The 57,671-nt window shown below is 39.4% G+C and carries 42 protein-coding genes and 1 pseudogene (2 of these 43 only partly in view); 28 read left to right on the top strand and 15 right to left on the bottom strand.

The window, feature by feature from the left end:
• Nucleotides 1–159, bottom strand: partial view of an SDR family oxidoreductase gene (locus ABIS04_RS09245; RefSeq protein ID WP_137227165.1) — the start only. The gene continues 612 nt to the left of window position 1, outside the view; the window shows 159 of its 771 coding nt (coding positions 1–159); its start codon is at nt 157–159; its stop codon lies beyond the left edge, outside the window.
• A gap of 54 nt (nt 160–213) precedes the next feature.
• Nucleotides 214–948, bottom strand: a complete 735-nt coding sequence (locus ABIS04_RS09240; RefSeq protein WP_350433280.1) for a histidine phosphatase family protein — start codon at nt 946–948, stop codon at nt 214–216.
• Between the two features lie 321 nt (nt 949–1,269).
• Between ABIS04_RS09240 and ABIS04_RS09235 the strand changes: the two genes are divergently transcribed.
• The gene (locus ABIS04_RS09235) at nt 1,270–2,181 is read left to right on the top strand and encodes a LysR family transcriptional regulator (RefSeq protein WP_350433279.1); all 912 of its coding nucleotides are present in this window, start codon (nt 1,270–1,272) and stop codon (nt 2,179–2,181) included.
• Nucleotides 2,182–2,284: 103 nt separating this feature from the next.
• On the opposite strand, the gene ABIS04_RS09230 is transcribed toward ABIS04_RS09235, so the two are convergent.
• The 4 genes and pseudogenes from ABIS04_RS09230 to ABIS04_RS09215 form a co-directional block, all read right to left on the bottom strand.
• The gene (locus ABIS04_RS09230) at nt 2,285–3,175 is read right to left on the bottom strand and encodes a dienelactone hydrolase family protein (protein WP_350433278.1); all 891 of its coding nucleotides are present in this window, start codon (nt 3,173–3,175) and stop codon (nt 2,285–2,287) included.
• A 291-nt stretch (nt 3,176–3,466) separates the two neighbouring features.
• Nucleotides 3,467–4,024 carry a helix-turn-helix domain-containing protein gene (locus ABIS04_RS09225; RefSeq protein ID WP_350433277.1) on the bottom strand — a complete coding sequence of 186 codons (558 nt, stop codon included), beginning with the start codon at nt 4,022–4,024 and terminating at the stop codon, nt 3,467–3,469.
• A gap of 251 nt (nt 4,025–4,275) precedes the next feature.
• Nucleotides 4,276–4,892 (bottom strand): annotated as a pseudogene (locus ABIS04_RS09220) (homocysteine S-methyltransferase family protein).
• Between the two features lie 361 nt (nt 4,893–5,253).
• Nucleotides 5,254–6,027 carry a fumarylacetoacetate hydrolase family protein gene (locus ABIS04_RS09215; RefSeq protein WP_350433276.1) on the bottom strand — a complete coding sequence of 258 codons (774 nt, stop codon included), beginning with the start codon at nt 6,025–6,027 and terminating at the stop codon, nt 5,254–5,256.
• 1,000 nt (nt 6,028–7,027) lie between these two features.
• Between ABIS04_RS09215 and ABIS04_RS09210 the strand changes: the two genes are divergently transcribed.
• The 6 genes from ABIS04_RS09210 (at nt 7,028) to ABIS04_RS09185 (ending at nt 17,544) form a co-directional block, all read left to right on the top strand.
• A complete protein-coding gene (locus ABIS04_RS09210) occupies nt 7,028–8,623 on the top strand; it encodes an ABC-F family ATPase (protein WP_350433275.1) in 1,596 nt (531 codons plus the stop codon).
• 530 nt (nt 8,624–9,153) lie between these two features.
• The gene (locus ABIS04_RS09205; protein WP_350433274.1) at nt 9,154–12,144 is read left to right on the top strand and encodes a TonB-dependent receptor; all 2,991 of its coding nucleotides are present in this window, start codon (nt 9,154–9,156) and stop codon (nt 12,142–12,144) included.
• 360 nt (nt 12,145–12,504) lie between these two features.
• Nucleotides 12,505–13,383, top strand: a complete 879-nt coding sequence (locus tag ABIS04_RS09200) for an NAD(P)-dependent oxidoreductase (protein ID WP_350433273.1) — start codon at nt 12,505–12,507, stop codon at nt 13,381–13,383.
• Between the two features lie 518 nt (nt 13,384–13,901).
• On the top strand, nt 13,902–16,142 hold the full coding sequence (locus ABIS04_RS09195; RefSeq protein ID WP_350433272.1) for a peptidase U32 family protein: 2,241 nt from the start codon (nt 13,902–13,904) through the stop codon (nt 16,140–16,142).
• Nucleotides 16,143–16,281: 139 nt separating this feature from the next.
• A complete protein-coding gene (locus ABIS04_RS09190) occupies nt 16,282–16,635 on the top strand; it encodes a YkgJ family cysteine cluster protein (RefSeq protein ID WP_350433271.1) in 354 nt (117 codons plus the stop codon).
• A gap of 591 nt (nt 16,636–17,226) precedes the next feature.
• Nucleotides 17,227–17,544 (top strand): HPF/RaiA family ribosome-associated protein, encoded by a 318-nt coding sequence (locus tag ABIS04_RS09185; RefSeq protein ID WP_350433270.1) that lies wholly within the window; start codon nt 17,227–17,229, stop codon nt 17,542–17,544.
• 424 nt (nt 17,545–17,968) lie between these two features.
• On the opposite strand, the gene ABIS04_RS09180 is transcribed toward ABIS04_RS09185, so the two are convergent.
• Nucleotides 17,969–19,162, bottom strand: a complete 1,194-nt coding sequence (locus ABIS04_RS09180) for an HD-GYP domain-containing protein (RefSeq protein WP_350433269.1) — start codon at nt 19,160–19,162, stop codon at nt 17,969–17,971.
• 722 nt (nt 19,163–19,884) lie between these two features.
• On the opposite strand from ABIS04_RS09180, the gene ABIS04_RS09175 reads away from it, so the two are divergent.
• From ABIS04_RS09175 to ABIS04_RS09165, 3 genes are all read left to right on the top strand, one after another.
• Nucleotides 19,885–20,475 carry a hypothetical protein gene (locus ABIS04_RS09175; RefSeq protein WP_350433268.1) on the top strand — a complete coding sequence of 197 codons (591 nt, stop codon included), beginning with the start codon at nt 19,885–19,887 and terminating at the stop codon, nt 20,473–20,475.
• A gap of 134 nt (nt 20,476–20,609) precedes the next feature.
• Nucleotides 20,610–21,197 (top strand): class I SAM-dependent methyltransferase, encoded by a 588-nt coding sequence (locus ABIS04_RS09170; protein WP_350433267.1) that lies wholly within the window; start codon nt 20,610–20,612, stop codon nt 21,195–21,197.
• A gap of 9 nt (nt 21,198–21,206) precedes the next feature.
• Nucleotides 21,207–24,086: a DEAD/DEAH box helicase family protein gene (locus ABIS04_RS09165; protein WP_350433266.1), complete on the top strand. Its 2,880-nt coding sequence runs from the start codon at nt 21,207–21,209 to the stop codon at nt 24,084–24,086.
• Nucleotides 24,087–24,135: 49 nt separating this feature from the next.
• Here the strand turns inward: ABIS04_RS09165 and ABIS04_RS09160 are convergent, their stop codons facing one another.
• Both ABIS04_RS09160 and ABIS04_RS09155 read right to left on the bottom strand, forming a co-directional pair.
• Nucleotides 24,136–24,987: a CLCA_X family protein gene (locus ABIS04_RS09160; protein ID WP_350433265.1), complete on the bottom strand. Its 852-nt coding sequence runs from the start codon at nt 24,985–24,987 to the stop codon at nt 24,136–24,138.
• Nucleotides 24,988–25,232: 245 nt separating this feature from the next.
• Nucleotides 25,233–27,182: an Ig-like domain-containing protein gene (locus tag ABIS04_RS09155; protein WP_350433264.1), complete on the bottom strand. Its 1,950-nt coding sequence runs from the start codon at nt 27,180–27,182 to the stop codon at nt 25,233–25,235.
• Nucleotides 27,183–28,685: 1,503 nt separating this feature from the next.
• On the opposite strand from ABIS04_RS09155, the gene ABIS04_RS09150 reads away from it, so the two are divergent.
• Nucleotides 28,686–29,006 carry a heavy metal-binding domain-containing protein gene (locus ABIS04_RS09150; protein WP_350433263.1) on the top strand — a complete coding sequence of 107 codons (321 nt, stop codon included), beginning with the start codon at nt 28,686–28,688 and terminating at the stop codon, nt 29,004–29,006.
• Nucleotides 29,007–29,278: 272 nt separating this feature from the next.
• A complete protein-coding gene (locus tag ABIS04_RS09145; RefSeq protein WP_350433262.1) occupies nt 29,279–29,740 on the top strand; it encodes a DUF302 domain-containing protein in 462 nt (153 codons plus the stop codon).
• 140 nt (nt 29,741–29,880) lie between these two features.
• Here ABIS04_RS09145 and ABIS04_RS09140 read toward each other — a convergent pair whose 3' ends face one another.
• Both ABIS04_RS09140 and ABIS04_RS09135 read right to left on the bottom strand, forming a co-directional pair.
• Entirely contained in the window at nt 29,881–32,637 is a 2,757-nt protein-coding gene (locus ABIS04_RS09140; protein ID WP_350433261.1) for a PAS domain-containing protein, read from the bottom strand.
• A 3-nt stretch (nt 32,638–32,640) separates the two neighbouring features.
• A complete protein-coding gene (locus ABIS04_RS09135) occupies nt 32,641–33,048 on the bottom strand; it encodes a response regulator (protein WP_350433260.1) in 408 nt (135 codons plus the stop codon).
• 228 nt (nt 33,049–33,276) lie between these two features.
• Between ABIS04_RS09135 and ABIS04_RS09130 the strand changes: the two genes are divergently transcribed.
• Nucleotides 33,277–33,927 carry an Hpt domain-containing protein gene (locus ABIS04_RS09130; protein ID WP_350433259.1) on the top strand — a complete coding sequence of 217 codons (651 nt, stop codon included), beginning with the start codon at nt 33,277–33,279 and terminating at the stop codon, nt 33,925–33,927.
• Between the two features lie 356 nt (nt 33,928–34,283).
• On the opposite strand, the gene ABIS04_RS09125 is transcribed toward ABIS04_RS09130, so the two are convergent.
• From ABIS04_RS09125 to ABIS04_RS09115, 3 genes are read right to left on the bottom strand one after another with little or no spacing between them, the layout of a single operon-like run.
• Nucleotides 34,284–35,681 carry an efflux transporter outer membrane subunit gene (locus ABIS04_RS09125; protein ID WP_350433258.1) on the bottom strand — a complete coding sequence of 466 codons (1,398 nt, stop codon included), beginning with the start codon at nt 35,679–35,681 and terminating at the stop codon, nt 34,284–34,286.
• A gap of 2 nt (nt 35,682–35,683) precedes the next feature.
• A complete protein-coding gene (locus ABIS04_RS09120) occupies nt 35,684–37,627 on the bottom strand; it encodes a MacB family efflux pump subunit (protein WP_350433257.1) in 1,944 nt (647 codons plus the stop codon).
• A 3-nt stretch (nt 37,628–37,630) separates the two neighbouring features.
• Nucleotides 37,631–38,824: an efflux RND transporter periplasmic adaptor subunit gene (locus tag ABIS04_RS09115; RefSeq protein ID WP_350433256.1), complete on the bottom strand. Its 1,194-nt coding sequence runs from the start codon at nt 38,822–38,824 to the stop codon at nt 37,631–37,633.
• A gap of 434 nt (nt 38,825–39,258) precedes the next feature.
• On the opposite strand from ABIS04_RS09115, the gene ABIS04_RS09110 reads away from it, so the two are divergent.
• From ABIS04_RS09110 to ABIS04_RS09090, 5 genes are all read left to right on the top strand, one after another.
• Complete coding sequence (locus ABIS04_RS09110) at nt 39,259–40,473, top strand: multidrug effflux MFS transporter (protein ID WP_350433255.1); 1,215 nt, start codon at nt 39,259–39,261, stop codon at nt 40,471–40,473.
• 156 nt (nt 40,474–40,629) lie between these two features.
• Nucleotides 40,630–41,439, top strand: a complete 810-nt coding sequence (locus tag ABIS04_RS09105) for a RecX family transcriptional regulator (RefSeq protein WP_350433254.1) — start codon at nt 40,630–40,632, stop codon at nt 41,437–41,439.
• A gap of 448 nt (nt 41,440–41,887) precedes the next feature.
• Nucleotides 41,888–43,081 carry a PAS domain-containing sensor histidine kinase gene (locus ABIS04_RS09100; RefSeq protein WP_350433253.1) on the top strand — a complete coding sequence of 398 codons (1,194 nt, stop codon included), beginning with the start codon at nt 41,888–41,890 and terminating at the stop codon, nt 43,079–43,081.
• On the top strand, nt 43,053–43,418 hold the full coding sequence (locus tag ABIS04_RS09095; RefSeq protein WP_137227220.1) for a response regulator: 366 nt from the start codon (nt 43,053–43,055) through the stop codon (nt 43,416–43,418). The genes ABIS04_RS09100 and ABIS04_RS09095 overlap by 29 nt, the downstream gene beginning before the upstream one ends.
• Before the next feature lie 41 nt (nt 43,419–43,459).
• Nucleotides 43,460–44,521: a two-component system response regulator gene (locus tag ABIS04_RS09090; RefSeq protein WP_350433252.1), complete on the top strand. Its 1,062-nt coding sequence runs from the start codon at nt 43,460–43,462 to the stop codon at nt 44,519–44,521.
• Nucleotides 44,522–44,824: 303 nt separating this feature from the next.
• Here ABIS04_RS09090 and ABIS04_RS09085 read toward each other — a convergent pair whose 3' ends face one another.
• Entirely contained in the window at nt 44,825–45,661 is an 837-nt protein-coding gene (locus ABIS04_RS09085) for a mechanosensitive ion channel family protein (RefSeq protein WP_350433251.1), read from the bottom strand.
• Nucleotides 45,662–46,119: 458 nt separating this feature from the next.
• On the opposite strand from ABIS04_RS09085, the gene hyaA reads away from it, so the two are divergent.
• The 10 genes from hyaA to hypE form a co-directional block, all read left to right on the top strand.
• A complete protein-coding gene (hyaA, locus tag ABIS04_RS09080; protein WP_350433250.1) occupies nt 46,120–47,256 on the top strand; it encodes a nickel-dependent hydrogenase small subunit in 1,137 nt (378 codons plus the stop codon).
• Nucleotides 47,257–47,258: 2 nt separating this feature from the next.
• Entirely contained in the window at nt 47,259–48,962 is a 1,704-nt protein-coding gene (gene hyaB, locus ABIS04_RS09075; protein ID WP_350433249.1) for a nickel-dependent hydrogenase large subunit, read from the top strand.
• A 30-nt stretch (nt 48,963–48,992) separates the two neighbouring features.
• On the top strand, nt 48,993–49,661 hold the full coding sequence (cybH, locus tag ABIS04_RS09070) for a Ni/Fe-hydrogenase, b-type cytochrome subunit (RefSeq protein ID WP_350433248.1): 669 nt from the start codon (nt 48,993–48,995) through the stop codon (nt 49,659–49,661).
• A gap of 15 nt (nt 49,662–49,676) precedes the next feature.
• Complete coding sequence (locus ABIS04_RS09065) at nt 49,677–50,231, top strand: HyaD/HybD family hydrogenase maturation endopeptidase (protein WP_350433247.1); 555 nt, start codon at nt 49,677–49,679, stop codon at nt 50,229–50,231.
• Nucleotides 50,218–52,152 carry a NiFe hydrogenase gene (locus ABIS04_RS09060; RefSeq protein WP_350433246.1) on the top strand — a complete coding sequence of 645 codons (1,935 nt, stop codon included), beginning with the start codon at nt 50,218–50,220 and terminating at the stop codon, nt 52,150–52,152. Before ABIS04_RS09065 ends, ABIS04_RS09060 begins: the two co-directional genes overlap by 14 nt.
• A gap of 53 nt (nt 52,153–52,205) precedes the next feature.
• Complete coding sequence (gene hypF, locus ABIS04_RS09055) at nt 52,206–54,602, top strand: carbamoyltransferase HypF (RefSeq protein ID WP_350433245.1); 2,397 nt, start codon at nt 52,206–52,208, stop codon at nt 54,600–54,602.
• Between the two features lie 225 nt (nt 54,603–54,827).
• Nucleotides 54,828–55,547 carry a hydrogenase nickel incorporation protein HypB gene (hypB, locus tag ABIS04_RS09050; protein WP_350433244.1) on the top strand — a complete coding sequence of 240 codons (720 nt, stop codon included), beginning with the start codon at nt 54,828–54,830 and terminating at the stop codon, nt 55,545–55,547.
• A 2-nt stretch (nt 55,548–55,549) separates the two neighbouring features.
• On the top strand, nt 55,550–55,792 hold the full coding sequence (locus tag ABIS04_RS09045) for a HypC/HybG/HupF family hydrogenase formation chaperone (RefSeq protein ID WP_350433243.1): 243 nt from the start codon (nt 55,550–55,552) through the stop codon (nt 55,790–55,792).
• Complete coding sequence (hypD, locus tag ABIS04_RS09040) at nt 55,789–56,916, top strand: hydrogenase formation protein HypD (RefSeq protein ID WP_350433242.1); 1,128 nt, start codon at nt 55,789–55,791, stop codon at nt 56,914–56,916. Before ABIS04_RS09045 ends, hypD begins: the two co-directional genes overlap by 4 nt.
• Nucleotides 56,906–57,671, top strand: the 5' portion of a protein-coding gene (hypE, locus tag ABIS04_RS09035) for a hydrogenase expression/formation protein HypE (protein WP_350433241.1). It continues 242 nt past the right edge of the window; 766 of the gene's 1,008 nt are visible here — the first part of the coding sequence; the start codon lies at nt 56,906–56,908; the stop codon falls past the right edge of the window. Before hypD ends, hypE begins: the two co-directional genes overlap by 11 nt.

Below are 57,671 nucleotides of genomic sequence, written 5' to 3'. Positions count from 1 at the left end.
ATCAACCACTGTTTGACAAGCTTCAATTTTACGACTTGATACAATGACATGTGCGCCATACTGAGCTAATACTTTGGCAACACTTTTGCCAATACCACGGCTAGCACCAGTGACTAATGCAACCTTCCCTGTTAAATCAAATAAATTACCATTGTTCATTTTATTTCCTTTTATAGCTGATTTATGGTGCAAAAACGTTAACGTACAACGACGTTACCTAAAGGTTACCCAGTCATCGCCTGCCTGCTCTAAGTGACTGTAGTTATTAAAATAATCAACACTCAACATATTTTCTGAAAATAACAGTTTAGTGACACTGGTATTTCTGGCTTGTTGATTCAAAGCTAATGTTTGTTGATCGTTCAATTGTAAAATGTGTTGCACAATTGCCGAAATCGTCCCGCCGGAGGTAAACACTAAAATGTCTTTTGATTTATTGATGTTATTTCCCCAAGAGGTAATCACACGTTTTTTTGCTAATTCTTGTTCAATAATATTGCGAAGAGCTCGAATGCAACGAGTCTTAAATTGTGGCCAACTTTCATTGTATTCATGATCTTTATCAGCCGTTACCCAACGATCGAGTGCTTTTGAAAACTCTTTTTGTAGGGTTTTGTTTGGTTCTTTACGTTGACTAATTTCTTCGCTCATTTCAGCGAAGTTGTTCCACTGGTCGTTATACTTTTTTAAAATATCGACATGATCGAATTCATTAAAACCAGAATGGATAACCATTGGAGTTGGCTCACCCTGGTATCCTTTAACGAAGGCAGTTAACGTTTGCCCATGCCGTAATAAATCACCGCAATAAAACTTGCTAGGCAAAGCTCTGGCTCGCCAGTACTGGCCTAATATTGTTGCTTGCTGGTTACCTTTATCTGACAGTTGATCGTAATCAGTACTTCCAAAAGATGCCTGTCCGTGTCGAATCAAATAAATGGCTGCCATATAGGGCCTCTAACTGGATAAAAAATCATGATTCAATACGGAATCAAATTAACGTGCGATTTACATTAGAGTTAATTTCAGTTTTTGATAGGTAAACAGCAACATTGGATTGCTTAACCATATCAATTGTCGATATTACTCATCGCAACAGATGCGTTTATTTAACTGAATTTTGTACTGTACCTAATGTACTTGACTATGCTAATCGCAACATCTAAATTGAACAAATGAATAGTTCTTATACCCTACTATTTATAATTTAAATAGTAGGGTATAAGTTGGGGTGTTCTCAACGTACACAGTGAGATCTCTGGAGTCAGTATGAAAATTGATTTGAATTTATTTGTGGTATTCGATGCGATTTATTGCGAAGGAAACATAACAAAAGCGGCGTCTGTCCTTAATTTATCACAACCTGCTGTGAGTCATTCATTAGGTAAATTGCGCACTCATTTTGACGATGCTTTGTTTATCAGACAAGGTAATGAAATGAGGCCTACTCCAGTAGCAAAGAATGTGATTGATGATGTCCGTGAAGCATTACATCAACTACAAGTGTGTTTAGTTCAATCTCGACAGTTTGAACCATTAACCTCGCGTAAGAGCTTTTCATTATCTTTACATGGCTCTTTAGAACCCTACTATTTACCGATACTGCAACAAAGTTTGTCGTTAGAGTCTCCAGCAATAAATTTACGCAGCAACAAAAGAGTTAGACGAAGCGAACTTGAAAATAAACTTGCTAGCGGTGATATTGATTTGGCAATAGATACCTTAATCCCCGTCAGTAATAACATTATGCACACCCAATTAGAACTAGACCAACTGGTTGTCGTTGCAAGAAAAAAACATCCCGCTATCACAACAGCTCTTGATTTAGATACCTACCTGCGTTTAGAACACGTTTTAGTTTCGTCGCGTTCGACAGGCCCTAGCTTAGAAGATTTTGAGCTTTCACGTATTGGATTGCACCGTAAAATTTCATTACGTTGTCAGCATGCTTTATCAGCTTGCCGCGTCATCTTGAATAACGATATGTTACTGACATTACCAAAAACCGCCGCCGTCATGTACAGTCAAATGCTCGATATCGCTATCTATCCTATGCCGGTAGAATTGCCCGAAATTGGCGTGCATTTATACTGGCACGTTAATGTCGACAAAGAACCTGCCAACAAATGGCTTAGAAACAAAATGATTATTGCCGCTACCAACACTAGAATAATGACGTAACAACAGACTATGGCGTCTATACCTAATTGCAAGATTGACCAAAATAACGATTTATAAACGTTATAAATTGCTAAATAGGAACCGGCAAATACATTAGTGTTATTTAGCTGAGTGTTTCATTAAAAAAATCAAGCGTACGTTGCCATGCCAGCTCTGCGTTCGCTTCATCATAACGGCCTGTAGAGTCATTATGGAAACCATGATTTGCCTTTGGATACATGTACATTGTAAATGGCACATTAAAGGCTTTTAAATCTTGTTCATATTCGGGCCAAGTAGTGTTAACTCTTTCATCTAACTCAGCTAATTGAATCAATAATGGTGCCTTAATATTGTGTCTTAATTCTTTAGCCGCTGGGGTGCCATAAAAAGGAACTCCTGCTTGAATCAAATTTGAATCAACTGCCGCAAGATAATTAACAATATACCCGCCGAAACAAAACCCTACCGTACCTAGCTTACCGTTACTTTGTTTATGCATTTTTAAAAACTTAGCAGCTGCGACAAAATCTTGTTCAATTTTACTTCTGTCTAACGACTTTTGCATCTCACGGCCTTCATCATCATTGCCAGGATAACCACCTAATGAATATAAGGCATCTGGTGCAAAAGCGATAAAACCTGCTTTAGCTAAACGTCTAGCAACATCTTTAATGTATGGATTAAGACCACGGTTTTCATGAACAACCAACACAACAGGCAATAGACCGGATTTATTAGTGGGCTCAACCAAATACCCTTGACCTATTCCGTAGCCTAGCGGTGAATCAAAATTAGCATAAGTAGCTTTAATATCTGAATCATTAAATGATACTTGTTCGGCTAATGCATAATTAGGCAGTAAGGCCGATGTCAGTACCGACATTGAATAACCGAGCGCAACCAACGATCCAAGTTTGCCGATAAATGTTCGACGATCCATACCACCATGAGCATAAGAGTCATACCAATCAAACGCTTGTTGTGGAATAGCATCGGAAGTTTTGTTTTTCATGATTAGCCTCTACTTTAAATGATCGATGATATAAATATTAGCTGAAGTTTATATTAGCTGAAGTTTAATCAGATATCACCTTAACCCAATTAATACGCCTATTTAATCTAAACTAGCGATAAAAAAAGACAGCATATTAATAAAAATCAAAACTTAATTTAACGCTATTCAACTTGTTATTTTTACTAACAAAGCAAATTGACGTTTCAATAGCTGGCCTATTACAAATTCATTCAACGCGGTTAACAAAGCAAAGCATTGTTTAAACGCTATTTGTTACCCAATTTCGGATTACTTATAACGCTTTAGTGTGGTTGATGGATTTTCACCAAATAATTGAGTGTAATCTTTGGTAAATTGGCCTGCATGCCAAAAACCCCAATTGGCTGCTATCACTGAAATGGGTATATCTTGCTGAGGTTGTTTAAGCTCCCTCCTCACATTATTTAAGCGTGTAAGACGTAAAAAACGCAATGGATTAATGCCTAAAATACTCTCAAAACTATACTGCAAGGTTCTTCGGCTAACAAAAGTAAGCTCACAAAGTTGCGTTATTGTCACCGCTTGTTGCGGATTCTCGTGCAAAAATGCTTTTATTTTCTCTACCACGGCTAATCGATGTTGATAGCTAGGTGCTACCGTTTGTTTTGATGATTCTTGTGTTAATAAATTCAACGCTAATGTACTTAACATGTCTTGCTGTAACGGGGTATGTAGCCGTGATTCACTATGGTTAATCAGCGATTCAATCAGAAAACGGGTTTGATTAAGTCGCATTGGATTTGAACTGATCCGTTCAGCACCTTGCGAAGCTAAGTTCTGAAGTGATAAACCTTGTATATCAGCCATGGTGAATAAGGTCTGTTTATTAATAACAAAACCATAAATAGTAAACTGTTCAGGGGTTATTAATTCAAAATCACAATCACTGGTTCGACACATAAACTGATGAGTATCAACTTGTAATCCATTAATTTTACTTTGATCTGAAAAACGCGGAATACCAAACCAGATAGATTCAGGCGCGATATTGCATTGCTGTCTTAATGCCCGCTGAGTAAATTCTTTAAATAGATGCGCCTCAGGATAATCAAGTCCTTCTATACAGCCATAAGCGCAGCCTCAATCACTTCAGGCTGACAACAATTAAACAAAATGGCATCGACATTCACTGTCAGCATGGCTTCGATGGCATCGGCAACTAATTCACCAGAGCGCAGTTTGGGTTCGCCTGCAGTGGTTTCATCTTCAAGGGTAAAGGCGACCCAAAATGGTTTGTCATCTTGTGGCAGTAGCGCTTTGATGGCGAGCGGTTCAGCGATAAGGCTCATGGTTTCGGCTAACCACAGATCCACATTGGGCGCCATTGCCCGGATCAGCGGAATCGCAAGCTCACTGACCTTCTCAGCATTGAACAAATCGGCACGATATGAGCCAAACAATGGCGGCAATGAGCCCGCAACCAACACCGAATGTTCCTGCTCGTCGGCAACATCGCGCGCTAGCTTACCCGCAAGCGCGGCCAGTGTTTCACCTTCAGCCGCAAAGCGCTCTGCATCAATATGAAACGGCACTAAGGCATAGCTATTGGTCGAGCGCCACTGTCCACATAAGCCTGATGCACAGCTGTTACTGTTTGTGGTGCTTCAATTAAGGCCAGTGATGACCAATCCGGCTGGCAAAATGGCGCGCCTCTTCTTGCTAATTCTCGTCCCATGCCACCATCAAGTATCCACAATTCCTGCTTATCTATTTCTTTTGCCTCTGCATATTTGAAACACTAGCTATCCTGAACCTAGGAGAATAAATGTATCTCAAACGGGTTGTTGTTCAGGTTTCATAGTTCGATTAATTGATGATTGTTATTACCCTAAATAGACACTTTTAATTTAGACATCTAGACGGCCAGGTTGCAACGTTAAATATAGCATTCTGCAATCGCTCTTAGCAACAATCTTTGGCGTGATAATTGAGACACTTAGCCTGTGCGCCGTCATCAATAGTCAGTTACTGACACAAGCAAGAAGAGATGGGCTTCACATAAAGCACTGTCTCATCGATGTTAGTAAAAGTGATATTTAGTTCGCGCTGAGTTCAGTAAACGATAACGCCATGGAGCCTAAACCCTGATATTTAATCTGCACAGGTTTATTCATATCAACCTTGAGCACGCCGCAATAAGAACCGGTAATAATGACTTGACCAGCGCTAATTTCAATCCCTCGCGCGGTTAAAAAATTGACTATCCAATATAAGGGCGATGCCGGTAATGTGCAGGGATGCGCGCCATCATAGGTTCGCGAGGCGTCATTTTGAGTGACCGTAAGGTGAATATGGCTGGCCTTAAAGGCCTTGAATTTGTCAATTTCAGGGCCTAAATACACACCTTGATTACTGAGTCCATCTGCCAGTTTTTCTAAAAATGAAGCGTTATAATCTCTACTAAATCGCTGTTGGATTAATTCTAACGCCATATGCGTGGCACCTATGTGCTGATCTATTTCGGCATCACTATAGTGGCGATCCGCGGCAAAGGATTGCCCAACAACAAAAGCTATTTCTGGCTCAATCAATGCGCGATGCGCCGATGAAAAAATCGGGCATTGTGTATGATTAATAATAGCCTTGGCTAAAATAGGTGCCACAATCAAATCGCCGTTATCGCGAGGGGTTAAACACTTCCAGCCAGTTACATGCTGCTGATTGAGATCAATCATGGCTAATTGAATCCCAAGCGCCAAGTCGATGGTATCTATCTGATTTGCGGTTGCCAAGTCAGATATGGGATCAACTGTCTGGCGTTGTAAAAATAAATGTTTTGCAATGTTGTTTATATTAATGGATTGAACCATCACGCATTCCTTATTGCTATAGTGAGCTAGCTTGACCAGTTAACCTTGCATCATAAATCAAGCCTTGTTATCGGGAAACATTGGCAGATAACGTACAAAAACCAAGATTAACACCCCTGCTTTGCCTTGGTTACTGTATCGCTAGTCATTCATTAAGCGCGTTTTTTTGCGCTCTCTTTTATCCTCTTGACTGATATCAACTATCACAATAAATCCATAAATGAAAAGTCTTCGCCGTCATGATGCAATGCAAAGCGGTTAATAAATACTCAGCACTACTGTCCGACAGAGCGCCAGCTTGAAGTTGATATACATGTTAACCCATTTTTTGTGGACATAATTGTGTTTTGGTTTGCTAAAATTAACCATAAACCGTTGTGCGACCTTAATCAGACGTCATTGAGTCAGACACAGCGCTAATTGGTTTATTGTCCTTGATAATGGGCAGATCTGCTATGTCTGCATGTTTAGGACATGCTTCAACTATAATGATGTCATTCAGTGCGACGACTCAGGGATCAAGCAAGGTGCGTGAATCATATATCGACAACAACTGACTAACGCATTGCCGCGGCTGGTCCCCTTAACATTATGTCTAATGGCTATGGTAGAATTATCAACTTCATAGTTAACATCTCAATATCATAGTCAACTCCCATTGGTGCATGGGCAAGGTTAACCTAGTGGTTATGCCTTACGCCTAAACAGCCAAATCGATAACATCGTTGATACTTAGAGTTATTTGGCAGCCGTTTTTATCTTAATCGATGCGATCAACACAATATGAGTCAATTCACTCACATCAACATTTGTGGGGCTCTGGATTAAGTTCATTGCATGCTATATAAGCAATAAGTAGATTATAAATCGACAACTTAGCGCTAACCTGTATAATCCGCGGCCTATTTACTTAATATACTCACGTCTGTCTTATTACACACGGCTGTTTGTTTGCCCTTTGTTGATAAATATTCAGTTAGTACACAGTTGGAACATTGCTTTGATTTCTACCGCTAATATCACCATGCAGTTTGGCCCAGAGCCATTATTTGAAAATATCTCGGCTCAATTTGGTCACGGTAACCGTTACGGTTTAATCGGCGCAAATGGTTGTGGTAAGTCCACGTTTATGAAAATTTTGAGTGGTGCTCTTGCGCCAACATCAGGAAACGTGTCGATTACGCCAGGCTTTAAAGTCGGTACACTTAGTCAAGATCAGTTCGCGTTTGAACAATATAGCGTTGTCGACGCGGTGATCATGGGTGATGTAGGACTGTGGAAAGTCAAACAAGAACGCGACAGCATTTATGCAAAAGCAGAAATGACCGATGAAGACGGCATGCGAGTAGGCGATTTAGAAAGCCAGTTCGCCGAAATGGATGGCTACAGCGCAGAAAGTCGTGCTGGTGAAATTTTATTAGAAGCCGGTATTGAGGAGTCATTCCATTTTGGCTTAATGCAACAAGTTGCTCCAGGTTGGAAATTGCGAGTGTTATTGGCACAAGCTTTATTTGCTAACCCAGATATCTTGTTACTCGACGAACCTACCAACAACTTGGATATTCATACCATTAGTTGGTTAGCCACCGAGCTAAACAAACGTAAATGCACCATGATCATCATTTCGCACGACAGACACTTTTTAAACTCAGTCTGTACCCACATGGCTGATATCGATTATGGCGAATTACGTGTATATCCTGGTAACTACGAATATTTCTTAGAACAGTCAGGCTTAATACGTGAACAACTTTTAGCGGGTAATGCTAAGAAAAGCGCTGAAATTGACGAGCTACAAGACTTCGTTAATCGCTTTGGTGCCAACGCATCTAAAGCGAAGCAAGCTAGCTCACGCGCTAAAAAAATGGACAAAATTAAGTTAGATGATGTGAAATCATCTAGTCGTATTACCCCATCAATCCGCTTTACAGAAAGTAAAAAATTGCATCGCCAAGCATTAGTACTTGAAGAATTGTCACATGGATTTGATGAAGTGTTATTTGAACACGGTGATCTCATCCTAGATGCAGGTTCAAAACTGGCTATTATTGGTGAAAACGGCGTGGGTAAAACCACGCTATTACGTTGCTTAGTGAATCAATTACAACATAATCATGGTCGCATCAAATGGTCTGAAAATGCTGCAATTGGTTACTGTCCACAAGACAGTACTGCTGACTTTGATAATGACATGACGTTATTTGATTGGATGTCATTATGGCGCACGCCTAAGCATAACGATTTAATGGTACGTGGCATGTTAGGTCGTTTATTGTTTTCTGATGACGATGCCAATAAAAAAGTGCGTAACTGTTCAGGTGGAGAAAAGAACCGTTTATTATTTGGTAAGTTAATGATGATGGATATTAACGTACTGGTAATGGATGAACCAACTAACCACATGGACATGGAAGCGATTGAAGCACTAAACCAAGCGCTAAAATTATATGAAGGCACTTTGATATTTGTTAGCCACGACCGTGAATTTGTATCATCGTTAGCGACACGGATTATTGATGTTAAAGATAAAAAATTAATCAACTTCCACGGTACTTTCGACGAGTATCTTGCAAGCCAACCCAAACTGCCTGCCTAAAACATTAAGCTGATCGTTAATATCAGTAAAACAAAAAGCCTTTATTTGTTAATCAAATAAAGGCTTTTTTGTATTCGTTAACACGTCATCAATAATAGTTAATCAAAATGCTGGAGAATAAGCGGTAACCTAACTACCTTTCATAAACATTGCTGTATTACTTGTTCACTAACACAACCTGCTGTTCTTCTTTTGTCATCTTGGTAAAAGAAAATCATTCATACAAAATAACCAATACTCTAGATTTTCATCATGACACGGTTAAAAAAACAGTGAATCTATAAATTGGTCATAACACATCTATAAAAGCTAATTCGTTTATTTTTATACCCCTTAAGTACTAGCTATAAACACTGTTCATAATAACAAAAACTTAAATACGCAGATTTGGTATGACAATTTGTTATTTTTGGTAATGATTAATTGCAATTACTGGTAACGTGTTATATAAATGTTACTGTTGATTAAAACAACAACAATTGGTAATACCAAAAGGTCATACCAAAACAACAAATTCTTTGGGGAGAATTATGAAGCTGAATAAAATAAGCGCTATGTTTAATGGTCCTAAAAGCAAAGCCAACAATATAGCAATTTTTGGAGCAACATTAACAGCCTTGTTAAGTATGCCAACTTTTGCCGCGGACACAGAAGCACAGACTAAAGCTACACAAACAGATGTAGAAGCAAGTGAAATTGAAGTGATTGCAGTTAGGGGGATATTTGGCAGCTTAAAAGCAGCTAATTTACTCAAGCGTACTGACGATCGTATTGTCGATGTTATTGTTGCAGAAGATATTGGTAAACTCCCTGATAACAACATCGCAGAAGCATTACAACGTATCACAGGCGTTTCAATTGAATCCGATTTTGGTGTAGGTGAATCTGTTACTATTCGTGGCGTATCAGAAAACCTCATTTTGCTCAATGGCCGCTCTACTGCAGGTCCAGGGCGTGGCGGTGTTAGTTTAGATGACTTCCCTTCTAGCTTTTTGAAAACAGTTGAAGTGATTAAATCTCCAACACCAGAAATGATTGAAGGTGCCTTAGGTGGCACAGTCAATATGCAAACTGTACGCCCTCTTGAACTTTCAGAGCCCCTAGTTGCCATTACACTTGACGGTGAATATGCTGATAAAACTGAAAACGTTGCACCTAATTTTAGCGCTGCAATGGGTAATAATTGGGATTTAGGCGATGCTGGTACTTTTGGCGCTTCAGTTAATCTATCGTACTTAGATCGTGAATTACGCCGAGATGAGTATTTTAACAAAGTTGATTTACAAGACAACATCGACATAAACGGTGATGGCGTTGTTGATGTATCAGGTGGTCCTAACGGTAAATATCTTCGTAGATCCGAAAGTACCGTAGAGCAAAAAACAGAAGAACGCGAGCGTACTGCATACGGATTATCACTACAATGGGCGCCAACAAATGCAGATGCCAATATATACATTGACATGAACGCCACTAAATTAGATGGCGGGCAAGCTGCTTATTCAATTCTTGATGTCGGTGGTTCAGTCGTTCCTAGAAGCGACTCTTATTACGACAATAATGGTGAATTACACAATTACGATTTGGAAGGCGTCCTTACTATTCCAAAGACATGGAGTGACTTCACCACATCAGATACATCTTCACATGCAATTGGTGGAGAATGGAATATTACTGATAATATAGAAATATCAGCTGAATATTCAATATCAAAATCTGAAGAACGTCAAACCGCATCAGAATTCAATCTACGCCCAATTGAACGTACAGATCCTACTTTAGATCTTGTTACGCATACCAGTACAGGAAGTATGACAACTGGAAGTGGTATTCCCTCTTATATTTTTGCCGACACCGGTATGTTGACTAACCCTAATAACTTAGTATTTCGTGAGTTTTTCCACAAAACATTAGATACAGATAATGAAGAGCAAGCCTTGCGATTTGATTTTAAAATCCACGATGTAGGTGTCGACTTTATTTCTGCAGTAAAAGCGGGTGTACGTTTTACCGACAGGGATTACAGTTCAAATCGTTTTGATCTTAAGCCTAATGGCAATACCCTCAAAGATTCTTATAAAAAAGCAACAAACTCTGATGGTTTATACAGTCCAACTTGGATTGATAACGCGATTATCAGCGATAGTTTTAAAACAATAAATATGGATAACTCATTCGACCAAACGGGTATTGCAGGTCAAAATGATTTACTTACATACAATGTTTACGATGCCGATAAATTGAAAGATGCTGATGCAACTTATTTATTGGTTCAAGAGATGCTAAAAGATACTTCTTATGCAATGAACGGTAGTTTAGCCGATAACATGGTTGAAGATACCAGTGCATATAAAACCATTAACGAAAAAACCAGTGCCATATATGCGCAATTTCATCTAGATTTTGATGACATTACTGCTGTTGTTGGTGGGCGTTATATTGAAACAGAATTAGAATCTAGCATTGTCGATTCCGTAGATGTTAATGGTAATAAAATACTGAATACTGGTAGCAATGATTATTCAGACTTTTTACCTAGCTTGAATGTTACTTATAATCTATCTGAAGAAACCTTGATGCGTTTTGCAGCCGCTAAAGTGATGCGCCGTGCTGATTTTGATGAATTAAGTCCAGCTCTCTCTATCGATAACTCTTTGGTTACGGGTACACAAGGTTCTTACCAATTAGATCCATACCGTGTTACTCAATACGACCTTTCAGTTGAACATTACTTTGGTGACGGTGGCTTATTATCTGCAGCTATTTTCTATAAAGATGTAAAATCATTCACACAAACAGACAGTAGCTGTTTAGCTGACTCAAGTACCATTAACGGACAAAACACAACTCAGTGGGATAATATTTGTTTACTGAGCACAGCTGGTCAAAGCCAAGGTGACATTATTAATGCTACCCAAGATCAAGGTTTAGATTATGTTGATGCAGAAAAAGCTGCCGGTCGCACTGGTATTCTAATTGACACTGATGTTAACGGTGGTAGTGGTGAAGTTAGAGGTTTGGAATTAGGTTATCAGCAACAATTTAGCTTTCTACCAGGAATGTGGTCAGGTTTAGGTGTTAACGCAAACTATACTTTTGCTGATAGCGAACAACCTGATGGCAACACATTACTGAATATTTCTAAGCATACCGCTAACACCCAGCTGTATTGGGAAAGTGAAGATGTACAGATGCGTTTAGCTTACAACTGGCGTGATCGTTATTTATATGAGCAAGGCACTAAACGTGTACAAACAGTGGGCGCGTTAGGTTATAACGTTTTCAACCAGAACGACCCTTTAGCTGATAATTACGACCCTACAGTGGGTAATAGTTACCGTGAAGCCAGAGGCCAGTTTGATTTCTCTGTTAGTTGGGATATTAACGAAAATTTCACTGTGGTAGCCAATGCGGTCAACCTAACTGGTGAGCCTATTGTGTACACTACAGAGCTGGATTCAATCTGGGCTTATAGTGAAGCAGATCGTCGATACACCCTTGGTGTCCGAGCTAAGTTCTAATGAATTAACTCGTTTAGGAAAGCCTATCAACTTGATAGGCTTTTTTCTAACAAACAACCAATTTCAACAATCCTTAATCCGTTTCAACAAGGGTAATGCTCTTTTAAGTGAACTCAAATAAAAATTGGGTTTGCGCTAAACACGCCTACCCGCAAGGTTGCTTACAATTTGGTTTGCCAATTAACCTAAATTGGTTGACAATTTGGTATGCATTTATTACCATTTTGTAATACATATTTTTGAAGCGAATTGATTACAGTTTTATAACTGATTATTGATTAAAAACATCTCACACTAATTGAACAAGTGAGCAATGTTAATTACTCAGATAAGCACAACCAATATATTTAGGAGTTAGATATGACAAAACCAGTCATCGGTTTCATCGGCCTTGGTCTTATGGGCGGCAATATGGTTGAGAACTTACAAAAAAGAGGTTACCAACTAAATGTAATGGACCTTAACAAAGAGGCTGTTGCTACTTGTGTTGCTCGTGGTGCTAAAGCCGTTAGCTCAGCAAAAGAACTCGCAGCAAACAGCGACATAGTCATGCTTTGTCTAACAACTTCCGCTGTGGTTGAAAAGCTAGTTTATGCTGAAGACGGTATCCTAGCAGGCATTAAAGAAGGTGCGGTACTGGTTGATTTTGGTACATCAATCCCAGCTTCTACTCGTAAGATTGGCGCCGATCTCGCAAAAAAAGGCGCAGGCATGATAGATGCCCCACTTGGCCGTACACCTGCTCATGCAAAAGACGGTTTGCTTAACATTATGGCTGCTGGCGATCTTGATACTTTCAACAAAGTTAAACCAGTGCTAGATGACCAAGGCGAGAATGTATTCCATTTAGGTGCCCTTGGTGCTGGTCACACAACTAAATTGATTAATAACTTCATGGGCATGACCACTGTTTGTGCCATGTCGCAAGCTTTTGCTGTTGCAGATCTTGCCGGTGTTGACCGTCAGCAGCTTTTCGACATCATGTCAGCTGGTCCATCAAACTCGCCTTTCATGAAGTTCTGTAAAAACTACGCCGTTGACGGTGTTAGCGACTTAGGCTTCTCTATTGCCAATGCCAACAAAGATCTTGGCTATTTCCTTAAGATGGTTGATGACTTAGGTACAGAATCTAAGATTGCAGAAGGTTCTTCCGCTAACCTTCAAGCTGCATTTGACGCAGGCTTAGGTAACGGTAATGTGCCTGAAATCTTTGATTATTTTGTTAAACTAGAGAAATAATCAATTCAACCTTTCATCTGTAGCTATTACAAATGAAAAGTTGAGATTATAGTTGATATAAAGGGGTAGTTATCTGTTCCTTTTGCATAGACTATAGCTAACGCAAACCTATTAATACCCACACATTATTAATAGGTTTTCGTTCAGCATTGTTGCTTTAATTCAATATTTTGTTGCCCCTCGTTACTGTCTATTACAACCTCCACTAAAACATCATTTATGCCAGAACGGCTTCAATAGCTATCTGTTAATCCACTTGTTAATCCACTTGTTAACCATGATCAGTATATGAAACGCATTTGAATTTTACTCAACCTCAGCTAGGGATAGCTGATTGGGTATTAGATGAGATAAAATAACCGTCTTATTGCAAGTCAATGCGAGCCAGTGAGTAATACAAGGGATTGTTTACAAACCGTTTATTAACTTAAGCTGATATAAAATAGTAATCAGCTACAGATACACGTAAACTCGCGTCCTAAAATTTATATTTAACGAATAAAAATAGCGAAAATATCATGAATAGAAAAATCGAATTATTGGCGCCAGGTGGAGATGTCGACGCGATAAAGGCAGCAATCATAGCCGGTGCAAACGCCGTTTATTGTGGTTTAGATACCTTCAACGCCCGCAATCGAGCCGCTAACCTGTCCTTCGATGACTTAATTGGTGTTATTGCGCTTGCTCATCAATACCAGTGTGAAGTGTTTCTCACCATGAATATCGTTATTCTCGAAAACGAAGTTCCTACATTGGTAAAGTTACTCAATCAACTGGTTAACACCGGCATTGACGGCATTATCGTGCAAGACCTCGGTTTATTTAACTTAGTGAGCAAGCATTTCCCGAGTTTAGCGATTCATGCATCTACTCAGCTAACGACCCATAATGAAGGTCAAATTGGCTTTTTAGCTAAAATTGGTGCCACTCGGGTTAACTTGTCACGCGAGCTTAACCTTGGCGAAATAAAAAGCCTGACCACCCTCGCCCACGATCACGATGTACTCACCGAAGTATTTGTTCATGGGGCATTGTGTATTGCATTTTCTGGGCAATGTTATTCAAGTTCTGTCAGTGTCGGTAATTCAGGTAACCGTGGGCGTTGTAGCCAAGCCTGTCGTGATGAATACGAAATCACCGCAGCCGGAAACAAGTTTCCACTCAATTTAAAAGACAACTCAGCCTACTTTGATTTACCAGAATTAGTCGATGCCGGTGTTGATTCACTTAAAATTGAAGGCCGAATTAAAGGCGCTCAATACGTTCATACTGTAGTCGATAGCTGGCGCAAGCAGATTGATAAATTTATCGACACCGGTAGATTACTGGCCGATGACTCAAACTTACATAAAGTGTTTAATCGTGATTTTACCAACTCTTTTTTAAAGGGTAATCTCACCAAAGACATGTTTATTGATAATCCACGCGATAACAGCTTTAAACATGCTAACGACAAAAGTAACGCTATCTCTGTGGTGCAAATTCAAGAAGCGCAACACACTTTGTCATCAGAAAAAGATGCCATTGTTCAGCTGGTCGCAGAAAAGATTAATCATCTAAGTATTGCAAAACCGCCTTTATCACTGGCGTTTGCAGGTCAAGTGAATCAACCATTATCAATAACGGTTAGCACACCAGATCAACATTTTGTGATTGAATCCGCTATGACATTAACTCAAGCAACGGAGTCGCGTGTTGATGAAGCGGCTATTGAAAAACGCTTTAAAAGCTTAAAAAGCACGGGCTACCTATTACAAGCATTCAATTTTGACAATTTAGACGCTGATTTAAGTCTGCCATTTAGCCAATTAACCCAGCTAAAAAACCAACTGTTATTACAATTAACCCAAAGAGAATACATAGGTGCAGTGACATTACCTAAGTTACCTAAGCATCCTAAAGTAACTGAAACACCAACACTTTCTTTGCTTATTAGTGACGAAAAAGATGTTAACTTGTGCGATGTGACCGACGCCGATGTTTATTTTAAGCTGCCTGAAAGCTTTAAGAAAAACGATGATAAGTACATCGACATTTTCTTGCGCAACCCAAGGCTTATTCCGTGGTTTCCGGCAGTGCTTATTGGCAAAGATTACATCGAAGCGGTAAGAGTGTTAGAAGTGGTTAAGCCTAAACGCATAGTGACTAATAATACCGGCGTTGCGTTTAAAGCTTATGAAATGGGCATCGAATGGATCGCTGGACCATTTTTAAACACTACCAACTCTTATGCTTTACTAACCTTACAAGAGCAGCTCAATTGTGCTGGTGCGTTTATTTCTAACGAAATCAATCGCAATCAGATTAAAAACATTGCCAGACCAGAAAACTTCAAACTGCTATACAGTATCTATCACCCCATTTTGATGATGACCAGCAGACAATGTTTTTTCCAACAAACTGTTGGATGTAGTAAGCCAAGTATTGAAGATGGCTGCATGCTTAAATGTGAAAAAGCCACTACCATCACCAACGTGAAAGGCATTTCATTTGCGGTAGATAAACAAAAAGGTGGTTACCCAAGTATTTATAATCACGAGCAGTTTTTAAATATCGAAGCGGTTGAAGATTTATCATACTTATTTGATGAATTCTTTATCGACTTAACCAATATTGGTTCTGGTTCAAAAGCAGAAATCGATAAAGTACAGCTTGTCAGTCACTTTGAAAACGTCCTTAAAGGCGTGGCAGAATCAAAAGTTGAGCTTAATCAACTAGTGACTATTTCGACAAACGCCCAATACCAACAAGGGTTATAAGCCGTTAAGTAAACGTTAATTGCTCTGAGATTACATTCTCAGTCAATTAACGTTTACTATCCGCCTAGTCTTGAGTGACGCACAAGCACTCCGCAATTTATTCAAGCGCATGCAATATGTACATAAGAGTTAACAACAAATGAAAAATAACATAGAGATAGTCGATCTGCTCCGTGAGCGTATTCCGTCATTTGAATGCAAACCAGGTTGTCACGATTGTTGCGGCCCAGTAACAACCTCGTCTGAAGAAATGGCACGCCTACCCTTTAAAACTAACGCACAACATGAAGCAGCATTAAAAGAGTGGAACTGCGTATACTTAGGCCCTAATGGTTGTGAAGTATATGAAGAGCGCCCATTAATATGCCGTGTATTTGGTACTACACCACGTATGCCTTGCCCAGAACACCGTCGACCAGAAGTGATGATTGACACAAAAATAGAGGCACAGATCCATCACTACATCGCCAACACCCGCCAAGTACTAGTGTAATTCTGAATAATTGATTTGAACTATCATAAAGTGTTCAAGGCATCGCACTAAGCTATAACAAAAGTATCTATGTCAAAGTGCCAATAACAAAGTGCCAATAATCATTTTGCTCGAAAGTGCCAGAAGCACTGCGACCACAACGGTTTATTCATGATTATATTTATCAGCAACTTTGTTTCTGCAAATCAATACTCATTGAATCAGAGTGCCTAAAAAACTCATTTTATTGCCTCTTCAACGTCAATATCCGGGTTTATTAATCCTCAAACACGTTATGAATTTGTCATACCAATGCCTGAGGGTTTAAAACTCCACTAGATAAAGCCCACCCACATCTTTTTAAATTGTACTTGGCAAGGTCAGTATGGATTGGTAAACCTTATCTGTTTGTTATTTATACGGTTTTATTTATAGCATGTTCACTTTGGTATTAATCCGATTAAATTATGTGCGGATTAACTTGCGCGCTCCAAAAACGCTGTATAATATCAATTAGTTAGCACCATGCAGGTTTACATTAATTTGAAACACTCACCTGCTCTATATTGGCGTTAGGCCTACCATAAAGCAGAATGACAGGAGAACATTATTATGCAAATCCAAATAAATACCGATAACAATATATCCGGACAAGATTCCCTCGCTAAACACGTAGAAGATGGTTTGAGAGCCGAACTAAACCGTTTTAGTGATCAGATCACCCGCATTGAAGTACATTTAAGTGATGAGAACAGCTCAGCTAAATCTGGCAATAAAGATAAGCGTTGTTTACTAGAGGTTAGGCTTGCAGGAGAACGCCCTATTGCAACAAGTGAGCATGCGGAAACCATTGGTGAAGCCATTACTGTCGCAACTGACCAAATGATTAAATTGCTCGATACTGAATTGGGTAAACGCGCCAAACGCTAACAAGATGTTCTTAGCACCATGCTAAAAATTAAATGGGTTGGATATACCTAAGGTCCAACCCTGACTCTGCGGCGATGTAGCACAATGCTGGCAACGCTATTGACTCAAGATTTACAGAAATGCAAAAACGGGATCCACAGAGTCGTCAATTAACGGCCAATATCAACCCTCTCTAAATTTGCAGAGTAACATTCTTTATTCAAGGGGGAACGGTCATCCTCAAGCTGTGATGACATGTTCAATTTGCAAACTAAAGTTTTTTCAATTCAATTACAGCATTCACAATCGACAAAAAATTATTAGCCCACTTATAATTTTATTCCTAATATTGAGAAATTGAGTATGTTGTTAGCTAATCGAGGTCTGATTTAACAATATGTTATTTTTCAATATTGTTATTTTTTAATATTGTTATTTTTTAATATTAATAAAATGGTGCGGGATTTATGCCTAAACTGCTAGGAGTGATACCTCGCTCAATATTCATCTCTGTTTTTAATAAATCTACCATTGCAATTTTGGTATAGCGTTTATGTTTTAACGAATAAAAGCATTTTACAATAGGGTGAAATACATCACGGTCTTTAGCTTCCCATACAATACCAACGCGTTGATCAGAAAGTAACACTAACGAACCGACAGGATATACACCGATACAGCGGATAAACTCATAAACCAAAGATTGGTCTAAGTGAAACGGGGTTAAGCTTATCAAAATCTTAAACGCGGCAGCTGGGCTCATCGCCTCTTTATAACAACGTTCGGCAGTTAGAGCGTCAAATATATCAACGATACAGCTCATTCGCCCATGCAATGGGATCTCTTCACCCTTTAAGCCTTTTGGATAACCATTACCATCAATTTTTTCGTGATGCATTAAACACACATCTTTGCTTATCTGCGATAAACCTTTGGTTTCATCCATTATTTGAATTGCAAAATATTGATGCAATTTCATATGTTCGAATTCTTCAGGCGTGAGCTTTTTGGGTTTATGGAGAATAGCATCATTGACTTTTATTTTGCCGATATCATGTAAAATCCCTCCCACAGCCATCTGACGGAGCACGTCAATATCAAGCTTTAAGTGTTGCCCAAAGGTAATCAGCAAAAATGCTACATTAATGGAATGTTCCAGCAAGTAAGCATCTTTAGTACGAAGCGCTAAAATGCATTTAAAAGCGTCTTCATTATCCATTACCGTCTCAATCATCTTATCGGCAAGGCCATCAAATTGAGTAATATCAAATGCTTTACCTTCATAGGTTTCAGCTAATACCTTTTGAATCAGCCCCCTAGCTTCAGCAAGCAAATTTTTAGCTTGAAGCTGTCTAGTATCTCGGGTAACGGTCGCTTTACGAGTAAGTGGATTGACGAAATCATTTGGCGTATCAGATTTTATTAAACCGCAATTGCTAGATGAGAGCTGCATGTCGACCCAAACGGTGGTGACATTACTATTTTTAAGTTTAATGATGGCGTCTTGGTGTTTGATTTTACCGGGATTAAGTATATCGACTTTACTTTGTTGCCGATCGATTGCTGTAACAAACATGCCAAGAGCAAGTTTATCAATAGGAAGCTTAATAACATGACTAGATTCAACAACATCATTCATTTACATGTTACTCCCGCAAAAAAGACCTAAATACATAACATTAATGTAACATTTTATTAATGAACTAAGCTAGCTTAATGTTACTCTCCATAGAGTCGGTATTCAGCAGTTCTATAATAAAAATCATACATTAACAATGACTAAATTAACTACTCTCCTATTTATCATCTAACGATCTAGTGTCAAATTTAAATACTATTGAACATATTCAATGTAATCCCACAATGATGTCTCAAATTTATTTGAAACCCTCATCTTTTCAATTAAAATCAATCAAAAACTCACATAATTATAATCAGGGTTTTCAGTTTTATAAAATGTGACCAAAGCCACCAAACATCAAAGATGACACTGGGCTTATCGACTTTTCGTAATTAAAATAAGTTAATGCTAAACAGTCTTACTCTTAACATTATAATGTGGCACCAGTATTAGACATCAAGTCTATACAAAAAGAAGAACCGTCTAATTGAATCCTTCAGGCTGCATTGGTTGCTATTTTTGCAATCTCATTACTTATTTATGTACATCATCACATTTCATAAGTTCCGCCTTGGACAAATTGTCACCAACGACTGCAAGTCCACCTTAAAAGATCGACATCCCATAATAGATAACCAGTATTTCACTCATTTATCATCACTATTAGCAGTTCAATCTGGTCAGCATAATCAATACACGGTATTGTTATCCTAAATGAGAATACAGATAACGGACCTTGATTGTTTACCTACAATATCAATGGCAAAGCGAGCCGCTTTTTTACCTACGCAGATCTAATAAACTGCGGGGCTACGGCTATCGAACATCAAATAGAAAATTTGCCGCTACAACCGGACTCTTGGCGGGCCCTCAGTTTATTAGCGACAAAAATCCTCGACCCTGTTGTGGAACAATTTGGTCCCATCTCGCTCAGTTACGGTTTTTGTTCACCAGAACTGGTCAGAAAAATTGCCAAAAATCGCAACCCACATATCGCGCCAAAGCTAGATCAGCACTGTTCTCATGAACTCAATCAAAATCAAAAAATTATCTGCGACCGCTTAGGCGCCGCCTGCGACTTTACCGTAATCAACAACTCAGATGGCAATAACGTTAATATGCAACTAGTCGCACAATGGGTTTGCGAAAACCTCAAATTCGATCGCCTCTATTACTACGGCAAAAACCGCCCGTTACACATCAGCATTGGCCCACAAATGAACCAGTTTTTACAAACCATGAAAACCAATGCCGACACTGGCCACAGAGTACCGTCTAAAAAAGGCCGCGATGACGCAACAATAACGGTTATTCAGCAAGTGGATTATTGATAAGACTTTGTGTTTTAAGTAACTAAATAACCAGCTAGATAACAAGCTAAATAACAAACTAAATAACAAACTAAATACTTGAGCGCATTGTACATTATAGATAAACTCAAAAGATGTGAATTATAGGATGAGTTATGTCTACCATTGCGTTTTACGATCAACATTCCCAAGATTTTTTCGAGTCAACTGTGAATGTGGATGTCAGTGAACTTTATTATGCATTTCTAAGTAATTTACCCACTAATGCACGAATTTTAGATGCCGGTTGTGGCTCTGGCCGCGACACTAAAGCCTTTATTCAAATGGGCTTCAATGTCACGGCTATCGATGCAAGTGCAGAATTGGCTAAAGTCGCTACTGATTATATTGGTCAACACGTTACCGTTTGTACTTTTGACCAAATAGACCCAACACTCACCTTTGATGCCATTTGGGCTTGCGCCTCTTTGCTCCATGTAGACGCAAGCGTCTTACCAGATACTTTTACTCATTTAGCCAACACCTTAGTTGATAATGGCGCATTTTATTGCTCATTTAAATATGGCATACAAGATCGAACTCATAATGGTCGATTCTTTACTGATGCTGATGAATCGAGATTACAACAATGGCTAAAAAATACAGGTTTAATCATAAAGCACACTTGGATAACCGCAGATGCTCGCCCTGATCGTGAAAACGAAAAGTGGCTTAATGCAATTCTCATCAAGGCTGTAAAGTAGAGAGTAAATATGAAGTTAGCAGAGGGACCTGTATTAACTAGCGGTGGTAAGGATGATCCTCTTTTACCTAAGTTATTGCACGCAATTAACCGCGCATCTAATATTGAAATATCAGTTTCATTTATCCAGCAATCCGGACTTAAATTACTGTTTGATAGCTTAACAGATGCATTAGAGCGTGGCGCAAGCATTGCTATTATAACGTCTGATTATCTATATATTACCGACCCCGTTGCCTTACGCGAATTAATGATATTGCAATCTTTAGGCGCTAAAACTAAGATTTTCAACTGTGAAGCCCAGCAAAGCTTTCACATGAAAACTTATATCTTCGTCCAGCAACATTCTGATCTATTAGAAACAGGCTGTGCATATATAGGTTCGAACAATATTAGTAAAACAGCGCTAACTCATGCCTTTGAATGGTGTTTACGTTACGATTTTATTGAAAACCAAGACCCAAGTGAATTTAACAATATTCGTCATCAATTTGCGCAAATATTTCATCACCCTCAAGCGATCGATCTCAATGACTCGTATATAAACCAATATGCTGAGCACCGAAAAAAGGTTAAGCCACCATTAGCCATCGTTGGTGAAGTAGAACTTAAAGAACTGATCCCCAATATTGCCCAGCAAGAAGCTTTATATGCGCTCGCACAAACGCGTCTAGCCTTACAATCAAAAGGATTAGTTGTTCTCGCGACAGGTATGGGGAAAACATGGTTGGCAGCATTTGATGTACAACAATTTAATGCTCGTAAAGTATTGTTTGTCGCTCATCGCGAAGAGATTTTATTACAAGCTGAGCGAACATTTAAGTCACTGTTACCTAAGCTTGTGAGCGGTCATTTTAATGCCAGATCTAAAGTATTGGATGCTGATATTGTATTTGCTTCAATTCAAACATTAGGTAAACAGGCAAACCTTAATCAAGTTAATCAAAATCACTTTGATTATGTGATTGTGGATGAATTTCATCATGCAGGCGCCAGCAGTTATCAATCTTTATTAAACCACTTTACGCCGCAATTTTTATTAGGTTTAACAGCCACACCAGAACGTACCGATCAAGCTGATATTTTATCTTTATGCGATAACAATTTGGTATACGAAAAGAACATTGTTGATGGCATTGAGTTAGGTATTTTAGTGCCGTTTCATTATCAAGGCATTAACGATAAAACGGTAGATTATCGTGAACTACCATGGCGTAACGGTAAGTTTGATCCGAAAGCACTTGAATTTACATTTGCCACACAGAAACGCGCTAAGCATGTTTTTGGTCATTGGCAGACACACAAGCAGCAAAGAACATTAGCCTTTTGTGTCTCTAAAGCTCATGCAGATTTTATGGCTCAGTGGTTTGCCGCTCATGGCATAAAAGCAGTATCTGTACACAGTGACTCTCAGGTTAAACGTGGAGAAGCCTTGAGCTTGTTAGCATTAGGCAACATTGAAGTCATTTTCTCGGTCGACTTATTTAATGAAGGTACTGATTTACCCTCAATTGACACCATTTTAATTCTTCGCCCGACTGAATCAAAAATACTTTTTTTACAGCAATTAGGCCGCGGATTGCGCACATCACCCGACACTAACAAAAAGTTTGTTTCGGTTATCGACTTTATTGGTAATCACATCAGCTTTTTGAATCGTCCGATGGCATTACTGCAATCAAAAAACATCAACGAGACGGTAAAGCAGCTTAATGCACCTAAACTTCATCCTGATTGTGTCATCAACATTGATCCTGAACTGATTGATTTTTGGCAGCAATTAAAACTAGATTACTCTAAAGCTGATCAGCAATATCAATTACTCAACGATGATTTAGGCCATCGCCCTAGTGCGACAGAGTTTTATCATAGTGGTTATGCTTGGAGTAAATTAACCCAGCAATTTGGTAGTTGGTTTGAACTGGTGTTAAGCCAAGAGCAAGATGATGAAAAATTACAGACATTAACGCCCTATTTAGCATTTTTAAGTCGCGGTGTAGAAAAAGCCACAATGAGTAAATGCTTCAAAGCCATTTTATTAGAAGCTTTTATTGAACTAGACGGTTTACACACTCCACCCAGCATCGACGCTGTTTGCATTAAAAGTTGGCAAGTCTTTAAACGCTACCCGGAGTTGTGGACGCAAGATGTTAAAGCTGATTTACAACAAGTAGAATCTGACTCACCAAAATGGCGTAAATACTGGTTAAGCAACCCTATTACTTTTTTAAGTAAGCAAGATAGCATCGATACTCAAGCTTGGTTTAACGTTGAAGGTGATTGTCTTAACGCCAATATTGACATTGCAATTGACGATATTGATACAGTATCAAGCGCAATGCGAGAATTGGGCGAGTTACTATTAGCGCGTTACAGCCAACGTAAAACCTCGAAGACTAAATCAAAACCATTATCTGCTAATGTGATTAATTTACCCATCGAACAACCTCAAGAACACTTGCCTCAGTTCAACTTCTATCCTGATATAAAAATTGCCTGTGGCCACTTTAAAACCGGTTCAGATGATAACGTTGAAACTCGACAATTGAACGAGAGCTTCAGCAGATTAGATCCGTCAATCTTCTTTATCGCGCCAGCCAACGGTAATTCGATGAATGGCGGTAAGAGCCCAATAAATGACGGTGATTTGTTATTATTAGAGCGTTTAACAAGTGTTAATGCAGGTTCGATTACAGGAAAAATCATGGCGATCGAAATTCAAGATGCGGCCGGCGATAACCAATATTTGCTGCGTAAAGTCAGTAAATTGCCTAACGGCCAATATCAGCTCAATGCTCACAATCTCGATTTTTCGCCCATGCTTGCTAATGAAACCATGAACACTTTTGCACGCTTAAAGCAGGTTTTGAATGAATCTGATTTTGTGTGAATATTTGAAGCCAATAAAATGAATAAAGCTGTCGTGTTAACCCAAGTCTTTAGCCATTCTGTTTATCCAATGCTATCCCTAACGGTTCAAAGTAACCCATCATCGTTTGATATATTTCACGGCAATGATCTGCATCAGGATAAGCGCCATGCTTAGCGAGTGGCGAGTTAATTGTGCTATTAACCAAGTACGGGTTCGATATTTCGGCATAGTCCTGTGAATACATTTCAATGCAAGATTCAAACGCGCGGGCCATCATTTCGGTGGGTTTGGCAAAGTAATGACAACCTTGCAGCTTATCTAATGCAATAGAACGGCGCACGTACTCGCTAGGTTCTTGGCCATTAGCATTCAAAAAGGTGACTTTAAATAGCTGAGACAGTTGCTGATTAAGCGGATGAGCGACTATCGATTTGTCAGCAAGCCAGTGATCGGTAGCGCAAGCATATCGGCTTGCCGGACTCATATAGGCATCGGGGCTTAGCAGGCTGTCATCAATAAACATTTTATCAGCGATGTAGTGATCAAAGGCGTGCCAAAACTCATGGGCTAATGCCCCTGCTCCGGCATTTTTTGCTAGGGCGAGTTCGCGATACGTTGGTGAGTAATGTGCCTGAACCCCCTTTTGGCCGCCATGACCAAAAGCAAAACGTAAACTGCCGCGTAAACCAATTAACTCTGGCGGTACGCCGAGAATATTAGCGAGATCGGCTAATGAATCAAATATTAAGTTTGCCGCTAATGCTGACTCTTCACGATTGACCCATTTACCCACCCGAATGTGGTGTAAACCAAAGGTGTGTTTGATGTCTAAAAAGCTCACCGCGTCACCATTGCGATAGTCAGGACCTATACGTTCAAAATGACGTTGATGATTTAATAATGAATGATGTGAAGCCAAACAAACCTCTAAATTGATATTTATAACGTTCAATATTTTATATGTCACAGCATAATTAATCGATTAAATTTATCAATGTTAGGCTTATAAAACATCACGAGTAGACCAATGATATGCAAAATACACTGTTCGATTCTAATTGAGCAAAATGCTGCTATTCAATTGAATGTGGATAGACAAAAAAATGCCACTCACAATAGTGAATGGCATGACTTACATTAAGCGTTATTGGTTAACAATTGAACTTAATCGTTAATATCACTTAGTAGTTTAAAGGCTTCTAAACGTTTTTCACCTTCAACTAATTTGTTACGTTCTTCATCTGTGAATACACCAGGAGTTGGGAATTCGTCAGTATGACAACTTGAACATGCATTAGGCATAATATCGAATTTAACACAGCCAATCACATTAATTGGGTAGTTATAATTGTCGTAGCATAAGCCTTTAATGGCTTGAATGCTTGCCCAATCTTTCGTTAATTGTGCTTCAGGATCTGCACCCGCTTCAGTATAAGGACGTAGTTCGTCAAATCCTTTTAATGAGTCAGTAGGCGTTAATAAATCCCAAGTGTGTGACATTCCATCATAACGATGACCACGTCCACCAGCATGTTTGTTCCATGGCATATGACAGTCTGAACATTTCACATCAGCTAAGTTATGTGAAGTCAGTTTATGATCATCACTGTCTTTTTCAGCGTGACAGCTAATACATAATAAATCTGAATCATCTTGTCCACCAAACTTAATTTCTTGTGAATGAGGGTCATGACATGTAATACAAGTCAATCCAAATTCACCATGCTTTGACTCGTCGAGATCTAAACTTTGTGTTCTAACACTACGTCTGATTTCTGTACCAGGCCAAAAGTTGGTATAAGTTGCTGTAGGTTCTTGGAATTCAGCTAAGTTGTCGCCCACGTTTGCAAACATACCATGTCCAAGTGGGTTGGCTTCGTTGAATTTATAACCATAACCTTTTTGTTTAGCCGCTGGGCTATTAATTGATTGTGGAGGCAAATGACAAATATTACATTGGTCTCCAGCTTGTTCACCGGTTAAATCTTTAGTCGGTTGAATAATGTCATCAGGGCTCATAGTTCGAGCATGCTCGGCACCAGGACCATGACATTTTTCACAAGCAATACCCATTTCGACGGTTTTGCCATTGTTATCAATTGGGATAGCACGATTACCTAATGCAGTATCTTTAATTTCCCAACTTTTAACTTCAAATCCAGTTGAGTGACACTCTATACATAAGTTGGTATAACCAAATGCACGTTTACTTAATTCAAGTTTTTCGCCGCTAAACAAGCTACCATCTGAATTGAAGAAGAAAATACCACTGGTTAAAGGTGTCCACTGACTTGCTGGTGAAGGTTGATTAGGATTACTTCCAACCCAGTCCCAATAAATAAATGGCATAGTGATATAGTTTTGATTAGCTTCGTCCCAGCTTAAAAACATCTGCGTGGTTCTGTAACCAACAACATCAATTTGGAAGTCTAGATCGTTTGCACTATCAAGCGCATCATGAAGGGTTACCCAGTACTTATCATCTTTCATATATGAAGTGTACTGATGGTTACCACTGTCTTTAAATGTATAGGGTTCTGTTGCTGTTCCCCATGGTGCAGTAATTGTGTTGCCATCCATGTATAGCTTTCTTAGCATTGAGCCATGGCGCGACCCTTCCCATTGGCTATATTTATCTTGATGACACGTTGCACAGGTTTCTGCACCAGCGTATTCGCCACGACTAATTACAGCATTTTCATCTGCTTTAGCTAGAATGGTAATTGTTATTGTTGATGTTGCTTCCAATGAACCATCACTAATAGTGTAGTTAAATATTTTCTCCCCTACTTCATCAATCGGGGCTGTATAGCTGATAATGTCACCGCTAATAATAAGACCTTCTGCAGCAGTGATTGTTAATGAATCGTTTTCAGGATCAGTATCGTTATCAAGTGCATCAATGGTAATTGTTTCACCTTGAGTCACTTTTGCTAGATCAGGGAATGCTTGGGGGCTTTGATTTTCTACAGGAGTTGTAGGTGTGGTAGTCGGTATTGTAGGTTCAACAACGACGGTCTCTGTATCGTTATTATCAGAACCACATGCTGATAATATTAGGCATATTGTAGCTGTTAACAATATAGGTTTAAATTTATTATTCATATTTTTCATCTTATTCATCCTAAAAGTGATCCTTTGATAAATTTTACTCAGCATTAAGCGGTCTAAAAAAGACTGTCAAATGTTAAGAGTTTTAATATCTAAGATTATTTTTAAAGGTGTATATTTATTTTAATAATTTATTCTGAGTATTTACCTGAAAAAAACAATGACTATAAATAATAGCGCATTAATTTTCACAGTCTTTAACGACCACGTTTACATAAGCACTTACCTTATTAAATATATAATTTAAGTCGCGTTACATTTTTAAATGAAACAATTTACAATCAAAAATTTTATTATTTATAGTGAACTCCAAGCTAGAATGTAACGTCACATTAACGTAATTCTTGACCAATTGCTCCAAAATAATCAAGATTAATACTCATTAAGTGATATATATCTAACTTCCTATTTAGAATGAGTGTTCAAACAATCGAGGCATAGCTTAAAGCCTTGCTACCACAGGATTCTTTCTCATATTTCATAATAGGACACTATAAAATTCAATAGCTAAATTAGCATTTTCTATATTATCAATTTAAAAGAACGCTGTTTTGTTAACATGCATAATCAGATTAGTGTTGTTTTTTTGTTACTAAACCACTCATCGATAGCAAGTAGTGTCTGCTACAGAAGTGAGTACAACTTATGCAACGTAGAGATTTGTTTAATAAATACCGCCCCTTACCTTTAGAAATGAAAATATAATTACCCACATGTTTTTATATGATTAAGATTTAAACCATTATTGATCATTGAGCATGTTGTAAAATTTAGTTTCTTTAAAGCCATGTATTACATTTATGCTTATCTATTTTAGTTTTATTTTATAAGCACAGTGTTTTTTAAATTCCACTTTGCTTATTGCATATATTAATATAGATACTTATTTATACTGGCAATGTGTCAAATAGCCTCTATTGGCACCTAGGTATGCAAGCATTAATTATGGCTGCACTAAGCATTAAATGAAATGCTTAGGCATTTTTGCTAAAGCAAGCTCACGGTAAGCTAGAAAGCTATAGATTTAACGATCTTTTTGACACCATGACAAAAGTAAACTAACGCATTAAGCACACTGAAATGACACAAACATTACAAAACTCAGGCGAAGTTACTGCACAAAATTATTGGTGCTAAGTTATAGCCACTAAGTGACTAACCTAATTTAAATGGTTATTTGAATAAAAAATAAGTATTCACTCTTATGCAAAAATAAAAGTATTACCCTCGGAATATTTGTAATCTTTATTCATACTTTTGATTAATTATGCATAAAAGATGTAAGTTGCGTACATAGTAATCCATCCTTATAAGCACTTTTATTGCATTGCAGGTTAGGACCACCAGCCAACGTTTGTCGATATAAGTATGAGGCCCTGGTAGAGTGAAAACACAGTATTTACTTAAGCACTAATGTAAGTACAAATATAAGTAATATCTATTGAATTCCTATTTAGGCCAGATAGCAGTAGGATGACTGAGTGCCCTTGTTTAACGGAGAAAGTTATGATTTATACCACAACAGAAACCATACCAGGTAGAAACATTATTGAGATAGTTGGCGTTGTAACAGGTAATGTTGTTCAATCTAAACATATTGGCCGAGATATCATGGCTGGCTTAAAAAGCATTGTGGGTGGCGAGATCCGCGGTTACACCGAAATGCTAAGTGACGCCAGAGATGTCGCCATTAAGCGTTTAGTTGCCAGTGCGGTACAAAAAGGGGCCGATGCGATTGTGGGGATCCGCTTTACAACAAGTGCCATTATGGATGGGTCATCCGAAATAATGGCTTTTGGAACTGCCGTGAAATTAGCGCCACAATGATAGTTTACGCTAAGCGCTAAGCGCTAAGCGCTAAGCATTGATAAAAACGCGTATTTAATTCTAAAAAATAACGATTAAAACTTATCAACATTTCACTGCACACCTGTTACTGGTTAGCTAAGTTGCTATCGGTCAACATGATAACAAGTCATGGTGTATAGTTATTAGTGTTTACAATAAATGTCTATTATCCGTGCTTATAGTAGGTGTTTTAGCAAGTCAGGCTTAGTAAAAGTGCCATCCTTAATCAAACAGATAAATAGGTAACCATAATGATTAAAAATATTTCCTTAGCGTTTGTCGTCTTGATAGCGTCTACCCAAGCTTATGCCGTAGAAAGCCTTATCTCGCTTGAAAGTCATTACTCCGCCAAAGAAACCGCTGACAGATTTGAGTCGATTATAAAAGACAAAGGATTTACCGTTTTTGCTAGGATTGATCATCAAAAAAATGCCGCGGGTGTTGATTTAACGCTGAGGCCAACTGAAGTGATCATTTTTGGTAATCCTAAAATTGGTACCCAATTAATGTTGTGTAACCAGATGGTTGCAATTGACTTACCCCAGAAGGTATTAATTAGTGAGGATGCAGACAACAAGGTTTGGCTGTCTTACAATAATCCTGAATACATTAAACAACGCCATAATATTGCAGGCTGCGATAAAGTGATTAGTAAAATTTCTGGTGTGCTCAGTAAGTTAAGCATGGCGGCAACGGCTAAATCACCTCAATAACGATATCTTTAGCGTATTTATCACCAAATTATGCTAATTGGCATAATAAAAAACGAGTGAGTACCTTGGTATTCACTCGTTTTGTTAACCACTTTTTGTCGGCTGTCACTTGTCTTAGCGATTAAACCGACGGATAACCTTTACACTTCTGTTGATATCGGTAATCGAATATAAAACCGCGAACCAGAGCCTGTTTCAGATCGATAGCCAATACTGCCATTCATTGCTTCAACCAGCTCTTTACAAAGCGCCAAACCTAAACCCGTACCACCTTTGGCTTTAGAGCTACTGGCATCGGCTTGGGAAAATCGTTCGAAAATCTTGCCTTTAAAATCTTCTGGGATCCCAGAGCCTTGATCTTGCACAGCTATCTCAATCTCATCATAAATTTGGGTGGCAGACAGGGTTACGTTACCCGCTTTAGGTGAAAACTTAACCGCGTTAGAGAGAAAATTGGTCAAGATTTGTAATAGACGATGCTCGTCAATATAAAGCAAGCTTTCATCGATTTGCTTGTCTAGGTGAAGTGTTAACGAAATATTATGCAGGTCTGCGTAGGGTTGATGATCATTAATTGCTCGTTGTAATAGAGGTTCAATAGGTAAGTGTTTCATTTCAAACAACATCTTTCCTGCAGCGAGTTTTTCGATATCTAATAAGTCATTGATTAAACGGCTAAGCTGTTTACAGTTGCTGCTCGCAATATCAATTAGTTTGTCAGCTTTGGCCGGTAACGTGACTAACTTGCCAGACTGCAATAAATTTAATGCACCATAAATTGAGGTTAAGGGGGTACGAAGCTCATGACTTACCGTCGAGATAAATTCATCTTTGACTTGTTGTAATTTCATTCGATCTGTAATGTCTTGCACTGAGCCTATCAGTATTAAATCTGGGTTTTTATCTTCGGCAACTAACTGACCTAGTTCGTGCACCCAGCGAACTTCGCCGTTTGGTCTAATAATGCGATGCACCACATTATGGATACCGGTTAAACGAGCCTCTTGTTCGCTTTTAGCCACTTTGTCGATATCGTCAGGATGCACAGCACTTTTAAACAAGGTGATACTCGGAACGATGTCTTGCTCATCTAATCCAAATATTTGATAAATAATGGGTGACCACCATAAAGTGCCCAGTTTCAATGATGCTTGCCAATAACCAATTTGAGCTTGCTCACTGGCTAAATCTAGACTTTGCTTAGCGACATTGAGCTGGTAATTGAGTTCTTCAAGTTTGAGGTAATGTTGTTTGGTTTGGGTAATATCTTGAATATAGCCATGCCATAAGGTACTGCCATCAGGCATCCTTTCTGGTGTCGCACTACCCGACATCCACGTCAGTGTATTGTCATCTCGGCAAACACGGTATTCTTGTTTCCACAGCGTTTGGTGTTTGGCCGACTCTTCAATACTCTGCGCTACAGCCGCTAAATCCTCAGGGTTAATTCTGGCAAACGCATTAGTAGCGTCGGTAAGAACCTCTTCGGGTTTGACACCATAAATACCTTCTATAGCATCACTGGCGTAAGGAAATGCGCTACGTCCGTCTGGCCATGTTTGATATTGGTAAACCACACCTGGCAATTGCTGTGTGAGTTTGTACAGTTGATCTTGCAGCTTTTTTTCTTTGCTCACATCCATAATAAAGCCGTCAAGGTATTGAACGGCACCAGTACTGTCATATTCAGCAGCGCCGCGCTCTTCTACCCAAACAACGGACCCATTTTTATGCAATATACGAAAGTTTAATACCCAACTAGTGTGGCTTTGCACTGCTGTTTCGATAATTTCAAATAACTCTGCCCGGTCGTCAGGATGAACAATACTCACGTAATAGCGCTGGTCATTATTAATGAAATCGCTAGCAGGATAGCCCGAAAGATCATAAATATGTTCACTCATATACAGCATGGTCCAATATTCATCATGCTGACATCGGTAAGTCATTCCCGGTATATTGGCAACCAAAGTCTTAAACTGATCACGACTTTGCAGTAATGCTAGCTCGCTATTAATTTCCTTGGTGATTTCGGCCTGTGTTCCATACATCATCAGTGGTTTGCCATCGGCAGAATATGAAACCACTTTGCCTCTATCATGTACCCACACATAATGACCATCTTTATGCTTTATTCGGCTTTTAACGTCATAAAACGGCGTTAAGCCATTGAGGTGTTCATCTAAGGCGGTATCTGAACTGGCCAAGTCATCGGGATGTATCATGGCTAACCAGGTTTCTACAGTTATGGGTTCTAGCTCATCAAGTGTATAACCGATAATTTCAGCCCAACGTTCATTGCAATTAGATTCACCTGTTTGAATATTCCATTGCCAAGTGCCGATCCTAGTGCCTTCAAGCACTGATCTGTACATTTTGTCGCTTGCCACTAATTGCTCGTGAGCCTGTTCTTGTAATCGGTCTTGAATTTCTTGTTCAATACTCTTGCCAAATTCGCTAATGATCTGTCGTTCTTTGTCAGAAAGCTGGCGAGGTTGACTATCAATAAAGCACAGTGTGCCAATGTTCTCACCATTATTGACTAAAGGAACTCCGGCATAAAATCGAATAAAAGGTGCGTTTACGACTAACGGGTTATCGGCAAACCGACTGTCTAGAAGTGTATCAGGCACTTCAAGAATTCCCTGGCCTAAAATAGTATGACCACAAATTGAAATATCTCTGCTTGTCTCACACACATCAAGACCTTGTGCAGACTTAAACCATTGACGATTAGTATCGATCAATGAAATAACCACAATATCGGTGCCGATACAAAGTTGAGCTAAATGGGTTAAGCGATCAAAGCGCGGCTCTGGATCCGTATCTAACAGTCCCGTATTTTGTAGTGAGATAAGTCTTTCTTGCTCGGAATGAGGTAATACAGGCGTTAGCATCGGTTACTCCGGATTATTGATGTCTGCAGATGTTAGGTAAGCTTGATAAATAGACTCGAGCTTATCGCCAAGACTCATCGCATCAAATGGTTTTTCAATAACCGCTATTGCGCCGGCATCTAAATATTCCTTTTTTTCAGACTGCTGAATACGAGCTGTCATAAAAACCACCGGAATGTTTTGGCAATTGGGTTTTTTACGAATTTCTACTAACGTTTGGAGTCCATCCATACCAGGCATCATGGCATCTAATAATATTAAGTCCGGTGTAAAATCGTCTATTTGGCTAATAGCCTCATTTCCACCTTCGCAAGCCACTAATGTAAATCCTGATATATCAACAAGCGCCATTTCTACAATAACGCGAATCGACTCATCATCTTCTACGTGTAAAATTTTATCTAACGCCATTTCAACTCCAATAAACACGGTTTTGCGAACAAATTTGATTACATTTGTGACTTATATTGTATTATTAATTTTGATGTAGCAAACTAAGTTGTTGAATAATATCATTGACTGGTCATAAATCTCGTCAATATATCGTTATAGTTCATCCAATATCATCCTATATAGTCACTGCTATTATTCTTTTTTGTAGTAGATAAACAACGGCATCATCTACCGAGAACCCTTGATATGAAAGCGAATAAAATGGTTGCTAATCATATTAGCTCAGATTTAGAAAATATGACTTTAGCCTCTTTACTGGAACCTTTTGGTGGTAATGACATATTTTATCGCCGTTTAATAAAGGTTTTTAAAAAAAATCTAGAGCCACAACTGCAAAATATAGAGTTGATGATTTCGCAAAAAAACATCAAGGAGCTATTACGCTTGGTTCATACCCTTAAAGGGAGCTCTGGAACGACTGGCTTATCATCACTTTACCAATACCTATGTGACTTGGAGAGTAAGTTAGCGGGACTGGAAGCGGCTAATGAGGTTGATACATTAAATTCAGAATTGGGTCAGCAATTACGTTTGGTCGCACAAGCTGAAATATCGAGTATCGACGCACTATTAACAACAGATGAAGTTAACCAATCAACAGAAACACCATCCGCTGTTGATTATTCAGTCCCAGAACTCACGTTGATGCTAACGGAGCTGATGCAACATCTACAAGACCAGAATCTCAAGGCGCTTCATATTACTCTGTCGCTACAAAATAAGTTACTAGGACATGCACACCTTGAACATGACTTAACAGTGCTTTGTAATGCAGTCGAAATATTAGATTTTGAAACAGCACAGGTAGCATTATCTTCGTTATCAAAGAAGTGGTAACTAATGCTAATCCTATTAAATATCTGGTCATGCACCGGAAATTTATGCCTTCTAGACAAGTAATAGATTGTAGGAAAGTCATAATCAAATGGGGTTAATCTGGGATATCGTATTGCATCTGTATTTATTATCTACGAGAGACTGATTCGTTATTTCGGCACTCGAACTAAGAAGACAGCTTTAATTAAGCTCAATTTAAGGTAACAATTGGTGAATGCTTAAAGTCACAGTTAACCCTAGTCAGCCATATTTGTAGCTAATAGTGATAACCAGTTACCCCTCCTCATTTAAACAAAAAGCCCGCTGTGCATGCGAGCTTTTGTTGTTACAGTCTCTATAAATTTAACTGTATTTTATTATTCCGTTACAAGTGGCGCTGCAATATCGCTGCCGCCAAGAGCTTGATACAACGTAGCTTGTGCACTAAATAGGTTATAACGATTCGCCAGCAATAACACTTCAGCACTGCGTTGAGTTTCTTTAGCGTCTAACCAATCTTGAATACTTACTGCACCATTACGATACTGGCTGGCGTATATGCGCTCCGCAGACGTTGCCGCTTGATATTGTTCAGAGAGTTTTAATGCTTGATATTGGTAATGTTGCCGTGCAGAAATCGCGTTATCGACTTCTTTAAAGGCGTTGTATAACGTTTGCCTATATGTCACAACAGCTGATTGCACATCAACGGTGGCAAGCTCTTTATACAGTTGCATTTCGTTCCATTGTACAAATGGCAATAGTAAATTGGCTCCCAGCGTACCAATCGGATTTTGTAATAATTCTTTCAGCTCGGTTGATGATGTCCCTAACGAGCCAGAAAGTGACAACGTAGGTAAATACCCAGCAAACGTGGCATCTTTTGCTGAATAAGCTGATTTAAGTTCATACAGTGCCGATTTCACATCAGGCCTGCGAATTAACACATCTGCAGGGATCCCTTCTGCAATACTAGGTAATACAGTGTCTGGCAGCTGATTAATGTTTATGGCCATTTTAGCGGGTGGCTGATTAAACAAAATAGCTAGCGCATTTTGTGCTTCAACAAGTTGCTGCTCAAGGTCACTATGGCTCGCCTGTTGTCCTGCTAAGCTGCGTTTTGCTTCAAATACATTCAGTTGTGACACAGCACCTGAACGGTATTGTTGTTCAGCAAGATCATAGGTTTGTTGTGCATAATCAATACTATTTTGGCTAAGGGTAAGACTTTGTTTAAGGTATCCAATTTGCCAATACAATATTGCCGTGGTGGACACTAAACTTTGTGCAGTGCTTTCTCTGTCTTGTTCACTGGCTAAACTAGTCCATTTAGCTGCATCCATATCGGCAGAAACTCGGCCCCATAAATCCAGTTCGTAACTGAGCGATAATTTAGTGCCATATTCGCTTGTGCTAGCGCCACCCTCTAGAGGCTTTGTTTTAGCACCATTCACGTTAGCATTAATTTGTGGGTAGCTTTGTGTATCGGTTAAGCCAGCCTGCAGCCTTGCGCGACGTAAGGTTAACGTTGCGAGCGCTAAATCATTATTGGTTAATAGCACTTGCTCTATGAGTTGATTGAGTTCTGGATTATTAAAACGTTGCCACCAAGGATCGAGTTTGACTTGTTGATTAACGCTAACACTTTGCCAACTATCAGGTATCGTCACGTCGGGTTGTGTAAAATCAGTGTGAGTCAGGCTACTGCAGGCGCTGGTGAGCGATAGGCACAATGCAATGCTAGTCAGTTTGAGTGTAAAACTTTGGTTTATCATTATTATTCTCTCGCTAAAGCATCTACAGGGTCGAGTTGTGCGGCATTGCGGGCCGGTAAAAAGCCAAACAAAATACCAATTAAGGTTGAACAGGCAAACGCAGCGACAATCGATGCTGTAGAGTAAATCATTTGAAAACTTCCCCCGGTAATGGCAAATATTTGGCCAATTAAGTAGGCAAGCCCGATCCCAACAGCACCACCACACAAACACACCAAAACAGCCTCAATTAAAAATTGAAGTAATATATCGCTTTGCCTTGCTCCCACGGCCATACGCACACCGATTTCTCGAGTACGTTCGGTAACAGACACCAACATAATGTTCATCACTCCAATACCACCTACAATAAGCGAAATCACTGCAATTGCTGAAATCAGTAGTGTCATAGTTTGCGAGGTTTTTTCGATGCTTTCTCGAATTGTATCCGTATTAATGGTGTAAAAGTCTTCGGTTCCATGGCGCATTTTTAATAGTGCAATTATGCCTTGCTCTGCAGCACTGCTTGGCGCTGATTCATTGATCCTCACAGTAATACTGTCAAGATATTGTTGACCGACCATACGAGCAGATACCGTTGTATAAGGTACCCAAACATTGAGTGAGTCACTGATACCAAACGCACTTTCTTGGGCTTTAGTTACACCAATAATACGAACCGGTAAGTCATTGAGAAAAATCACTTCACCGATGGCTGAACTATCAGAAAACAACGACTTACGTGTGTTGTCGTCAATCACAGCTTGCTGTGCCATCTCAGTTTCGCTGGTGTCATTCCAAAATTGGCCGTCCGCTAATGAATATCCACGTACTCTAAAGTAGTCAACCCCCACACCACTGAAACTCGCTGAAACGGCTTGATTGCCATAACGAATAGTACCCGAGCTACTAATTGAGGGTGTGACACTGTCAACATAGGGCAATACTTTAAGTGATTCACTGTCTTGAGCCGTTAAGGTTCTGATTTTGGCTGCACGTCTGTCGCCAAAACCGCTACCAGATCGAACATCGATAGTGTTAGTTCCCATCGCGCTGATGTTTTCAAGCACGGATTGTTGCGAACCTGCTCCAAGTGCCACCACAGAAACCACAGATGCAATACCAATAATAATGCCAAGCATGGTTAAAAAAGTACGTAATCGATGCGATAACATGGCGATTAATGCCATTTTAAAGGCTTCGATGTAACGGTCCAAGTTTAACCATGAGGTAATGGGCGTGCTTACCTCTGGCAACGCTTTATGTGGTGTTGACTGTTTATTTTCAACATCACGAATAATAACACCATCTTTAAGTTCAATTATTCGGTCAGCAAAATTGGCAACGTCCATGTCGTGGGTCACTAAGATAATAGTGTGACCATCTTGATGAAGCTCTTGTAGCAAGTCCATCATCTCTTTACCGCTATGGCTATCAAGTGCCCCCGTTGGTTCGTCGGCTAAGATAACGTCGCCACCATTCATCAGTGCTCGCGCCACACTGACACGTTGTTGCTGCCCGCCACTGAGTTGGCCGGGTTTATGGTCAAGTCGATCAGCAAGGCCTAAACGAGACAATAAACCTTGGGCACGTTCGGTGCGCTTTTTTTTATCTTTACCGGCATAAATTGCGGGGATTTCAACGTTACCGACGGCATCAAGATCGCCCAATAAATGATAACGCTGAAAGATAAAACCAAAATGTTCGCGGCGTAATTGCGCTAATTGGTCTGCATCCATGGTGGAAGTATCTTGGCCATTAATGAAATATTGACCTTTAGACGGTTTATCTAAACAGCCTAAAATATTCATTAAGGTGGATTTTCCCGAACCAGAGGCACCTACGATGGCCACCATTTCGCCTCGTTTAATGTCGAGATTAATGTCATTGAGTACGGTGAGTTGTTGCTCGCCCGCACTAAAAGAGCGGTAAACACCTGAGATATTAAGTAAAGAAGATTCATTCATAACTTAAAATCCCATCGGTGGACGGCGATTGCCTCTACGGGTACTAAAAGTATCGGTTGAACCTCCTGCCCCGAGTACGATTTGATCGCCTTCTTCAAGCCCTTTCGTAATTTCAGTATTCACTATATTGTTGATCCCAACAGTGACATTACGATATTCAATTTCATCATTAACTAAAACCGGTACCCTAAAGCCAGATCTTTTCCCATGATTAGATTGCAGTATTTGCGATGGCACTAAAATCACATCTTCGGCCTGCTCAAGAATAATAGAGACTTGCGCGGTCATACCAATACGCAAAATACCGTCAGGGTTTTCTACATCAAACAGCCCATTATAATAAATAGCATCTGTATCACTTGAGGTCATGTTGCTATCGTCGCCATCCATAATAGTCGGCCCTGGTTCAATGGCGCGTAAGGTCGCGTTGAAGCGTTTTTGTGGCTGACCCAAAATGGTAAAGTAGACCGCTTGCCCGGGCTTAACTTTAATAACATCGGCTTCAGAAATTTGTGCTTTAATCGTCATTTTACTTAAGTCAGCTAGCTCAACGATGGTTGGAGTTGATTGAGATGAGTTAACAGTTTGCCCCACTGTGACAGCGGTATAGACCACCATGCCGTCCATTGGGGCTTTAATTGTGGTATAGCCAAGGTTTAGTTGTGCGCTTTCTACACTAAGTTTGACCTGTTCTTGTTGAGCCTTTAGCTGATCGAGTTCAGCTTGATATACCAATAGCGTAGCTTGTGCTGACTCATAATCTGCTTTTGAGCTCGCATTGTTGGCTAACATCGCTTTTTGGCGATTAAATTCTTGTTGAGCTTGGTTTATCTGCGCTTGCTTTGCTCGGTATTGAGCTTCATTACTTGTCAGTGAGGCAATGGCTTCTTTCAAGGTATTTTGCTGAGTTAAACTGTCAATTTGAGCAATTAACTCACCTTGTTTTACCTGCTGACCTAGTGCGACAGGTAAATTGATAATTTGGCCAGAAGCCTGTGCGCCTACACTCACCAATTTAGACGCTTGAAGCATGCCGTTAGCCAACACACTGTTTTCAATATTGCCACGTTGGACCGACTCTGTCGCATAATTAGGCGCAGAGCTATCGCTGTCAAAAACAAAATATGCGCCGCCTGCGATAATGAGTATTATGACAACGATCAGGAGAGTCAGTTTTTTTATACTGGTTTTTTTCATGTTTTAATCACATCCACAGATACAACAATAAAAGTGAGTATGTTAATTAATCATGTTGTACAACATGGTTAAATGACAATAAGTTATCTTGCTATTTAAAGGTAGAAAAGGTTAACGCCCAAAGTGATGCTTCAATTTTTAAGTATTTAACACACTAGCTACTGAATCATTTTACATGGGGTGCAGTAAAACTATGTCATCACAATGTAATTTAATGTAAAGACGTATATTACATGGGGTGCTGTAAAACTATGTAATCACAATGTAATTTAATGTAAGCACGTATGTAACAATATGTTTTAATCTATAAAAGTTAATGATTGCTTGCCAAGTATCTCCGACGCTTTAACCCTTCCTTAACCTGTTATGAAGCAAAATAAATGTTCAACATAAATTTTGGTATTAAATAAATTGCAATCAATTGGAGTGTAAGATTGAACGTTAAACAATCCTTTTTAGGCTCATCTGGCACGCTGTTCTTTTTAGTGATTGTCAGCGCATTTCCGCCGTTAACAACGGACCTGTATTTACCGGCCTTACCAACGATGGTAGAGATGCTTAATACCACGCAAACTATGGTTAACTTGACCCTCAGTGTTTACTTTGTCATGTATGCGCTGGGGTTATTGTTTTGGGGGCCATTAAGTGAAAAGTTTGGCCGTAAACCCATTATGTTGCTCGGTTTGGTGATTTATGTGATGGCCAGTTTGTTATGTGCAATGGCAAACAATATTGAGATGTTGATTGGCGCTAGGCTAGTACAAGCCTTTGGTGGCAGTGCGGTCACGGTGGTTGCCACCGCTATCGTCAAAGATTTATATACTGGTCGCGAGCGCGAAAAGATTATGGCGACAATTATGTCGTTAGTGATTATTGCACCTATGGTTGCACCGGTTCTGGGGGCATTTTTATTAAAAATCGGCTCGTGGCATATGATGTTTTATGCCCTAGCTATTTTTGGTGCTATCTCGACTTTATTGACTTTGTTTTATCGTGAAACATTGCAGCAGCGATATACCGGATCGGTGTTACGATCATGGGGAAGAATTGCGGTTGTGACTAAAAATCCGAGATTTATTGTTCTATTAGTGATATTTACCATTCCTCCTATGACATTAATGGCATTTTTAGCCGCAGGATCTTATATCTACATTGACGGTTTTGGCTTATCGGAACAAATGTTTAGTTATGCTTTTGCCTTTAATGCACTTGTAGCCTCGTTTGGGCCAAGTATCTATATGAAATTTTCACGTTCCATTGCAGTGCATAAAATCATTACGACTTCTTTTATTATTATGATGGTTTTAGGTGTACTAACTTACACCATTGGCCACCTCTCCCCATGGCTTTTTGCTTGCCTAGTTGCCCCCGCGACACTCATGATGCTCATCACTCGTGTTCCTGGTATCAATTTAATGTTAGATCAACAATCCAGCGATACTGGTTCTGCAGTGGCTGTTATTCAATTTTGCTCGATGATGGCTGGGGCTATTGGTATGACGTTGGTGTCATTGCGCCCTAATGATTTAATCCATAATTTGGGGATTATTCAGTTTAGTGTCGGCGCGATAGTCAGTGTGTTGTGGTTTATGGTAAAAAAACGTCCTTTTGTGGTCGATAATATCCCTAAACAGCAGGACGATATTTAATGATAAGGATATGACGTAGTGTGATCCCCTTGCCTCGCGGATCATTTCGTTTGCAGACTAAAACTCGTTTGCAGACTAAAACAATAGCACTTAATAAATAACGCCTTAAACTGCTACAATATTGTGATTATTTTTTTAATTTAAGATAAATTTTCTATGCAGCGTCCACCATTACGTCAAGCTAAAACCATCGATAACGTTTTTAATAGTGCCTATTGGCACCTTGGTCAGCAAGATTTCACTATTAATGAAATCCGTACCAAGCTTGAACGTAAAACAGAAAACCAACAATGGATTGATACTGTATTAGCCAGACTTATAGAAGGTGGCTATTTAAAGAATGACTATGACTTTGCTGTTCGTTATTGCGAGTTGGCTTTCAATAATCAAATAGGCAGCAGTGCGATAAGACGTAAGTTACAACTGCGTGGCATATCCGCTACTGAGATAGATAGTGCAATAGAGCAAGTGATGGACGAGCAAAATGTGGATAGTTTTGAAATGGCTTCGTCTAGGCTACTAAACAGATTTGTTAACTTTTATGGTACCAATAAAGAAAAAGTTTATACCCAGATGACTACAAAAGGGTTTTCTCGTGCAGAAATTGATCACGCATTAGCACAACACCCGCAACGTGAAACCCTGCGCAGTAAGTTAGCTGTAAAAGCCGATAAATTGGACTTAACAACAGAAATAATTAAACTTTTTAATAAAGGCAAAGGCAAAACACTCATCTTGCAGGAGCTTAAACAACGATTGATTGATGTGACAGACTTTGAAGAAACGCTGTACCAATTAACGCTTACTGAGGAAATCGATTTTTATCAAAGTTGTAAAACGGAGCTGGCCAAAAAACGCTATAACTTAGCCGACTATAAAGATAAGTCGAAAGCCTATGCGTATTTGTCTCGAAAAGGGTTTGGCAGTGATGAGATAAAAGAAGCAATGAAGCTGGATGATGAATAGTTTAAGCTGTTAGTCCATAAGAAAGTAACTTTGAGAGCATCTTGCTTGACGCCCTCTTCATTCAATAACGTTATCATTTTAAATCGATAATTTTCAATTGCTTAATGTAGTCTGTGCTTGTCTGTAAATGTTCAGTATTGGCAATCATCAATATATGAGTAAAGTTTGTAAGTTTGGTGATGTGCTTTAAAGCACATAAATGACGTTTCTGCACGCTAGGCTAGGCTCAAACTTATCGATCAAAAGGCTAATAAGCATACTGAAGAATATAGCTACAAGATGAAAACAGGCTTCATTTTGTTGACTAAGATGTTACAACTGTGCCTCAAACAATTGTTGTAAATCGAATTGGCATTTGCCTTACTTCACTTATGACTACTATCAGTCATTCTTTATATATCACAAGTTTAATCAATCGGTACCGACCTTAACGGCACAAAGGATTTAAATGGATAAAATTAGTACCAGACAGGAATTACTAGAATACTCAGAGAGCATAGTTAACACAGTACGAGAACCTTTAATTGTTTTGGATCATGATTTAAGGGTGGTGACGGCAAGCCGCTCTTTCTATGACTTTTTTAAAGCAAATCATAAAGACACTGTGGGTAAACTAATTTACGATCTCGGTAATAACCAGTGGAATATTCCCAAATTACGGGAATTATTAGAAACAATCTTACCGCAGAAAACCAGTTTTGATGATTATCGAGTCGAGCATAACTTTAAGACTATCGGCTGGAGAACCATGTTATTAAATGCAAGGCAAATTAAACAGTCACAGTCTAAAGCTCGAATAATTTTACTGTCGATAGAGGATATTACTGAGCGAAGTGCCATTCAAGAAGGATTAATAAAAGCCAACAATGCTTTAGAAGTACTGACTAGCGACTTAGAAAGCGCCGCTAAAGTGAAATCTGAATTTTTAGCTAATATGTCACATGAACTCAGAACCCCGCTTAATTCTATTAACGGTTTTTCCGAAGTTCTTTATGACGAAACATTCGGCTCATTGAATGAAAAGCAAAAACAATATGTCAAAAATATACTCGTCAGTGGCAATCATTTACTTCTGCTGATTAACGAAATTCTTGATATGGCTAAAATTGAAGCAGGAAAAATGACGCTGACATTATGCGATCTTCCCATACGTGAGGTATTGTATGAGATTACAGGACTAATAGAGGATGTCATCAAGAAAAAAGATCTGCATATGCACCTTGAAATAAATGAAGACCTACCAAATATTTCTGCCGATTCTTTGAAGATAAAACAGGTTTTGTATAACTTGCTTTCAAATGTCGTTAAATTTACACCCGAAGGTGGAAAAATTGGTGTTAAAACAAAACACTCAGAGAAAGAAATAGAAATAGTTATTTGGGATACCGGTATTGGTATAGCGGCTGAAAATATGGATAAATTATTCGAAGGTTTTTTTCGAATAGAAACACCATACTCCCGGCTAACGGAAGGCACAGGGCTCGGACTGCCTATTGCGAAAAGTCTCGTTAAGTTACATGGCGGTGAGTTTAAGATTGAATCTGAAGGTGTTGATAAAGGCACATCGGTAACAATCACTTTGCCTATCATCAATAAGCTAGTGGTAATGTGCGATGAAAACGAAAATAGTTCTAGTAGATGATAATGTAAATAACTTGCTTCTAGAAGAAGATCTTTTACTTATGGCAGACTTTGAAGTATTCACAGCAGTTAATGCAACTGATGCTTTAATTCTGGTTAAAAAAGTGAAACCTAAAATTATTATATTGGATGTACAACTTCCTGATATGTCCGGAAGAGAACTCGCTATAATTTTGAGAGAGGATATAGAGACAGCCACTATTCCTATTGTTTTTGTCACTGCATCGGTTCTGAAAGAAGATGTAGACCAACTATTGTGCATCGACAACAGTGCGTTTATTTCTAAACCTATAAATACACGCACATTTGCTAAACAAGTCAGCCAATATATTAAATAATAATTTATTAGGTTTGAACTTAAACGCATAAGGAAAAATTCATGCAAGATAATCCAGTTATTCTGGTTGTTGATGACAACCCTCAGAATATTGAACTTATGCAAGCTTACCTAGAACCTAAAGGTTATAAAATAGTCACTGCTACTGATGGTCAAGAAGCGTTAGATACTTTAGCCAACCAACCTATCGACCTCATTTTACTTGATATTATGATGCCTGGCATGAATGGTTTCGAAGTCACTCGCAGAGTAAGGCAGGATGAACACTTAAAATTGTTGCCTATAGTGTTGATTACCGCGCTTTGGGAAACAAAAGAACGCGTGAAAGGCATTGATGCTGGTTGCAATGATTTTATTACAAAACCTGTTGATAAAAATGAGCTTTTGTCCAGAGTGAAGTCTCTGCTTAAAATTAAGGACTACAACGATTTAAGAGCAAATTATAATAAACAACTTGAGGCTGATGTCGCCGAAAGAACAGAATCTCTTAAAAAAGCATTGGCAAATCTCAAGGCTGCTTCACTAGAAACTATTCGTCGCCTGACAATGGCATCTGAATATAAAGATGAAGAGACTGGTGCACATATCCAACGAATGAGCTTATATTCAGAAGCCGTTGCGCGTAGCTTGGGATTAGATGAACATACCGTTGAAAATATTTTATTTTCGGCTTCAATGCACGACCTCGGTAAAATTTCAACACCAGACAACATACTACTAAAACCAGGTAAGTTAGATGCTGCTGAATGGGAAATCATGAAACAGCACACTGTAGTCGGTGCTGATATTCTGAAAGGATCAGATTCTGAAGTTATCAAAATGGGTGAAATCATTGCTCGTTCGCATCATGAAAAATGGGATGGTAGTGGTTATCCTGAAGGCCTCAAAGGTAGCGATATTCCAATTGTGGCTCGTATAGTCGCCATTGCAGATGTATTCGATGCATTATGTTCAACGCGACCTTATAAAAAACCATTTTCAGAAGAAAAAACGTTTGCCATGATTAAAGAAGGCAGTGGAAGTCATTTTGATCCCGACGTAGTAGATGCTTTTTTTGCTGTAAAACAAGAGATATTGACCATCAAAAAAAAATATACTGATTAGGTAATCTAATTTGTTTGCGAATAAATTACATTGTAGTGGTGATAGGAAATATACCATATTGGTTGCTTACAGGATCTGTTGAGCTTTCAAGGTTGTTTTTACTGCGAAGGGTTGGGTTAAAATTACCTATTGACACCATAGTCTCTTGTTAAGCACATTTTGCTTAGATTGCTAGACGACAATCGCCTCGTTTAAATTGTTTTGGTCTCGAACAAAATATAACCAGTAAAGATCTCCCCTAATCATTAACTAATAACGTTTCATCTCAACTCAGATTAAGAGTTGAGATGAAACCTAAATAAGTTAATTAAAGTTTTCGTGATAAGCAATCATAAAGTCTTCTCTTATTAACTGCTCTAACTCAATAGCCCGCTCTGTAGGGCAAAAAATCATTATATGTACATTCTGCTCACCATTTATGCCGCTAGTAATATGAATATGCGGTTCGCTGCCGGGTAAATCGACCCCGGCATGTTTTTCTATCACGTTATTGTAGCGTTTTGCCACTTCAATAAAGTCTTCACAGTGCTGTTCTATTTGACGGGTCAGTGAAGGAAACAGCGGATAGAGATTGACGAATTGCACCACGGTAATGGTAACGTTATGATAAACATATCGTTTCATGAAGTTAAGATTTTTAACCGCATAAGTAAAAAACATACTGTTTGGCAAGGTGGCTGTTTTGCCTGTGTAATGGTATTGACCATGATCGAGATCTATTTCTTGGATCACTGTGGCCATTAGATTATGTTCAATCACTTCACCGTATATTTTACCCACTTCAATCCAGTCACCTATCACAAATGAACGTGAACTAGCACGCTGTATTGAGCCGGTAAAGCAAAGAATAATCTCTTTTGATGCAATTACTAAGGCAATTGCGATAGCCGTTACTGACAAGGCAAATTCACTGACTTCAGATTTCCAAAGCATGAATAAAATAACCAGTATTACAATAAATGAGGCATTTTTGGTACGAGACATCCATTTGCGTTGTATGTCTGATAAAAAAGCCACATCGCCACGGATTGTTGAAATAATAAAACGCTTAATCATTGATAGAAATATGACTATCAATATAGTTAATAAGAGTTTGTGCTCAAGAAAGAAATCGACCGTTAATACTATTTTATCTACCAAACCTGCAACCTATTTATGTTCTTACTGATGATAGTGAATCACTGTGATTTATAGCCGACACTCTAGGGGGAATGTTAACAGAAAACAAGGTTATTAACTGTTAACTAATAGAGTCTAACAGTGCGATGGCTGTCAATTTATATAAGCGCGGTATATTTCGCCCGAAATAGTGTGATTCCTATTCATCACGTTTCCGCATCGTCATATATCAATACAATCAATAAATAATGTATAGGTCACATCTCCAATGAAATAGTGATCTGTGACATTTTGTCCTAGTTCATTTTTGTTAACTTGATCAACATCATAAATTAGGTGTTTTAACCTTACTTATGGTAAGGCAATTTCTCACAAGTTGATTTACATCAAAAGATGATTTTTAATCCAGTTTTAGAATTGTTACCGATGATTGCAATTAATTAATAGCTACTTTGTTAGCTTAAGCAAAAGGTATCAATATGGACACACATGCAGCCCTCTATAAGCAGGGTAAAGACCGTCTTGATTATTTACGCCAATTTGCCCAACGTCAGCCCGTCTCATTACAACAAAAAATGGCCGATATTGGGATATCTCGTCGAGACTTCATTAAATGGACCGCATCGGTCACGGCAATGTTTGCTTTGCCTCTTCCCTTTAGTAACTTGGTCGCTGAAGCGGCTGAATTAGCGGACCGAGTCCCGTTAATTTGGTTACATATGGCGGAATGCACCGGCTGTTCCGAGTCGTTAATTCGCACCGACACCCCCAATCTAGACACCCTAATTTTTGATCATATCTCACTTGAATATCACGAAACCTTAATGGCAGCTGCAGGTTGGCAAGCAGAAGAAAATTTAGAGAACGCATTAGAAACCTATAAAGGTCGTTATTTATTGGCTGTAGAAGGTGCTATCCCTACTGCTAATAACGGCACCTTTTTAACTGTAGGTTGTAAAGGTAAAACAGGGTTACACCTTGTAAAAGAAGCGGCCGAAAATGCCGCTGCAATTATTTCTGTTGGTACCTGTGCCGCTTTTGGTGGTGTGCAGGCCGCAGCACCTAACCCTACTGGCGCTAAAGGGGTATATGAAGTTGTCGACAAACCCGTGATTAACTTGGGTGGTTGTCCGCCAAGCGAAAAGAACATTGTTGGGACACTAATGTACTTCATCATGTTTGGTAAATTACCGGCGTTAGATATGTTCAATCGTCCTAAATGGGCTTATGGCGCACGAGTACATGATAACTGTGAACGTCGTGGTCGCTTTGATGCTGGTGAGTTTGTGGAAGAGTTTGGTGATGAAGGCGCTAAAGAAGGTTACTGCCTCTATAAAGTAGGTTGTAAAGGCCCGTACACTTATAACAATTGCCCGACAGAACGATTTAACCATCATACAAGTTGGCCTGTATTGGCAGGTCATGGCTGTATGGGCTGTTCTGAACCGGACTTTTGGGATGATATGGCAGATTTCGAGAAACCTCTTGGACGTCAACTGTTACATGGTATTGATGCCACCGCAGACACAATTGGTGCGGTCATTTTAGGTGCGGCCGCAGTCGGTATTGGCGCCCATGCTGTTATTAGCGTATTTGCTAAGCCTTTGGAGGAATAATCATGAGTAAACGTGTCGTTATCGACCCTATCACCCGCATCGAAGGCCATTTACGTGTTGAAGTTGAAGTCGATGATAATAATGTCATCACGAAAGCATGGTCATCATCTACCTTATGGCGAGGTATTGAGGTTATTCTAAAAGGCCGGACTCCTATGGATGTGGGATTAATTGTGCAGCGTATTTGTGGCGTATGTACCTATTCCCATTATCGATGTGGTACTGAGGCGGTTGAAAACGCCCTAGGTCTCAAAATCCCACTTAATGCAAAATACTTGCGCACTATTATGCAGGCTTCATTGTTTATGCATGATCATATTGTGCAATTTTACCATTTACACGGTTTAGATTGGGTTGATGTGGTATCAGCATTAAGTGCCGATCCCGCTTTGGCCGCTAAAGTGGCAATGAATTATTCTGATAAACCCATTGCTGCCGGTGAAGGTGAATTGAAAGCGGTGCAAGAACGCGTTAAAGGCTTAGTCGCAACCGGAAAGCTTGGCCCCTTTGCTAATGCATATTGGGGCAACGGTACTTACCGCTTTACCCCTGAGCAAAACTTGATTGCGCTATCGCATTATTTAAAAGCCCTTGAAGTACAACGTGTGGCAGCGGAAATGTTGGCTATTTTTGGTGGTAAATCACCTCATCCACAGTCAATTGTTGTGGGCGGCGTCACCTCAGTACGAGACATGCTAAGCCCTGCTCGGTTACAAGAATGGCAACAAAAACACGCTATCGTGCAAGATTTTATCGAGCGTGCTTACCAAGCCGATATTGTAATGGCAGCAGAAGCCTTCGGCGCTGAAGCCAGTGTGCTTGGCGGTGTTAATGTGAATAATTTCTTGAGTGGTGAAGATTTTATTACTGCCGATGGCGAGTATTTATTTAAACAAGGTGTCATTTTAAACGGTGATTTAGCCAATGTGTTGGATATTGACCCGAGCTTAATTAAAGAAGATGTAACCCACGCTTGGTATAAAGCTGATGGTCCACAACATCCTTATGAAGGAACAACCATTCCCGAATACACTGGGTTTATTGAGCGCGATACCGTTTATGGCAAATTGCCAACGGTTAATGGCTCAGGTAAATATTCCTGGGTTAAGTCGCCTCGTTATCAAGATGAACCAGTAGAAGTGGGTCCTTTAGCTTGTTTATTAGTTAACTATGCCCGTGGTAATCAACCAGTAGTCAATTTGGTAGATGGATTTTTGGCACGTACAGGGTTACCGATTGACGCCCTATTTACCACTTTAGGTCGTACAGCTGCGCGGATGTTACAAGTGAAATTAGTGGGTCAGTCTTGTTTAAAAACCTTTGAAGCTTTACTGGTTAATATACAGTCTGATGAATCAACCTATGTAAAACCTGAAATTGATTCGAGTCGAGTTTATGAAGGTTATTCTATGATTGAAGCACCTCGAGGTATGTTAAGTCATTGGATCCGAATTAAAGATGCCAAAGTTGAAAACTACCAAGCTGTGGTTCCTACTACTTGGAATGCGGGTCCTGTTGATGTTAACGGCAAAATGGGCCCTTATGAAGCATCCTTAATTGGTTTAAAACTGGAAGATCCAACTAAGCCATTAGAAGTTATTCGTATTATTCATTCCTTTGATCCTTGTATGGCATGTTCAGTTCATGTGATGGATTACAAAAAACACACCTTAGGTCAATTTAAAATTGATGCTAATGGGGTTTAATCAAAGGTAATGGAGTAGGAGGGAAAAAGTATGGAACATATTGCAACCCACGTTAGGGAGCTCGAATTTACTCCAGCGATACGAATATTTCACTGGACGCGAGCCTTGACCATTGTGATCTTGGTGATCACCGGTTTTTATATTTCGTGGCCATTTTTAGTGGCGCCAGATAGTACCGATGTTTTACTTCAAGGTTGGATCCGATTTGCACATATTATTTGTGGATTTGTACTCACCAGCATCACTTTAGTGCGTGCTTATTTGTTTTTCTTTAGTCATAGAAATAATGAAAGACGTTCATTTAGAGACGTATTGAACCTGCGAAGCTGGATAGCCCAAGTAAAATCTTATTTTTGGATGGGTAATTTAGATAAAGCTGGCGCCTACGGACCATTACAGTTTATGACATATGCGGCTATCTCATTAATTGCATTACTCGCCTGTATTACCGGCTTAGCACTTTATGCCAATGTTTATCACCTCGGTGTTGGTGGCTTACTCAGTGATGGTGCTGCATGGGTTACGTGGTTATTTGGTGGCTTGGCACCACTGCGGATCATTCACCATTATTTAACTTGGGCCTTCATTATCTTTTTGTTGATCCATATGTATATGGCGGTGTGGTCTGGTATTCGCTTTAGACATAATTCAGTCGATACCATTGTGACGGGTTATGATTATCACAAAGTACATAAATAGGATGAATGGATTCTAGTGAAAAAAATATTGCTACTAGGTATAGGCAATGTATTGTACGCCGATGAAGGAGTCGGCGTACATTTTGTCAATTATATCAAAGATAAATACCAATTTAGCCATCAAACAGACGAGATAGATATTGTCGATGGTGGCACCCTTGCCCAAGGTCTTATTCCGATGATTAGCCAATACGATAAGTTAATTGTGGTCGACACAGTCAATAGTATTGATGCGGAACCTGGCGAAGTGTACTTTTTCGATTTTGATGAAGCCCCCGCTGACATTGATTGGCAAGGCAGTGCACATGAAGTAGAAATGCTGCAAACGCTCAACATGATGGATATTGTCGGCGATAGACCCCACACATTTGTATTAGGTGTTACTCCTACGGTTCTTGAACCCATGATTTTAGGGCTCACACCAAATTTGCATGCCGCCATTCCTGTGATGGAACACACACTGTTATCACATTTGACTGGTTTAGGATTTAATCAGCAGATTGTGAGTAATATAACCATTGATCAGGTAATACCTGACGCTTATAAGCGAGGCTGCTATGTCGATGCTTAATATTCGATTTGATTTTATATGCCAACGTCCCGTGCCATTGTATGAGTATTTGTGTAATCAATATCTTGACCGTACTGAACTCAACATAAGCATTGGTACCGAGTTGTCCCCTCAAACGAGTCAGATCCGTTATTTTATCGAAGCTTTTGCAACACAAGCCCAGTTAGAAGAATTAGCTGATGATATTGCCAGTGATTTTTTGTTGTCGGTGTGGTTACTTGATACTCATATCCAAAGTATTGAGCAACATAGCGGACAACGAAAACCGTTAGATCTTAAAAATAATAATGTGGGTTTACCACTGTATTTTTGTCAACATTGCCAACCAATATTTGGTGATAATCAACAATCATTATTTGGCGATATCAACCTACAATGCGAGCACTGTAATGGACATAGCAAACTATGCCGTGAACTAAAATCGTTAACACGCCACGATATTATTGCGTTGGCAGACCGATTGTTTATCGATAAATCCTTAGCGCTACCTATAATCAATACCACCTTATGGTTAATACCTCCCAGCCAAGGATTAGATCATCAACTTACAGCTTCATCAGAGATGGAGCAAAATCAAGCGGGTCATTATCAACGCCCACGTATTTTGATTTGTAATCCAAATTCACTCAATAGCCACTTTATCGTTAATGATAGCCAAGTATTGGCCTTATCTAGCATTGAGAAGCCCTTAATGAGAGTGAGACCGAGTAGCGATCATCCTAGTTTGACGTCACCTCTTTATGAAATACAATTCGCGCAAAATCGTTTGTTAGTGATATTAGCTGAAGTGCTCCGCCAAAAAGGGATTAATTGGGTATATGTCACCACTGAGATTAAGCCAAAGGCTAGCAAAAGCGATGTAGTCGATAGACCTTTGCGCTTAGCAAGTATTAATCAACATTGGATGCCTATTACCACCCTAGACAATGGGTTGATCCCGTCCCCCACTAACAAGACTTGTGTACACGACATCAGTCATTATCAAGATGATGATTATTCATTTACGGCTCATTGCAGCAAAACGGCTATTAACTGGCAAGTTAACCCAATAGACCCAACATCGCTCAACGCAGCTAATAATCCGGTTAAGCCTATAAATGATACCAACCATGATATATCGGCAAGCTTATGTGCGTTAAATGCTGCGTTATTGAGGACTGACCCAACTGAACATCACCGTAAACCCCAATTTGTAAAAAATGCCGCGGTATTTTATTTTAATCATAAAAATGCTTGCCAAATTGTTACTGTTGATGGCAATAGTGAAGCAGAGTTGTTTTTTGAGATGCCTAAATTGCCTTCATCAGGCTATGGTATTTGTCATAGTTTGACACAGTCACCGCAAAAAAATATTTTGGATAAATTTAAACAACAATTTCCAGCTGAATATAATCAATTATTGGATATGCACCTTCATGAAGACGACGGCGCCCTGGCACAATTAATGGCCGTTGCGACCCTGATTATTGGTGCCTACCCCGTAGAGACCGCTCAACGAGTAACGGTTTCGGAACTTGCCGATAAATTTATCGCATTGGCGATGTCGCATCATGGTAATAACGCACCGCGAATTGATTTCCCACTCACGAAAGGTATGGCGCATCGAGGTCTTAATTGGTGTAAAACATTAGGGACCTTAATGAGCTTTAAACTTGCAGGTGAAACCAATTTAGCCAAACTTGCATTCGCATTTCATGATTCATTTGCCGACTATTTAAGCCATTGGATAGAGCATTTGGATCAAAATATTGGTGTAAAACAATTAGTGATTGCTGGCAATGAGTTTGCTAATCCGGTGTTAACCGAGCGAGTGCAATTACGTATTGGTAAAAACTATCCGCTGGTGGTAAATCCTTTATTGGACTTAGATGGCGTTAATATCGCAATAGGTGGTCTATATCTCAAACAGCGCCGTGGATAAAAAGTATCGTATGGTATATCAGCTGTTGCTTATTTGGGTGGGATTGAGTCTTAATGAAGCCATTACAACACGTTACCATTATTGTTAAAGGTATTGTACAAGGGGTCGGATTCCGCCCCTTTGTATTTCGTCTTGCACATCAATTAAATTTAATGGGTAGTGTGCTCAATAATCATCTCGGGGTGACCATAGTGTTACAAGGCCGCGGTGATCTTATCGATGAATTTGTTAATACTTTGACTCAATTGCCACCGCCTTTAGCGCGGATTGATGCGATAGAATTAACTCATCAAGCTCATGTAGGCACTTTTACTTGTTTTAGTATTATCGACAGTGAACCCACTGCCGGCGAACATGCCAAAGTGGCCATTTCTGCCGACATGAGTATTTGCCACGATTGCCACAATGATATTGACGACCCACATAATCGCCACTACCAATATCCTTTTACCAATTGCACCAATTGCGGTCCGCGCTACACCATTATCAATGCCCTACCATACGACAGATGCAATACTGCCATGGCTGATTTTGAAATGTGTGATGACTGCCATGCTGCTTATACTGACCCACTGAATCGCCGCTATCATGCTCAGCCTATCAGTTGTCCACATTGTGGACCGCAATTATCATTTAGTTCTATTAATGACAATAATGAATTTCTTTATGATTCATCGATGTTAGTCGCATTAGAGCAAGCTGTTGAAATGATAAACCGTGGCGGCATAGTCGCCATTAAAGGATTAGGTGGATTCCATTTAGTGTGCGACGCCACCAATAACGATGCCGTTGAAACACTGCGCCAACGCAAACAACGCCCCGCCAAGCCGTTTGCCATTATGGTGACAGACTTAGCCCAAGCTCAATTGTGTGTCAATGGTACTGATACAGAATGGCGAACATTAACCAGTGCAGAAAAACCCATTACTTTGATGCAAAAACGGTTAAATAACGAGATTAATAATAATGGTCTACAACACAGCAATATCGAACTGAGTCCACTGTTAGCTCCGGGTATCGATAAGCTTGGAGTATTTTTACCCTACACTCCTTTGCATCATTTATTGATGAAACAACTTAACAAACCCATTGTTGCAACCAGCGCTAATCTGAGTGGTGAACCCATCATCACCAATAAAGCTGAGATAGTGCAACATTTAGGTCATGTTATAGATGGCATACTCGACCATAATCGACCAATTATTAATGCTTGTGATGACAGTGTAGTACAAGTGATTGACGATCAATTACAAGTCATTCGATTAGCCCGCGGTTATGCACCGTTGACGATTAACCTTCAATCGCCAATGCTTGCTGACTCACAAAACAGAGTTTTGGCGGTTGGTGCACAGCAAAAAAATACCATTGCATTCGGATTTGATAACAATTTAATTGTATCACCACATATTGGTGATTTATTTAGTGTTGAAGCGCAACAATACTTTAGCCAAAGCTTAGCCACATTTAAGCGTTTGTATAACTTTACCCCTAACTATATTGCCCATGATAATCATCCACAGTACGCGCCAACTGAATGGGTCAATAATTACCAAAAACAGCATCAATTACCCTCTTCTCACATTATCGGCGTACAACATCATTTTGCCCATGTGTTATCGATTATGGCATTTCATCAACGCACAGATAAGGTATTAGGATTCAGTTTTGATGGTACAGGATTAGGAGACAACGGCGTATTATGGGGTAGCGAAGTGATGTTAGCTGACATCAACGGATTTACCACGTTGGCGCACTTTAGCTCATTTAAGTTGATTGGCGGTGAGCAAGCCATTAAACACCCAGTTAGGATTTTGCTAGCATTATTGTTTGATCAAATGCCGCTAGCACAAGTAATGACACTACCTATCGCAGCTATTCAAGCTTTAGGGACACAAACCATCACTAATTTGTATCAATTATGGCGCAATAACAGCCATTGCGTTGAATGCCGTTCTGTTGGACGCTTATTTGATGCACTTGCCGTAGCATTAGACTTTATTGGAAGTTCGCAGTACGAAGGCCAAGCGGGCATGATGATTGAATCTGCAGCAAATGACTATGCTACACATTCAAGTCAGTCATATTTTTCAATTAACATTAACAGATTAACAACAGAATCAACTGTTCCTATCCAATGGAATAGTAGTGATTTTATCACTCAGTTAGTCAATTGCGCAGTAGACAACGCGCAAATTCCGTTCATTAAACAACAGCTTTGTTGGCACTTTATTAACGAGATTGGCCAGCAACTCAATGTTATCGGCCAACAGTATCCACAGTTACCACAGGTGTTTTGTGGTGGTGTATTTCAAAATAAAACCTTACTCAGCCAGTGTCTCGCCGATTGTCATCTTGGTCATCGGCAGGTTTTAACCAGTGGTCATGTGCCGATTAATGACGGTGGAATTGCATTAGGACAATTATGGTTTGCTATTCATCACATGACTTAATGAATCAAGGTGATCTATAAAAGTAATAACATATTAATCATGGTGTTAGATTGAAATTTTCGATGAGTTTATCATTGCGGTCTAGTGAGATATTGATCACACTAATGACATAATAACAAGTTAGTTCACAGTGTTTAAAGCAAAAAATGATGTGTATCAAGGAATCGAGTCCTTATATAACAGACACTGCTAAATAGACATAATGACAAGGTTAAGGAAAATAATATGTGTAAAGATTGCGGCTGCTCAATTACCCATGATCATGACCATACTCTTCATAGTAATCCTCAGCTTAATGACAAAAAGACCTTAGCGGTTATTCATAAGATATTAGATAAGAATGATGTAGAAGCGCAGCATAACCGCGATCATTTTGCGGAACATCATGTTAGTGCTTTTAACCTTATGAGCAGTCCTGGTAGCGGTAAAACCAGCCTATTAGAATGTTTACATGAATATTTGAATGCTCGCTATGCCGTCATTGAAGGCGATCTTGAAACCTCTCGCGACGCCGACCGTTTAAAAGCTAAAGGCATTGATGCTTTTCAGATTCAAACGGGTTCAGCCTGCCATCTTGATGCTTTTATGGTTCATGGCGCACTGCATCATATCAATCTAGATGATGTTGACATTTGCTTTGTAGAAAACGTCGGCAACTTAGTGTGTCCTGCCAGTTATGACGTTGGTACTCATAAAAATATTGTCTTGTTATCGGTACCTGAAGGTGATGACAAAATTGAAAAATATCCGGTGATGTTTCGCCGAGCAGATTTAGTGGTTATTACCAAATCAGACTTATTACCTCACTTTGATTTCAGTATTGATGAAGCTAAAGCTCAGTTAAGTAAACTCAATCCTAATGTTGAATTATTAGTTGTATCGGTGAAAAATCCTGATTCAATGAAAACCTTAGCTAATTGGTTTGATGAACACAAGGAATATTAACGATGTGTTTATCCGTCCCCTCGAAAGTAGTTGAAATTCATGATGATGCAACGGTTACAGTTGACACTCTTGGTGTTAAACGCCGTGTTAGCTGTCATTTAATAACCGATCCGCTACAGATTGGCGACTTTGTGTTGATTCACATTGGCTTTGTGATGAATAAAATTGATCACAAAGATGCACAAGAAAGCCTCAAATTATATCAACAAATCGTTGCTCAAATGGAATTGGAGACTGAGCAATGATAAGTCTTAATGACTTTTACCAAGGATTTCGCGATCCTCAGACAATCCGTCATTTGGCACAATTAATTGCTCAACAAGCGGCAAAAACGACCCAACAAATTAACATTATGGAAGTGTGTGGTGGTCATACTCACACCATTATGAAATACGGAATATTGCAGTTATTACCCAGTAATATTCACTTTATTCATGGCCCAGGTTGTCCTGTTTGTGTTATGCCAAAAGAACGGATTGATCATGCTGCTGTTCTTGCTTCGCAAACTGACACTATTTTGGTGACGTTAGGTGACATGATAAAAGTACCGGGTTCGAAAGGTAGTTTGGCGCAATTTAGATCGGAAGGCTGTGATATTCGACCAATATACGATCCATTAGATACATTAGCCATTGCACGTGACAATCCTGATAAAACGGTTATTTTCTTCGCTATAGGGTTTGAAACCTCTACCCCAATGACTGCGGCATTATTGGCGCAAGCAGAAGCACAAAATATTGATAATATTTTATTTCATATAAACCATGTGCTTGTTCCTCCGGCCATTGATGTGGTGATGTCTGATAGTCGCAGTAAAGTGAATGCGTTTATTGGTCCTGCACATGTTAGCGTAATTAGTGGATCTAAAATTTACCAATCCACTGTTGATAAATACAAAACTCCCGTAGTGGTGTCAGGATTTGAACCTGTCGATGTTATGGAATCTATTTTACGTATTGTCCGGCAGAAGGTCGCAGGCAAAGCTGAGCTTGATAATCAATATAGCCGCTCGGTGAGTTACGATGGCAATATTGCAGCTCAACAATTAGTCGATAAATATTTTATGGTTCGCGATAGCTTTCGTTGGCGTGGACTCGGCCCTATAGCCAATTCGGCACTCACTCTGCGACCTGAATATCAGCACCGTGATGCTGAACGTATTTATGCTGATATTTTACCAACGGTAGAAATAGATGATCATAAAGCGTGTATGTGTGGTGATATTTTGCGTGGATTAGCAAACCCAAGAGACTGTAAAGTTTTTGGCAGAGGTTGTTCTCCGCAGTCGCCACTAGGCAGTTGTATGGTGAGTTCTGAAGGTGCGTGTAATGCTTATTACCGTTATGGAGAAGTGAATAATGCCAACTAAAAAAACCATCCAACTTAGCCACGGTGGTGGTGGTAAAGAAATGAATCAGTTAATTACTGATCTGTTTTTTAAAGCATTTAATAACCCAATTTTGGCCTCTCAAGAAGATGCTGCCAAGTTAAACATGTGCGGTCCTATTGCCTTCACTACAGACTCATTTACCGTTTCTCCATTATTTTTTGCTGGTGGCAATATTGGTAAACTTGCTGTGGCAGGTACAGTAAATGATTTAGCCATGATGGCCGCTCAACCAGAATACCTTAGCTGCAGCTTTATTATTGAAGAAGGTTTCCCGCTTGATGACTTAACCACCATTGTGAATAGCATGGCAGAAGAGTTACATAAGTCTGGCGCTCGAATTGTATGTGGCGACACCAAAGTGGTACCTAAAGGCTGCGCCGATGGCATATTTATCAACACTTCAGGAGTTGGCCGTATTTTAAATCCCGATATTTCAGCGTCTAACTTGCAACGTGGTGACGCCATTATTGTGTCTAGAGATATTGGTCGACATGGCGCAGCCATTTTAATGGCTCGTGATGGCCTGACGCTTGAGTCATCACTGTGCACCGACTGCGATACATTATGGCCAATTGTAGAGCAACTACTGGCTGCCAATGTCAAGATCCATGCTATGCGCGATGCCACACGTGGCGGCATTTCAGCTGTATTAAACGAGTGGGCGATTGCTTCAAATGTGGGAATTACTATTGATGAAGCTGCAATTCCTGTAAGCAATGAGGTCAAAGGATTAT

Origin of the sequence: Shewanella sp. H8, from assembly GCF_040285065.1 — a bacterium.
Lineage (GTDB): Bacteria > Pseudomonadota > Gammaproteobacteria > Enterobacterales > Shewanellaceae > Shewanella > Shewanella polaris.
This window is presented reverse-complemented; position numbering and strand designations above follow the sequence as displayed.

What these genes read in the sequence shown, in the direction of transcription:
- ABIS04_RS09240 (WP_350433280.1), bottom strand. Translation starts at nt 948, where the DNA reads ATGGCAGCCATTTATTTGATTCGACACGGACAGGCATCTTTTGGAAGT.
- ABIS04_RS09235 (WP_350433279.1), top strand. Translation starts at nt 1,270, where the DNA reads ATGAAAATTGATTTGAATTTATTTGTGGTATTCGATGCGATTTATTGC.
- ABIS04_RS09230 (WP_350433278.1), bottom strand. Translation starts at nt 3,175, where the DNA reads ATGAAAAACAAAACTTCCGATGCTATTCCACAACAAGCGTTTGATTGG.
- ABIS04_RS09225 (WP_350433277.1), bottom strand. Translation starts at nt 4,024, where the DNA reads ATGGCTGATATACAAGGTTTATCACTTCAGAACTTAGCTTCGCAAGGT.
- ABIS04_RS09215 (WP_350433276.1), bottom strand. Translation starts at nt 6,027, where the DNA reads ATGGTTCAATCCATTAATATAAACAACATTGCAAAACATTTATTTTTA.
- ABIS04_RS09205 (WP_350433274.1), top strand. Translation starts at nt 9,154, where the DNA reads ATGAAGCTGAATAAAATAAGCGCTATGTTTAATGGTCCTAAAAGCAAA.
- ABIS04_RS09200 (WP_350433273.1), top strand. Translation starts at nt 12,505, where the DNA reads ATGACAAAACCAGTCATCGGTTTCATCGGCCTTGGTCTTATGGGCGGC.
- ABIS04_RS09195 (WP_350433272.1), top strand. Translation starts at nt 13,902, where the DNA reads ATGAATAGAAAAATCGAATTATTGGCGCCAGGTGGAGATGTCGACGCG.
- ABIS04_RS09190 (WP_350433271.1), top strand. Translation starts at nt 16,282, where the DNA reads ATGAAAAATAACATAGAGATAGTCGATCTGCTCCGTGAGCGTATTCCG.
- ABIS04_RS09185 (WP_350433270.1), top strand. Translation starts at nt 17,227, where the DNA reads ATGCAAATCCAAATAAATACCGATAACAATATATCCGGACAAGATTCC.
- ABIS04_RS09180 (WP_350433269.1), bottom strand. Translation starts at nt 19,162, where the DNA reads ATGAATGATGTTGTTGAATCTAGTCATGTTATTAAGCTTCCTATTGAT.
- ABIS04_RS09170 (WP_350433267.1), top strand. Translation starts at nt 20,610, where the DNA reads ATGTCTACCATTGCGTTTTACGATCAACATTCCCAAGATTTTTTCGAG.
- ABIS04_RS09165 (WP_350433266.1), top strand. Translation starts at nt 21,207, where the DNA reads ATGAAGTTAGCAGAGGGACCTGTATTAACTAGCGGTGGTAAGGATGAT.
- ABIS04_RS09155 (WP_350433264.1), bottom strand. Translation starts at nt 27,182, where the DNA reads ATGAAAAATATGAATAATAAATTTAAACCTATATTGTTAACAGCTACA.
- ABIS04_RS09150 (WP_350433263.1), top strand. Translation starts at nt 28,686, where the DNA reads ATGATTTATACCACAACAGAAACCATACCAGGTAGAAACATTATTGAG.
- ABIS04_RS09145 (WP_350433262.1), top strand. Translation starts at nt 29,279, where the DNA reads ATGATTAAAAATATTTCCTTAGCGTTTGTCGTCTTGATAGCGTCTACC.
- ABIS04_RS09140 (WP_350433261.1), bottom strand. Translation starts at nt 32,637, where the DNA reads ATGCTAACGCCTGTATTACCTCATTCCGAGCAAGAAAGACTTATCTCA.
- ABIS04_RS09135 (WP_350433260.1), bottom strand. Translation starts at nt 33,048, where the DNA reads ATGGCGTTAGATAAAATTTTACACGTAGAAGATGATGAGTCGATTCGC.
- ABIS04_RS09130 (WP_350433259.1), top strand. Translation starts at nt 33,277, where the DNA reads ATGAAAGCGAATAAAATGGTTGCTAATCATATTAGCTCAGATTTAGAA.
- ABIS04_RS09125 (WP_350433258.1), bottom strand. Translation starts at nt 35,681, where the DNA reads ATGATAAACCAAAGTTTTACACTCAAACTGACTAGCATTGCATTGTGC.
- ABIS04_RS09120 (WP_350433257.1), bottom strand. Translation starts at nt 37,627, where the DNA reads ATGAATGAATCTTCTTTACTTAATATCTCAGGTGTTTACCGCTCTTTT.
- ABIS04_RS09115 (WP_350433256.1), bottom strand. Translation starts at nt 38,824, where the DNA reads ATGAAAAAAACCAGTATAAAAAAACTGACTCTCCTGATCGTTGTCATA.
- ABIS04_RS09105 (WP_350433254.1), top strand. Translation starts at nt 40,630, where the DNA reads ATGCAGCGTCCACCATTACGTCAAGCTAAAACCATCGATAACGTTTTT.
- ABIS04_RS09100 (WP_350433253.1), top strand. Translation starts at nt 41,888, where the DNA reads ATGGATAAAATTAGTACCAGACAGGAATTACTAGAATACTCAGAGAGC.
- ABIS04_RS09095 (WP_137227220.1), top strand. Translation starts at nt 43,053, where the DNA reads ATGAAAACGAAAATAGTTCTAGTAGATGATAATGTAAATAACTTGCTT.
- ABIS04_RS09090 (WP_350433252.1), top strand. Translation starts at nt 43,460, where the DNA reads ATGCAAGATAATCCAGTTATTCTGGTTGTTGATGACAACCCTCAGAAT.
- hyaA (WP_350433250.1), top strand. Translation starts at nt 46,120, where the DNA reads ATGGACACACATGCAGCCCTCTATAAGCAGGGTAAAGACCGTCTTGAT.
- hyaB (WP_350433249.1), top strand. Translation starts at nt 47,259, where the DNA reads ATGAGTAAACGTGTCGTTATCGACCCTATCACCCGCATCGAAGGCCAT.
- cybH (WP_350433248.1), top strand. Translation starts at nt 48,993, where the DNA reads ATGGAACATATTGCAACCCACGTTAGGGAGCTCGAATTTACTCCAGCG.
- ABIS04_RS09060 (WP_350433246.1), top strand. Translation starts at nt 50,218, where the DNA reads ATGTCGATGCTTAATATTCGATTTGATTTTATATGCCAACGTCCCGTG.
- hypF (WP_350433245.1), top strand. Translation starts at nt 52,206, where the DNA reads ATGAAGCCATTACAACACGTTACCATTATTGTTAAAGGTATTGTACAA.
- hypB (WP_350433244.1), top strand. Translation starts at nt 54,828, where the DNA reads ATGTGTAAAGATTGCGGCTGCTCAATTACCCATGATCATGACCATACT.
- ABIS04_RS09045 (WP_350433243.1), top strand. Translation starts at nt 55,550, where the DNA reads ATGTGTTTATCCGTCCCCTCGAAAGTAGTTGAAATTCATGATGATGCA.
- hypD (WP_350433242.1), top strand. Translation starts at nt 55,789, where the DNA reads ATGATAAGTCTTAATGACTTTTACCAAGGATTTCGCGATCCTCAGACA.